Source organism: Streptomyces sp. NPDC001480 (assembly GCF_042894725.1).
Taxonomy (GTDB): Bacteria; Actinomycetota; Actinomycetes; order Streptomycetales; family Streptomycetaceae; genus Streptomyces.
The window spans coordinates 227,787-281,234 of the sequence record NZ_JBIAVX010000001.1 but is presented as its reverse complement, the minus strand read 5'-3'; the positions used below and the strand labels follow the sequence as shown (position 1 = coordinate 281,234).

Sequence of the window (53,448 nt, the reverse complement as noted above, 5' to 3'; positions counted from 1 at the left end):
GACACCACATGAACCGGTGTCAGCCGCCGCGGCGTCGTCCCGGCGGCCGCGGCAGGAAGCGGGTGCGGTATGCGTGCGGTGCGGATCGAGGAGTTCGGCGGCCCCGAGGTGCTGGTGCCGGTCGAGGTGCCCGACCCCGTGGCGGGCCCCGGGCAGGTGCTCGTACGGGTCGCCGCGGCGGGCGTGAACCGGGCGGACGCCCTGGTCAGGTCGGGGGCGTACCACCGGGCCGGGCGGCCGCCGCTGATTCCCGGCGCGGAGGCGGCCGGGACCGTCGTCGCGCTGGGGGACGGGGTGACCGGACTGGAGGTCGGGCAGCGGGTGGTGGCCCTCGACGCGGGCACCGCGCCCGGCTTCTACGCCGAACTGGTCGCCGTGCCCGTCGGACAGGTGGTGGCCCTGCCCGACGGCGTGGACCTGGTGACCGCGGCCGCGCTGCCGATCGCCTGGCTGTCGGCCTGGTACTGCCTGCGGCACCTCGCCCCGGTCGGCAAGGAGGACACCGTGGTGGTGAAGGCCGCCGCGAGCGGAGTGGGCAGCGCTGCCGTGCAGATCGCCGCCGCGGCCGGCGCCCGGGTCGTCGCGCTCGCCGGGTCGCCGGCGAAGGCCGCCTGGGCGGGTGGGTTCGGCGCGCACGCCACTGTCGACACCTCCGCGTACCCCGGCGACGCCGAGGTCGAGGAGGTGCTGCGGATCACCGGCGGGCGTGGCGCGGACATCGTGCTGGACGCCGTGGGCGGCGCCGCCCTCGCCCGCAGCCTGCGCGAGGTGGGGCACGGCGGACGGGTGGTGGCGCTGGCTAACGTCGCGCTGGAGCCCAGCACCGTCGACACCCGCGACTTCTACCCGAAGAACGCCTCGATCCTCGGCTTCCAGCTCACCGACCTCCAGGTCCACGGCTACGACCCGCGAGCCGATCTGCGCGAGCTGGCCGCGCGCGTCGCGGACGGGACGTACCGGGTGCCGGTGGAGACCGTCCTGCCGCTCGAACAGGCCCGGGCCGCCCACGAGCGGCTGGAGCGGCGGGACAACCGCGGCAAGATCGTCCTCGCCGTGGAGGAGGCCTGACCTCAGGCGTACAGCTTGTCGAGGAAGGCGGCCAGATGGCCCGTCGTACGGGCTGTCTGCTCCTCCATCGTGAGGCTCTCCTCGAAGCGTGCCCCGGAGTCGGGGACTTTCTTCCCGCGTACGTACAGGGAGCAGGCCAGGTCGGTGCACATGTACAGGCCGACCGAGTTGCCCTCGCGGCCGGCCGCGCCCGCCTTGCGTGCCGTCATGAGGGACACACCGCCCCCGCGATGGGTCGTCAGGCACAGCGAGCACATGCTGCGGTGCAGGAACCCGCGCTGCGAGGAGGGGAAGCGCAGGGTGATGCCGACCAGCCCGCCGGCCCGCTCGGTGACGAGATAGCTGCGGTCGGGCGCGCCGGGATCCCGCCAGCCGAGGAAGTCCAGGTCGTCCCAGGGGCGTTCGTCCAGATCGCGGGGGAGCGCGATCCGCTTCGCCTCGCCCTTCGAGCAGTTGACGAAGGAGCCGCGGATGTCCTGCTCGGTGAGTGGTTTCATGGGGGATCCAGATGTGTGCGTGTGTTAGTAGGCAGAAACCTAGGAGCACTAGGTATCCGAGGCCGCCAGGGTAGGCAGGCCGTGGGAGGGGAAGCCAATGGATTTCGGGTACGCGCTCGCGCGGTCGGCGCGTGCCGCGCTGCGCCACGTCGCGGCACGCTCGTCGGGACCCGCCCTGGACCCGGGTCTGCGCATCACCCTGAACTTCCACCCCGACCGGCTCTCCGGCGGCCTGCCCCTACTGGGGGCGCTGGCCCGGGACGGCGTGTACCACTCGCAGTTCGTCACCGGTACCAGCAACGGCGGGCTCACCGCGCACTCCGGCGGCGACCGGTGGCGCTGGGAGAGCCGCATCTTCGGCGGCTCCTACGACGGCGCGCCACCGACGGAACGCCCCGTGTACGGTGCGCTGAACTTCCGCCGGCAGGTGGTCGGCGCCGCCCCGCGCTTCGGCTCATCGCACTTCCGCCTGACGGCCGCGGCGCAGGCCCGGGCCACCTTCTGCTACCCCGACAGCGCGGCCGAGCCCGCCGACTTCGGCGTGGCCGCCGGGATGTCGCTCCTCGCCCTGGCGGAGGCGGACGAGCAGGACGCGCTGAACGACTACGTCGAGGCGCATGTGCACGGGGGCGTGCTGCTGGCCCGGGACGTGGAGGCGCTCGTCCTGGACGCGAGCTACCGGGGCACGCCCGTCGAGGCCGCCGCCCGCAGCCTGCCCTGCCCGCTGGAATGGCACCCCGGCTACCGGCTGACCGTGCCGCGACTGCGCCGCCACGCCGACTACCGGGGCCCGGAGTACGCCGACCTCGGCGCGGCCATCGCCGAACGCGGCGTCCTCGACCCGAGGATCATCGGCGACGCGGCCCGCACCGGCCGGTACCCCCTTCAGGACCTGAAGATGGTCTGGCACACCCTGGCCCGCTTCGGCGCCCCGGAAGGAGCGGGCACCGCCTGCTCCGCCCCCCTCGCGAGCACGCCGGAGGCATAGGCGGGGGCGAGGGGTTGCGTGCGGTCGGCCGGGCCCTCGGCAGGCGGGTGGTGCCGGCCGTCGGCTTCTCTCGGTGCTCGGGGCCGTCAGGTGTCCGCCTGTGGAGTGGGGTCTACTCCGCCTCCGCCGCCCTCGACACCGGCGGCCACACCCCGGTCGCGAGCACCCCGGAGGCGTACGCGCGAGCGATGAGTTCCGCGCGGTTGGCCGCGCCCCAGCGGGTGGACAGGCGGCGCAGGTGGTAGGTGACGCCGTCCTTGGTGAGCCCCAGTTCGCGGGCCGCGCGGGCCGTGGTGGCGCCCCCGGCGAGCAGTGCCAGCACCCTGCCCTTTCATCGGTGTGACCCGCTCGGGCTCCTCGGCGTGCCGCTCGCGCTCGTCGAGCACAGCATCACCGGCAGCATCGGCGTCGACTCCACGGAGTCGCTCACCGGGTCCGCGGTCAGCTCCCCGCGGCGCTCGGTACCGCCCGGCGCCCGCCAGCGCACCGACACCTGGTACCGCGAGCGGTGCCTGAGCCGCAGCGCCTCGGCGAGCTGTTCGCCCCGGACCGGTTCACCGCCGAGGCGGAGGCGGCCCGGCCCGGGCACGCCTTCAAACCGTTCGGCACCGGCGAACGCGCCTGCATCGGACGGCAGTTCGCCCTGCACGAGGCGACCATGCTGCCGGCGATGCTCGTCCACCGCTACCGGCTGCACGACCACGCCGACTACGCGCTCACGGTGAAGGAGACCATGGCTCACGGATGGCGCCCGGCGTCCCTGAGGCGTTCCGTACCCTGTACCGGGACCGCACACCCGGTGCCGACGAGGCGGCTGCCGGACGGTGGCTCGACACGCTGGTGGCAGCGGGCCGATACGTCGAGGACGTGTACGCGGCCGGCTGACCCGAAGGGGAGGGGTGGGCGCACGGTGGTGGACTCCTGGGAACGGGCCCGGCTGGTGCTGGAGGGCTCCCGCGTTCCGCCCGGCTCGCTGGCCGACGTGCGCCCGCTGGGCGGCGGCACGTACAACACCGTGGAGGAGCTGCGGCTCACCGACGGCAGGCGGTACGTGCTGAAGGTCGCGCCCACCGTGCCCGGCCTGCGGCACGAGTCCCGGCTGCTGATCTCCGAGGCGGAGTTCTGCCGGGTGGCCGCCGAGGCCGGCGTCACCGCGCCGGGCGTGGTGGCCCTCGGTGGCGACGGCGGCGTGGCCCACCTGCTGATGACGCTCTGCCCGGGCGAACCCTGGGACGGATCGGTGACGGAAGCCGAACGCCCGGCACTGCGCCGGGAGCTGGGCCGCCAGGTCGCCCGGCTGCACCGGCTGCGCGGGCCGGGCTTCGGCTACCCCTCCGGCGCCCTGGGCCCGCTCGCCCAGGACTGGCGGACCGCGTTCACCGCGATGTTCGAGGCGATCCTCGACGACGCCCGCCGCTACGCGGCCCGCCTGCCCCGCCCCGCCGACGCGGTGGCCCGCACCGCCCGCGCCGCGTACGGCGCGCTGGAGGAGGTCACCGTCCCGCGCCCCGTCCACTTCGACCTGTGGCAGGGGAACATCCTGCTGGACCGCTCGGCCCGGGACGTCCGCATCGGCGGCCTCATCGACGGCGAGCGGATGTTCTGGGGTGACCCGCTGGCCGACTTCGTCTCGCTCGCCCTGCTCGGCGACATCCGCCGGGACGAGGCGTTCCTCGCGGGCTACCGCGAGGCCGGCGCGGCGGCCGGGTTCGACGGCCCGGCCCGGCTCCGGCTCGCCCTGTACCGCGCCTACCTCTACCTGATCATGCTGACCGAGACGGTTCCCCGGGCGGTGGGGGAGGAGCGCGAGCGCCGGGTGCGGGAGGCGGTGGCCCCGGAACTCGTCGCCGCGCTGAACGAGATCGAGGAGGCGGCTCCGTCCTCCTGAGCCCTCCCTGGCGCACGCTTAGCTCACCACATGAACTAAGGGTTGGACGAATGTCGCGCCAGACCCGTCCGCAAGGGTATGTTGCAGATCGGGCAGGGTTCGGAGGGAGCCACATGGCGGGGCGGAACGGGCGCACGGTACGCGATCTCAGACGGGGCAACCGCACGGCGGTGCTGCAACGGCTGTACTTCGACGGACCCCTCAGCCGCTTCGAGCTCGGCCCGGCGACCGGGCTGAGCTCCGGCTCGGTCAGCAACGTGGTCGCGGACCTGGTCGCCGACGGGCTGGTCGAGGAGGCCGGCAGCGTGGACTCCGACGGCGGACGCCCCCGCACCCTGCTGCGGGTCGCCCCGGACAGCGGCCACATGATCGGCGTCGACGTCGGCGAGACACGCGTCCGCGTCGAGCTGTTCGACCTGACCCTCACCGAACTCGCCCGCGCCGAACGTCCCCTGACCCGGCAGGGGTACGACGTCGACGGCATCGTCGGACACATCCGCGACGGCGTCGCCGAGGTCCTCGCGGGCGCGCGGACCGCTCCCGAGCGGCTGCTCGGCGTCGGGGTCGGCGTCCCCGGCATCGTGGAGCGCACCTCCGACCGGGGCGCCGTGGTGCACGGGCAGACCATCGGCTGGGACGCCGTACCGCTGGAGTCACTGCTCCGCTCCGGCTCCCAACTCCCCGACAGCATCCCGTACTTCATCGACAACGGCGCCAAGACCCTCGGCCAGGCCGAGATGTGGTTCGGCGCCGGGCGGGGCGCCCGCAACGCGATCGTGGTGCTGTTCGGCTCCGGCGTCGGCGCCTGCCTGGTCACGCCGGAGGTGGAGCACGGCCGGGCCGTCGAGTGGGGACACCTGACGGTACGGGTGCGCGGGCGCCGCTGCCGCTGCGGGGCGCCCGGCTGTCTCGAGGCCTACGCGGGCGCCGAGTCGCTGCTCGACCGCTGGCGGGAGGAGGGCGGACACCCGCCGGAGGGCACCGACGAGGAGACCGCGCTGACCGCGATGCTCGCCGCCGCCTACCCGCCCGAGGGCACGGCCCCCGACCCGGTCGCACTCGCCGTCCTGGAGGAGACCGCCGAGTACCTCGGCGCCGGCCTGTCCGACCTGATCAACCTCTTCCAGCCCGAGCGGATCCTGATCGGCGGCTGGGCCGGACTCCAGCTCGGCGCCCGCTTCCTGCCCGCCGTACGCCGGCACGCCACCACGTACGCGCTGCGCCACCCGGCCGAGAAGGTCACCATCGACCTGGGCCGGCTCGGCCCCGACGCGGTCACGGTGGGCGCGGCGATCCTGCCGCTGGCCGACTTCTTCGCGCGCGGCGGCCGACGCGAGGAGCCGACCGCCGAGGACCGGCTGCCGGCCTGGCGCCGGGCGCTGCGGGAGCGGGCTCCCGACGCGTGAGGACCACGGCCGGGGCCCAGGGCTCAGGCCGAGGGCTCGTCCGGCACGGGATGCTCGGTCTGCTCCGTCCCCGAACGCGGCGCGCCCTGCCGCCCGGTCCCGGCCTCGTCGGTGTCGGGCACGTCGTCCTCGCCGGTGTCGTCGAGCCGCTCGCCCGACGCCGCCTCCCAGGGATCATCGTCCGGTCGCGCCTGCTGGTCCGGCAGATCCCGCGGTACGGGACGGCTGCCTTCCCCGGGTCCCTTCTGGTGGTCGTCAGTCACGGCGTCCTCCCGTAGGGTGTTGCGCGGTCTGTATGAGTACCGGCCCGCCGACCTGCTAAACCTCAGCCGACCTTGCGGCCCCGCAGCGGCTCGGTACCGGCCCCCGCGCCCTGCTGGAGCCCGCTCAGGAACTCTTGGAGCACATCCGTCGCGGTGCGCCGCGGCCGCCAGCCCAGTTCGGTACGCGCGCGCGTGCAGTCCATGATCGGCAGCCGCAGCACCGCGTCGAACAGGTGCGGGGAGGCCGGCACCAGGTGCAGCCCCCAGGCGGCGGCGATCGCGGACCGGGCCGCGGTGCGGGGCAGCCGTACCGGACGGGTGCCGAGCATCCCGCTCAGCAGGTCGGCGTCGACCGGCGGTTCGGCCGCCACGTTGTAGGCACCCCGCGCCTCGGGCGAGCGCAGCGCCATGCGGTACGCCTCGGCCGCGTCGTCGGTGTGCAGCGCCTGCACCCGCAGACCGGGTATGTCCGGCAGGAAACGCATCAGCTCGGGGCGGGCCAGCGGGCCCGGCAGGAAGCGGCCGGCGAAGATCCGGCGCTGCTCGCTCGCCGACTCCCGCTTGAAGAGGAAGGCCGGGCGCATCCGCACCACCCGCACATCGGTGTGGTCGCGCTCGAAGATGTCCAGGGCCCGCTCCAGGTAGGCCTTCTCACGGCAGTACGCGGCGTCCGGCCAGCCGTGCGTCGGCCACGACTCGTCCACCGCGTAGTCCTTCGGTCCCGGCGAGTACGCGCCGACCGACGAGGCGTGCACCAGCACCGGCACCCGCGCCGCGGCCACCGCCTCGAACACCCGGATGCTCCCGAGCACGTTGGTCCGCCAGGTCTTCGCCGGGTCGTGCGTCGGCTGGAACGCCCACGCCAGGTGGACCACGGCGTCCGCCCCAGCGAACCGCTCGGCGAGGTCGGCCTGCTCCGACGCCACGTCGACCCGGAACCACTCGGTCTTCGGGGGCATCCACTCCGGCGTCCGGCGGGCCAGCCCCCGCACCCACTCGACCTGCGGGTCCTCCGCCAGCAGGCGCACCATGCTGGTCCCTACGTTGCCGGTGGCGCCCGTGACCACGACCTTGCTGCCCGCTGCGCTGCTCACCTTCGGCTCCTCTCGGTGGCGGCTGACGGCCGGACCGTCCGAGTACCCGGTTCGCCGGCCATGCACGCGGCCGGCCGCCGCTCATTACACGTGAGGTAATCGACCCCTGTCGCCGGAGCCGGAATGATCGAGGACGTACCCACCCACCGGATTCCAGGAGGACCGCCATGCCGTACTTCGAGAGCCCCGTCGACGGTGTACGCCTGCACTACATCGACTACGGGCCCGCGGACGGCCCGGTGGTCGTCTTCGTGAACAGCGCCTGGCTGGGCACCGAGATGTGGGAGTTCCAGATGCTGCCGCTGGCGGCGGCGGGCTACCGGTGCGTCAGCATGGACCGGCGGGGACACGGACGCTCCGACGACGTGTGGGGCGGGTTCGACCTCGACAGCCTCGCCGACGACCTGCGGGGGCTCCTCGACCACCTCGACCTGCGCGAGGTCACGATGGTGGGTCACTCGGTGGGCAGCGTCGAGGTGGTGCGCTGTCTGACCCGGCACGGCGACGACCGGGTGGCCCGGGTCGCCCTCGTCAGCGGCGTCGCGCCCGGCGTGGTCCGGACGGCCGACAACCCGGACGGGGTGGACCCCGCCGACGCGCGCGCCGCCAACGACGTCTACCGGCGCGACCGGGCGGCCTTCTACGAGGACGGAGCCGACCCGTTCTTCGGCATCGGCCTGCCCGGCGTCGAGGTGTCGCCGGCCTTCCGGCGCCACATCATCGACCGTTGCCTGGCCACCACCCCGCACGCGTCGATCGCGATACAGGATCTGGCCGTCGCGGTGGACGTCACCGCCGAGATGCCCAAGCTGCGGATGCCGGTGCTGGTGGTGCACGGCACGCACGACTTCTCGGCGCCGCTGGAGGTGACCGGCGCCCGCTCGGCGCGGCTCGTGCCGGACGGCACGCTGAAGGTCTACGAGAACGCGGGCCACGGCCTGCCCTTCACGCACGGCGAACGGCTCACGGCGGACCTGCGGGCCTTCGTCGACGGCGGGGCGTGACCGAGCCGGACATGAGAGAGCCCCGACCGGACGGGGGAAGACCGGTCGGGGCAGCCGAGGTGTGGGCGCGGACGGCGGTCGCCTCTCGGCGAAAGGCTCCACAGGGCTTCAGCCGAACGATCGTCCCTGTGGGCAAAAGGTGAGGCCCGGGGACACTGTCCCGTCCGCACCCACGGTTGGTTCAACGGGGAACCACCGGTGGTTGTTCCGATGTGTGCCGTCCTGTGTAGTGATGTGTGTCACTGTCCGGCGTCGACGGTGGAGCGGAAGCGGTCTCCGCCCACAGGTTCTCGGCCTGGAGCAGCATCGCGCCCAGGACCGCCGCCCGCGGCGCCTCCCATCCGGCGTGCTCACGCAGGCCCTCCTGCACTTGCCGGCGCAGCTCCCGCCGCGTCCGCTCGGCGTGGTCGTCGTCCTGCTCGTCGCCGCGGACCCCGCCGCGACGCGCGTCGGAATCCACGCCGGGCCGCCCGCCCAGCAGACGGTCGCTCTCCTCGTGGCACGACCGGGCGATCAGCTCCAGCAGTTCCGCGTACGGCTGCAGCACTGCCCGGTCCGGAGGCGTGGCCGTGCGGCCCTCGTCGGCGGAGACCGCGAGCGTCCGGGTCAGCGCGCGGACATGACCGGTGACCCGGCTCCAGCGCTCGTCCTCCTCCTCCGGCGGCAGGTCCGAGGGGACGCGGCGCAGGAACCGCAACGCACGGTTGGTCAGCCGCAGGCTCTCGCGGCTCCAGCCGCGGGCCGAGCGGAGCGACTCCAGGCGGAGTTCGACGCGGGCCGCGTCGTGCGACCAGTCGGCCGCGGTGTCGGCGTCCCAGTCCCCGCGCCTGAGACCTCCGGCGATGGTGCACAGCACGTCACCCACATCCCGGGTCAGCGCCGCGAGGTTCTCCCGCACGTCCCGCAGATGGATCGGCGGCAGCACGAACGCGTTGACGGCCACCCCGATCACCGCGCCCAGCGCGGACTCGCCCACCCGGTGCCCGGCCGAGGCCGCCGTGACGCTGCCGGAGGCCAGGGTGAACACCGCCGTGGTCGCCCCGTAGATCCCCTGGTTGCCGAAACGCGACCAGTTCGCCAGCAGCATCAGCACGGGCAGGCACATGGCGAGCGCACCCAGCGTGTCCCCGGAGACGAGGTGCGCCGCCGTGCCGAGCAGCGTTCCGATGCAGATCGCCGCGAGCTGCTGCGCCGCCTGCCGCAGCGAGCTGTACACCGTGGCCTGCACCATGAGCAGCGCGACCCAGGGTGCCATCATGGCCAGCGGGTCGCCCAGCCAGTTGCTCGCCACGAACCAGGCCAGCAGCGCGGCCCCGGCGGCCTTGAGCGACTGCACCACCAGGTCTCGCTCCCGGCCAGGTCCCCGCCAGGCGGCCCGGACGGACCGGCCGACGCCCGAGGCGCCCCGGGACAGTGCCTGTCGTGGTATCCGTGTCACGCTCGTCATGGTGTGCGGGTATCCCAAGATCGCGGTTCCTCAAGTGGCTGAAGTTCACGAATCCCAGGTCATGGGGCCAGCGGACTGCCGCCCAGGGACGCCAGAAGGTGCGCGGGATCGTCGTAGACCGCCTCCGCGCCGGCGTCCTCCAGGTCGGCGCGCGGAATGCCGCCGCACAGGACGCCCACGCAACGGACCCCGGCCCGGCTCCCGGCGCGCATGTCCCACACCGTGTCGCCCACGAACACCGCGCGCTCGGCGGGCACCCCGGCCAGCTCCAGCGCGTGCTCCACGGGCTCGGGCGCGGGCTTGCCCTCCGCCACGTCGTCGGCGCTCGCGGTGGCCGCGATGGCCTCGTCCGCGTCGATCGCCCGGCGCAGCGCGCCCAGCTCCGCGCCGCTCGCCGAGGTGGCCAGGACCACCGTCCAGCCGTCCCCGTGCAGGCGCCTGAGCAGTTCCCCGGCGTCCCGGAGCGCGGGCAGCCGGTCGAAGTACTGGCCGTACAGCGCCTTGTGCGCGGCGCTGAGCTCACCGTCCCGGTCCTTGTCGCGGGCGTCGCCCAGCAGATGGGCGATCAGATCGGTGGAGCCGAGCCCGACGGCCCGGTGCACGGCGTGCATGGGCACGCGGTGGCCCGCCTGCCGGAAGGCCTCCCACCAGGTCACGACATGCAGGTGGTTGGTGTCGACGAGGGTTCCGTCGACGTCGAAGACTGCGGCACGGGCACGGTCCATCCGGGGGCCTTTCTCTCTGTGTCTCCGAGACGCGTCTCGGGTCCGTCTGCTGCGTCTCGTGTCGCACGGGTACCACGTCAGGACCCCGCCACGCCGGACGGCGTCCGGCGCTCCCTCGTCCAGGCCAGCAGTTCGTCCATGGACCAGGTGGTCACCACCCGCTCGGGCGGCACCCCGCACTCCTCCGCCCGCGCGCACCCGTGGATCTGCCAGTCCAGCTGGCCGGGCGCGTGCGCGTCGGTGTCGACGGAGAACAGCACGCCCGCCTCGACCGCCCGCCGCAGCAGCCGCCGCGGCGGGTCCAGCCGCTCCGGGCGGGAGTTGATCTCCAGGGCCGTGCCGGTCTCGGCGCAGGCGGCGAACACCTCGTCCGCGTCGAACTCCGACTCCGGCCGTCCCCGCCCGGTCACCAGCCGTCCGGTGCAGTGGCCGAGGACGTCGGAGCGCGGGTCGCGGACGGCGGCCGCCATGCGGCGGGTCATCGACCGGGCGTCCATGCGCAGTTTGGAGTGCACCGACACCACCACCACGTCGAGCCGGTCGAGCAGCTCCGGTTCCTGGTCGAGCGAGCCGTCCTCGAGGATGTCGCACTCGATGCCGGTCAGCAGCCGGAACGGGGCCCAGGTCGCGTTGAGCTCCGCCACCACCCGCAGCTGTTCGCGCAGCCGCTCGGGGGACAGTCCCCCTGCCACCGTCAGCCGGGGCGAGTGGTCCGTCAGTACCGCCCACTCGTGGCCGAGCCCGGCCGCCGCCCGGCCCATCTCGTCGATCGGGCTGCCGCCGTCGGACCAGTCCGAGTGCAGATGGCAGTCGCCGCGCAGGAGCGCACGCAGACGCTCGCCGCCCCGTGCGAGCGGGCTCTCCGCCTCGTCCTCCAGCTTGCGCAGGTAGCCCGGTGTCTGACCGGCCAGCGCCTCGCGCACGACCTGCGCGGTCTTCGGGCCGACACCCTTCAGCGACTCCAGCGTCCCCGCCGACGCCCGCTCGGCCACCTCCTCGGCGGGCAGTTGGGTGAGCACCCGGGCGGCCGTGCGGAAGGCACGTACCCGGTAGGTCGGCGCCAGGGACCGCTCCAGCAGGAAGGCGATCCGGTCCAGTGCCTCGACGGGCTCCATGCGCCTCCCCTTCCTCTCCCTTCCCCGCGTGCCCCTCCAGGGTTCCCCAGTGGCGCCGGGGCCGCACGGCGGCCTGCCGGTTTGCCCGGTTCGCACCCGGGTACTGCGGTGCTCCGTCCACCTGCCCCACGTGGAGGAGGCCTGTCATGTCCGCTCCCGCCGCACCGCGCTCCCCGGTGGCCGTGATCACCGGGGCCGACTCCGGCATCGGCCGCGCCACCGCCGTCCGCCTGGCCCGGCAGGGCGTGGACATCGGCATCACCTGGCACACCGACCTCAAGGGCGCGGAGGAGACCGCCGAGGAGGTGCGCGCCGCGGGGCAGCGGGCCGTGGTGACACAGATGGACCTCACCCGGCTGCCCGGCGCGGCGGGCGCGGTCGACGAGCTGTGCGACCGGCTCGGCAGGCTCGACATCCTGGTCAACAACGCCGGCACGGGGACCTCGACGCCCTTCCTCGACCTGGAGCCGGACACGGTGCGCGAGGTCATCGACGTGGACCTGGTCGGCCCCTTCCTGTGCGGGCAGCACGCGGCCCGGCACATGATCCGGCAGGGCGACGGCGGCCGGATCGTCAACGTCACCTCCGTCCACGAGCACCAGCCCCGGGTGGGCGCGGCCCCGTACTGCGCGGCCAAGGGCGGCCTCGGCCTGCTCACCCAGGTCATGGCGCTGGAGCTCGCCGAGTACGGCATCACGGTGAACGCCGTCGCCCCCGGCGAGATCGCCACGCCGATGACCGGCCAGGAGGACACGGACCCGCACACCGAGAGCCGCCCCGGCGTGCCGCTCGGCCGGCCGGGCGACGCCCGTGAGGTAGCGGCCGTCATCGCCTTCCTGACCGGCCCGGACGCCTCCTACGTCACCGGCGCCTCCTGGGCCGTCGACGGCGGCATGCTCCGGATGGGCCCGATGGCCGGCTCGCACCTCGGGAGCGACGACTGGCGGCGCCCCTGAGACCGTGCGACTGCGCACCAGCTCCCCCGGCCGGCCCGGATCCAGCCGGGTCCGCCGCGGCCGAGGCTTCCGCCACCGGGACGAGCGAGGCGACCCGCTCGTACCACTCGCGGCCGCCGGGGCCGCACGGGAGCGCCGTCCGGCCCCGGCAGACCGCCCGCGCCGCACGCGGAGTCAGCCACTACCTCGGCAACACGCCCGCCGTGTGCCGGTCCTCCTGCATCGACCCGGGGGTCTTCGAGCTGTTCGAGGACGGCGTGACGATCGCCCCCGTCGATGACACGCCGGGACGCCGCGCGTTTTACGCTGAATTGCATGACCGAGCAAGCAGTGCCCTATATGTCCCACCCGCGGATCCTGGTGCACGGAGTGATGCGCGGGAAGCCGGGCGACCCGCCCTTCCGCATCGTGGAGATAGACGGTCAGGTGGTCGGTGAGGCGCACGCCGTCACGGACGTGCTGGAAGCCGCCGCCGCGTACGGCATCACGGTCCACGACCTCGACGACCCGGACGTGGTCCGCTGGGTGGGCGGCGGCAAGTTCACCTGGGCCCCACGCTGGCCGTAGGGCTCAGCCGACCGTCCACTTCTGGTTGGCGCCGCCCGAGCAGGTCCAGATCTGGAGCCGGGTGCCGTTGGCGGAGTTGTTGCCCGTGACGTCCAGGCACTTGTTCGCCTGGGGGTTCACGATGTCGTTCGCCGAGGAGAGGGCCCATTTCTGCGCGGCGCTGCCGTTGCAGTCGTAGAGCTGTACCGTCGTGCCGTCCGCGGTGCCGCCGCCGGTGACGTCCAGGCACTTGCCCAGCGCGCGGATCGTGCCGTCGCCGCCGACCGTCCACTGCTGGGCCGCGGTGCCATTGCAGTCGTACAGCTGTACGGGCGTGCCGTTTGCGGAGTTCGCCCCGGCCACGTCCACGCACTTGCCGGCCAGGCCCCGGATGGCGGATCCGGTCCCGGTGCCGCCGGTCGTCACCGACACCGAGTCCACCACGAGCTGCTGCGGGAACGAGGTGGAGCCGTCCGGGTCCCCGGGCCAGTAGCCGCCCACGGCCAGGTTCAGTATCAGGAAGAACGGCTTGTTGAACACCCACGTCCTGCCGCCCAGGTCGGCGGGCGTGCGCCGCTGGTACACGTTCCCGTCCACCGACCAGGTGATGGAGTCCGGTGCCCAGTCCACGGCGAAGGTGTGGAAGGCGTCCGCGAAGGCCTGGCCGCCCGGGAGGGAGTAGGCCGCTCCGATGCCGCCCGAGCCGGAGTAGCCGGGACCGTGGATGGTGCCGTGCACGGTCGAGGGCTCGTAGCCGACGTTCTCCATGACGTCGATCTCGCCCGAGTCCGGCCAGTTGACCGGGGTGCCGAGCATCCAGAACGCGGGCCACATGCCCTGCCCGCGCGGGATCTTCATACGGGCCTCCACGTGCCCGTACTGCGCGTTGAACTTCCCGGCGGTGTTCAGCCGGGCCGAGGTGTACTGGCAGCTGCCGTACCAGCACTGGTAGCCGGCCGGGTTCTCGCGCCGCGCGGTGACGACCAGGTGACCCTGTCCGTCGAGGGCCGCGTTCCTGGTGCCGGACGTGTAGTACTGCCGCTCGTGGTTGTTGACGTTGTCGCCGGTCTCGGTCTGCCACTTCGAGGAGTCGACCGCGGCACCGGCGGGCCCGTCGAAGTTGTCGGAGAAGGCGACGGCGGCGGCCGACGCATCCGACGCGGGCGCACCCGTGCCGGAGGCGTCGGCCCGGGCGGGGCCGACGGCCGCGGAGGCGGCCAGGGCGGCCGACAGGGCGGCGAACAGACATCTGCGGAGCAGGCGTGGGGAGGCCACGACTCTCCTTCCGTGGGGGGTGGATGTGTCGCCCCTTGATTTAAGGAATGAGGTAAGGCCCCGTCAATAGGTTGGTCCGGTCCAGCTTCGAACGATCAGTGCTTCCGTACCCGCGCGTGCACCGCGCGCCCGAGCCGCCGCCCCAGGAGCAGGTAACCGACCAGCGCCCCGGTGGTGTTGAGGATGACGTCGTCCACGTCGAAGGCGCGGCCCGTCACCAGCGTGCCCTGCGCCAGTTCCACCAGGAACATCACGGTCGCGGTGAGCAGCAGCACCTTCAGGAACCCGCGCGCCCTCGGCACGAGGACCGGGACCAGCACCCCGAACGGGACGCCCAGCAGTACGTTCCCGCCGATCTGCTTCACCGCGTCGCGCAGTTCGGGCTGGTCCAGATAGGCCTTCAGCGAACGGCCCGGGTGCAGATTGGTGTGCGTGAGGGACACCGACGCCGGGGACGGCTCGAGAGTGAGCCGCGCCAGGACGACGGCGAACGCCACCATGAAGGCGAAGGCGACGAGCATGGCCAGCAGCCGTACGGGCAGTGGCAGCGCGTGCCGTTCCGCCCGCTCCGTCCCCGCCTTGGTCCGGTCGGCACGGACACGCCCCGCCCTGAGGGTGCGCAGGCGTGCGGCAGTCATCCCCATTGAGTCCTCCAGTCTTCAACTTCCCTGCGTGATAAGGCGCTTACCCGGGAAGCTGCCGGGGATGCCGTCCCCACGGCACCCGTGCCGCGTCCGCCCGGCGGTTTCCGGACGTGCTCCCGGGGCACTCCGGGCTCAGGCCCGCGCGCCGCCGCCTGCTCCCTCGCCGGTGGTGCTTGGATGCCACACACGGCGAATGCCGAGAAAACGCACATATACGACATCACTGACGAACCATCGACCGGCGGCCCGAGGAGGTGGCGTGTGAACCGGCGTACGGCTCTCCTCGCCGTCGGCGAGTGGCTCGCCTGGTGGGCCGGGCTCGTCCTGCTCTGGCTGGTGCTGATCAGCACCGTCTACCCCCTGGAGTGGGCGGTCGGCGCTGGCGCGGCGGCCGTCACGGCGCTCGCGGCCCGGGCCGCGCGACGGGCGGTGTGGCGGTGAACGGCTGGATCCTCGCGGCGGCCGTCCTGCTCGCCGCCGGAGCGGGCGCGGCCCTGTGGGGCGTGGCCACCGGCCCGCTGCGGCGCCGGGTCATGGCCCAGAACCTGATCACCTCGGCGGTCTGCCCCTGCCTGTTGCTCCTCTCCCAGGGCTACGGCCGCCCCTCGTACGTCGACCTGGCCCTGCTGCTGGCGCTGCTCGGCCCGGTCGGCACCCTGGTCTTCGCGCGGTTGCTCAGCGACGAGCTCGAGGGCGACCGGCCGCGGGCCTGGGGGCCGACCTGGGCCGCCGCGGCCCTCGGCGCGGTCGTCGTGGCCGTCCTGTGCGCGGCCACCGGACCGAGCCGCGCCATGGTCAAACTCCTCGTCATCGGCGCCCTGCTGATCGGCGGCAACCTGGTCGCCTCCCGGGCGCTGTCCGGCGGAGTGCGGGGGGTGCGGCGTGGCTGATGCCGTGATCGTCGTCGCCCTGCTGCTGGTGGCCGGCGCCGCGACCGCGGCCGTGGCCACCCGTGACCCGGCGCGGCAGGCCCTGGTGCTGTCCGTCCTCGGCGTGCTGCTCGCCGTGCTGTTCACCGTGCTCCAGGCCCCCGACGTGGGCCTGTCCCAGCTGGCCGTGGGCTCCGCGCTGACCCCGCTGCTGGTGATGCTGTCGGTGCGCAAGGTGCGGCGGCGGCCCCGGGCGAAGGACGGCGACCGGTGACCCGGCGCGCCCGGCTGTGGCTGCTGGCCGTGGGCGGCGCGGGCCTCGCCGCCCTCCTCGTCGCCGCCTGCCTCGACCTGCCGGCCTTCGGCGGCCGCCGGCACCCGTACGGCGAGCGGGCCGTGCACGCCTCGCTCGCCCGCCACATCGCCAACACGATCGCCTCCGTCAACTTCGACCAGCGCGCCTACGACACCCTCGGCGAGATGACCATCCTGTTCGGCGCCGTGCTGGGCTGCGTGGTCCTGCTGCGCCAGACCCGCGACGAGCACCGGGCCCGGCCCGAACCCGCCGACGTGGCGATGCCGGTACGCCGCTACGCCCTGGTCGTGCTGCCCGTCGCCCTCCTGTGCGGCCTCTACGTGATCGCCCACGGCCAGCTCAGCCCCGGCGGCGGCTTCCAGGGCGGCGTGGTCGCCGCGACCGCCCTGCACCTGCTGTACCTCGGCGCCGACTACCGCGCCCTGGAACGCGTCCGCCCGGTCGCCCTGTTCGAGATCGCCGACGCGCTCGCCGTCTCCGCCTACCTGGTGCTCGGCCTCGCGGGCGTGCTCGCCGGGACCGCCCTGCTCGCCAACACGCTGCTGCCGTACGGCACGTTCAACACGCTGTCCTCCGGCGGCACCGTCCCCCTGCTGAACGCGGCCATCGGCATGGAGGTCGCCTGCGCGGTGGTCGTGCTGCTCGCGGGCTTCCTGGACCAGGCCGTCGAGATCGAGGAGGAGAACGGGAGTTGAGACCACTGTGACCGCCGTGCTGCACGTCCTTCCGTACCTGGTCGCCGCATGGGTCTTCCTGATCGGCTGCTACGGCATGGCCACCAGCCGCAATCTGATCCACGCCATCGGCTGCCTGTCGGTGTGCCAGGCCGCCACCTATGTCCTGCTGCTGGCCGTCGGCTACCGCGACGGCGGCACGGCCCCGGTGTTCTCCGACATCCAGCCCGGCTCACGGCCCGTGGTCGACCCGGTGGTGCAGGCCCTCGCCCTCACCGACGTCGTCGTCGGCGCCACCGTCACCGCGCTGCTGCTCGCGCTCGTCATCCAGATCGCCAAGCGGCACGGCACGGTCGACCCCGACGAGCTCAGGGAGCTGCGCGGCTGATGCGCCACCTGCTGCCGCTGCTCGTCGTGATCCCGTTGCTCGGCGCCGCCCTGCTCGTCGCGACCGGCGGCCGCCTGCCCCGGCTCGCCGCCGACATCGCGGCCTGCGCGGTTTCCGGCGGCACGGCCGCGCTCGCGCTCGTCCTGCTGCCGGTCTCCTCCCCGCCGCTCACCGAATGGGTGGGCGGCTGGGTGCCCGTGCGCGGCGAGAGCGTCGGCATCGTCCTGACCGGGGACGGGCCGGGGCTCGGCATGGCCGCGCTGGTCTCCGTGCTGACGCTGGCGTCGCTGGTGTACTCCTGGCACTACTTCGACGAACCCCCGCGGCACCACGCCGGTTCCTTCCCCGCCCTGATGCTGCTCTTCCAGGGCGGCATGTGCGGGTTCGCGATCGCCGGGGACCTGTTCAACGCGTTCGTGTTCTTCGAGCTGATGGGCGTCGTCGCCTACGCGCTGACCGGCTACCGGATCGACGACCCCAAGGCCGTGCAGGGCGCGGTCACCTTCGGCGTCATCAACTCCCTCGGCGCGTACGCCCTGCTGATGGGCATCGGTCTGCTGTACGCGCGCACCGCCGAGCTGGCCATGTCGAAGATCGGGCACGGCCTCGACGCCACCGCCGCGCACGGGCGGCCCGACGCGCTCGTCCTCGCCGCCTTCGTGCTGGTCATGACCGGGCTGCTGGTCAAGGCCGCCGCGGCGCCCTTCCACTTCTGGCTGCCGGACGCGCACGCCGTCGCGCCCACCCCGGTGTGCATGCTGCTGTCCGGCGTCATGGTCGAGCTCGGTGTGTTCGGCGTGTGGCGGGTCTACGGCACGGTCTTCTCCGGGCCGGGCGGGATCCCGCACGCCGACTTCGAACGGGCGCTGGTGGTGCTCGGCGCGGTGACGGCGGCCGTCGGCGCGGTGATGTGCTGGTACCAGCGGCACATCAAGCGGCTGCTGGCCTACTCGACCATCGCCCACACCGGGCTGTTCCTCGTCGGCGTCGGCACGCTCACCCGCGAGGCCGACCACGGGGTCGCGCTGTACGTCCTCGGGCACGCGGGGGTGAAGGCGGCGCTGTTCGCCTGCGCGGGCATCCTCCTCGACCGGTACGGCAGCGTCGACGAGTACGCCCTGTACGGCAGGGCCCGGCGGCTGCGTGCGGTCGGCGTGATGTTCACCGCCGGCGCGCTGGGCCTGGCCGGGCTGCCGCCGTTCGGCACGGCGCTCGGCAAGTCGGTCACCGAGGAGGCCGTGGGCGGCTCGCTCACCGTGCTGTACGTCGCCGCGTCCGCGGTGACCGCCGGCGCGGTGCTGCGGGTCGCCGCCCGGGTGTTCCTGGGCCTCGGGCCCCGCCCCCGGGACGTCCCCGAGGACGAGACCACCGGCTCCGAGGAAGAGCCGGAGACCCGCGGCCGGCTGAGCCGCGTCCCGGACACCATGACCGCCGTCCCCGCGGTGCTGCTCGCCGCGGCCGTCGCCGTCGGCGTGGTCCCCGGCTTCGCGCAGGCGGTCGCCCGCGCCGTCGACGAGGCCGTGCCGGGCGGTGCCACGGCCGCCGCGGAGTGGACCCCGGCCGGCATCCTGCTGGGCCTGCTCTCCACACTGCTGGCCTTCGGCCTCGCCGCGCTGGCCGTCACCCGGCCGGACCGGGCCACCGCCCCGGACTGGGCACGGCCGCTGCGCCGGTTGCAGTCGGGCCACGTCGGCGACTACGTGGCCTGGCTGCTGCTGGGCACGACCCTGCTCGGGGCGCTCACCCTGCCGGGCGTGCTGGGCGGGTGAGTCCGCCCGAGGGGCCAGGTCCGTCCGGAGGGCCGGGTCAGGCCCCGTACGACACGTGCACCTCCTTGAAGCCGAGGGAGCCGAGCAGGCCCTGGAGCATGTCGGTGGTGTTCTTCTCGGCCCGCGCGGTCAGTCCGCTGTCCTTCGCCGCGGTGCCGATGTGCTTCACCGCGAGCTCCTGCACGGCGTGTTCGCTGTTGGGGTTGTCCGAGAACAGGTCTCCGAGCCGGTCGAGCAGACCGCGCTGCTTGGACACGGCGTACGAGTGGTCGGGGTCGAGGGCGGGCTTGCCGAGCCGCGCGTGCGGCAGCCGGAGCGTGGCCGAGGTGCGGTCGCCGTTGACCGTCACGTCGTCCTTGCCCACCTGGCCGAGGTCCACATAGGCGTCCACGGTGCCCGCCCCCACGTACAGGGTGCGGGTGCCGCGGATCGCGTCGGGGAGATACTTGGCGTCCTTCTCCAGGTCCACGACGACCTGGAAGTTGCCGGAAGCGGCGTCGTAACGGCTCATGTCCTGGATGGACTTCAGGAGCGCGGGGCCGGACCGGTCGTGGGTCTCGGTGCCGAACAGGTCCTTGATGCCCGGCAGTACGGCCAGCCGGATCCCGGCGAACAGCACCACGAGCACCAGCACGAACGCGGTCACCACCTTGGCCCAGCCGGGCATGCGCCTGGGCAGGCGCGTGAGGGAAGTCGTCATCGCGACGGTCCTCCTTCCTACAGTGCACATGCCCGGCAAATGCCCGGCCAGACCGGCGCGTTGGGGCTCCACGCCCCGCACGCCCCAAGGACCCTCGCGGAGACGTCCGGAAGCGAGTCCGCCGGGTCGTCGCCCGCCTCGCGCGAGCCGCCCCCGAGTCCGCCCGGGCGGCGGTTTCCGCTCAGGGGAGGGGGTCGTTCCGTGGCGTGGTGCGGCAGCGAAGGGTGTCAGTAGCATGAGCCGCGGCCCGTAATGATCATGCGAGGAGCGGATCGTGCGAGACATCGCCGTTTTCAGTGGCAGTGCCCATCCCGAACTGGCGAAGGAGGTCTGCGCCCACCTCGGTGTGCCGCTCAGCCCGACCCGTGTCAGCCGGTTCGCCAACGACTGTCTCGAGGTGCAGCTGGAGGCCAACTGCCGGGAGCGGGACGTCTTCCTCGTCCAGCCGCTGGTCAGGCCGGTGCAGGAACACCTCGTCGAACTGCTGCTGATGTGCGACGCGGCGCGCGGCGCGTCCGCCGCGCGCATCACGGTCGTCATGCCGCACTACTCCTACGCGCGCTCCGACAAGAAGGACGCCCCGCGGATCTCCCTCGGGGGCCGCCTGGTCGCCGACCTGATGGTGGCGGCGGGCGCGAGCCGGGTGCTCGCCATGACGCTGCACGCGCCCCAGGTGCACGGCTTCTTCTCGGTTCCCGTGGACCACCAGCACGCGCTGCGCGAACTGGCCGCGCACTTCCGGCAGTACGACCTGACGCGCACCACCGTCGTCTCGCCCGACCTGGGCAACGCCAAGGAGGCGGCCGCCTTCGCCCGGCTGATAGGGGCGCAGGTGGCCGCCGGTGCCAAGCAGCGGTTCGCCGACGACCGGGTGAGCATCAGCTCGGTCATCGGTGAGGTGGCCGGGCGGGACGTCATCGTGCTGGACGACGAGATCGCCAAGGGCAGCACCGTGCTGGAACTCCTCGACCGTCTGCGGGAGTTGGGGCCGCGCTCGATCCGGGTGGCGTGCACGCACGGGCTGTTCGCGGCGGGCGCGCTCACACGGCTGACCGAGCAGCCGGACGTACTGGAGATCGTGTGCACCAACACCGTGCCGGTCCCCGAGGACGGACACGGCGAGTACACGGACAAGCTGCGCGTCCTGTCCATCGCCCCGGCGCTCGCCGAGGCGGTGCGCCGCATCCACAACGGTGAGTCCGTCAGCGCCCTGTTCGACGAGCCGAGGAGCGAGTAGCCGGGGTCACAGCGTGCCGGATGTGGCCTCGGGCTGCCCCAGGGCCTCGTCCAGCGTCGGGCGCGGCGGCAGCAGCCGCGCCGTCCCCGTGACCTTCAGGACGCGCAGGGTCAGCGGGTGGGCGCACACCAGGTGCAGCTGCCCGTCGCGTTCCAGCACCCGGCTGCGGGCCCGGTAGAGCAGACGCAGGCCCGAGCAGTCGAAGAAGTCGATGTGCCCGAGGTCGATCACGATCCGGGCGCCGGGCCGGTCCGTCACCCGGTCCAGGTACGGAGCGATCTCCGTGGCCGCCGCGATGTCGATCTCGCCGCGGAACTCCAGCACCGTGTGCCCGCGGTCCTGGTGGATGCGCAGGTGCCGGGTGAGCGGTGCGGGTTCCTGGTGCATGCCGGCGTCACCTCCCACCCGTGCCGGGTCATCCGTTCCCCGCCCAGCAAGTTACCCTCGATAGAAAGAATTTGAGCATGTTCGATTGACATATGTCTTCGACTTTGGCGCGTGTCTTCCTGTGGTGTGCGCGACAGGGTGACGACGCGTCAGGGCTACGACAGCGCCTGCCAGGCCTTGGAGAGCGCCTGACGGAACTGCTCCTCCTGGTGGGCGGTGAGCTCGGTGACCATCCGTTCCTCCAGCTCCCGCACCGGATCCGCGAATCCGGCGAGCAGCTCGCGCCCGGCGTCGGTGAGCAGGATCAGCAGCTCACGCCGGTTGCGCGGATTGCGCTCCCGCCGTATGAGCCCCCGGCCCTCCAGGGACCGGACGAGGTCGGCCATGGACTGGGCGGTGACGAACGAGTCGCGCGCCAGCTGCGCCGCCGACAGCCCGTCGTGCCGTTCGAGGACGGTGAGGGCCGTGTACTGAAGGGCCGTGATCCCCGCGGGCCTGACCAGCTCGTCCAGGCGTGCGCGCACCACGAGCTCCACCTGTTTGACCATGTAGAGCAATGAGGGGCGTATCCGTGTACCGACCATGCGCGAACCCTAGACCATTGACAGGAATCCTGTCTGTAATGAGACTGCGGACCAACAGGAATCCTGTTGGTTGAAATCTTGGCGATCTACGCTGGGGAGTGGCAATGACGACCACCATCGACACCGGCCCTGGGCAGCTGTTCATCGGCGGACAGTGGCGCGAGGCCGCCGACGGCGCCCGTACGGACGTGATCGACCCGTCCACCGGGCAGGTGGTCACCACCGTCCCGGAGGCGGGCCCCGCCGACGTCGACGCCGCCGTCCGCGCCGCCCGCGAGGCCTTCGACGGCGGCGAGTGGTCCGGGCTGAGCGGCCGCGAGCGCGGCCGGATCCTGCACCGGGTCGCCGAACTGATCCGCGAGAACGCCGATGAACTCGCCGCCCTGGAGAGCCTCGACGTCGGCAAACCGATCACGCTGTGCGGCGCGGTCGACATCACCAACGCCGCCAACGACTACGAGTACTTCGCCGCCCTCGCCCACTGTCTGGACGGCGCCACCCGCGACACCCCCCTCAACGCCCTCGCCTACACCCGGCGCGAACCCCTCGGCGTCGTCGCCGCGATCACCCCCTTCAACTTCCCGCTGATCCTGGCCGGTTCGAAGATCGGCCCGGCGCTGGCGGCCGGCAACACGGTCGTCCACAAGCCCGCCGACGAGACCCCGCTCAGCGCCCTGTTCATGGCCCGCCTGCTCCAGAAGGCCGGGGTCCCGGACGGCGTGGTCAACGTCGTCACCGGCACCGGCCCGGTGGCCGGCGAGGCACTGCTGCGCCACGGGGGCGTCGACAAGATCGCCTTTACCGGTTCCACCGCCGTCGGCCGGCACGTGGCCGGTGCCGCCGGCGAGGCCCTCAAGCCGGTCACCATGGAACTCGGCGGCAACGCCGCCCACGTCGTCTTCGAGGACGCCGACCTGGAGAAGGCGGTCGGCGCGATCATCAAGGGCTTCGTCTTCAACACCGGTCAGTTCTGCATGGGCGGCCCCCGGCTGCTGGTGGCGCGCCCGGTGTACAGCACCCTGCTCGGCATCCTCGCCGAGGCCGTCCCCGGGGTGCCGGTCGGCGACCCGCGCGACCCGGCCACCGTCGTCGGCCCCATGGCGGGGGAGCGGCACCTGAGGAAGGTCGAGGAATACGTCGCCCTGGCCCGCGAGGAAGGCGGCCGCGTCGTCTGCGGCGGCGAGCGGCTCGACCTGGACGGCGGCTACTACTACCGGCCCACCGTCCTCGCGGACCTGCCCAACGACTCCCGGGTGGTCCAGGACGAGATCTTCGGCCCGGTCCTGACCGTGCAGCCCTTCGACACCGAGGACGAGGCCGTCGCCCTCGCCAACTCCACCCCGTACGGCCTCGCCGCGGGGGTGCAGACCTCCCACCTGGCCCGCGCCCACCGCGTCGCCGGCCGCCTCCAGGCGGGCATCGTGTGGATCAACGACTGGGCGATGCTCGACCCCGCGGTGCCCTTCGGCGGGGTCAAGGACTCCGGTTTCGGCCGCGAGTACGGCCCCGAGGCCCTCGCCGCCTACACCAAGGTCAAGTCCGTCGTCGTCTCGCTCGACTGAGCGCCTGAACCAGGAGCCCCAGCGATGCCCATCCCCACCCGCGCCGCGGTCGTCGAGTCCGGCGGAGCGCCCTTCACCCTCACCGACGTCGTCCTCGACGACCCCGGCCCGCACGAGGCCGTCGTCCGGATGGCGGCGGCCGGCCTGTGCCACACCGACCTCAGCGTGGCGAGCGGCGCGTTGCCCTTCCCACTCCCGGGAGTACTGGGCCACGAGGGCGCGGGCGTGGTGGAGGCCGTCGGTTCCGCCGTCACCGGCGTGACCCCCGGCGACCACGTGGTGCTGTCCTTCACCTCCTGCGGCGCCTGCCGCAACTGCCAAGGCGGCCATCCCGCGTACTGTGCGAGCTGGCTGCCGTACAACCTGCTCGCCGGGGGCCGCGCGGACGGCACCGCCACCATCGGCCGGGCCGGGGAGCCGGTCGGCGGCCACTTCTTCGGCCAGTCCTCGTTCGCCGAGCGGGCTCTGGTGGACGAGCGCAGCCTCGTCAAGGTCGACCCGGACGTGCCACTGGCCTCGATCGCCCCGCTGGGCTGCGGGGTGCAGACCGGCGTGGGTGCCGTGTGGCACGTACTGGAGCCTCGGGCGGGCGGCGCCGTCGTGGTGCTCGGCGCCGGAGCCGTCGGCCTGTCCGCCGTGATGGCGGCGGCCCTCACCCCCGCCACCACGATCGTCGCCGTCGACCGGGTCGGTGAACGCCTCCGGCTGGCCCTCGAACTGGGTGCCACGCACACCGTCGACGCGGGGGAGGAGGACCTGGCCGCGGCGCTCGCCGACGTCACCGGCGGCCAGGGCGCCGACGGCGTCGTCGAGACCACCGGCAACGTCGGCGTCCTGCGCCAGGGCGTGGACGCGCTCGGCGCCCGCGGCACCCTGGTCGTCGTCGGCGCCCCGCCCTTCGGCACCGAGGTCTGCCTGGACGTCAACGGCCTGCTGGGCGGCAAGCGGATCGTCGGCCTGACCCTCGGCGACAGCGAGACCCAGGCCTTCATCCCGGCCCTGGTCCGGCTGGTGCGGGACGGACGGCTCCCGCTGCACCGCCTGATCAGCACCTATCCGTTCGCGGACATCGAGCAGGCGGTACGGGACATGAAGGCGGGCAAGGCGATCAAGCCCGTACTCACGTTCTGACTCAGTCCACCAGCAGCACCAGCTTCCCCGTGGTCCGGCCGGTGTCGCCGAGCGCGTGCGCCTCGGCGGCGTCGGCCAGCGGGAAGGTCCCGGCGATCGTGGCGCGCAGCTTCCCCTCCTCCACCAGCTCCGCGATCGCCTTCATGCCGCTGCGCGAGGCGTCGACGAGCATCCGGACCGCCCGTACGCCGAGCCGCTCGGCCTCCCGGCCGAAGTCGTCGGAGCCGACCGGCAGGATCGACACCACGACGCCGCCGGGGCGCAGCACGCGCAGCGAACGCGTGGAGTACTCGCCGCCGATCGTGTCCAGCACGACGTCGACGTCCTTCACGGCCTCGGCGAAATCCGTCTCCCGGTAGTCGATCGCCTCGTCCACGCCGATGGAGCGCAGGAACTCGTGCTTGCCCGCGCTCGCGGTGCCGATCACGTACGCGCCGCGTGCCTTGGCGATCTGCACGGCCACGTGGCCGACGCCGCCGGCCGCCGCGTGGATCAGCACCCGCTGACCGGGCCGCACCTCCGCCGTCTCGACCAGCGCCTGCCAGGCGGTGAGGGAGACCAGCGGCAGGGCGCCCGCCTGGGTGTGGTCCACGGAGGCCGGCTTGTGCGCGAAGGCGCGGGCCGGGCCGGTGACGTACTCGGCGTGCGAGCCGTGCCCGAACGGGTAGGGCAGCATGCCGAAGACCTCGTCGCCGGGCGCGAAGGCGGCGACGCCGATGCCGACCGCCTCCACCACGCCGGAGACGTCCCAGCCCAGCACGAAGGGCGGCTCGCCCAGGAAACCGCCGGTGGCGCGGTGCTTCCAGTCGGTCGGGTTCACCCCGGCGGCACGCACCCGCACCAGCACCTCGTTCGGCCCGGGCGCGGGCCGCTCCAACTCCACTTCCTTGAGGACCTCGGGTCCGCCGAGGACGTCCTGACCGATCGCACGCATGGTGTTCACATGGCTCATGGTGAACCAGCCTGCCCGGCTCCGGCCGCACAGGAAATGGCATGATTGCCAACATCCGATAAGATCGTGCCATGCGTGGTGAGCGGAGCAAGGAACGGGTCGTGGTCCTGGCCCTCGACGGCGTCTACCCCTTCGAACTGGGCATCCCCAGCCGGATCCTGGGCGCGGCGGACGGCCGGTACGAGGTGCTGACCTGCACGGTCGACGGCGCACCGGTGCGCACCGCGGCGGACTTCTCGGTCACCGTCGAGCACGGCCCCGAGATCATCGACACCGCCGACACGGTGATCATCACGTCCATCACGCCCACCCACATCCCGGACGTGCTGCCCGAGGCCGTCACCGCCGCGCTCGCCCGGATCCCGGAGCGCGCACGCGTGGTCTCCATCTGCACGGGCGCCTTCGTGCTCGCCGCCGCCGGGCTGCTCGACGGGCGCCGGGCCACCACGCACTGGCAGGTCGCCGACGGCTTCCGCCGGCTCTTCCCGCGCGTCACCCTCGACCCGGACGTGCTCTTCGTCGAGGACGGCCGGTTCCTCACCTCGGCGGGCGCCGCCTCCGGCGTCGACATCTGCCTGCACCTCGTGCGTTCCGACCACGGCAGCGAACTCGCCAACACCGTCGCCCGGCGCTGCGTGGTCCCGCCCTTCCGGGACGGCGGCCAGGCCCAGTACATCGAGCAGCCGGTCCCCGACTCCGGCGCGGCGAGCACGGCCGCCACTCGCGCCTGGGCCCTGGAACGCCTCGGCGAACCCCTCACCCTCGCCGAGCTCGCCGGCCACGCCCGGATGAGCCTGCGCACCTTCGCCCGCCGCTTCGGCGACGAGGTGGGCCTCAGCCCCGGCCGCTGGCTGATCCAGCAGCGCGTGGTCCGGGCCCGGCACCTGCTGGAGTCCAGCGACCTGTCGGTGGACCAGATCGCGGGCGAGGTCGGCTTCGCCACCGGCGCCTCCCTCCGCCAGCATCTGCACGCGGCGATCGGGGTGTCACCGCAGGCGTACCGGCGGACGTTCCAGACGGCCCGCTGAAGGACTCCGCACGCCGCGTGAGTGTCGCGGAAGTCACCGGCTGCGGTGCAGGGCCACCAGCAACTGCCAGACCTGGTCGGCGACTTCCTCCGGGCCCGCCTCCAGCAGCCCGTGCAGCCAGTCGGCGAGGACACCGGCGAAGGTCGCGGCCACGGCCGAGGCGACGAGCGGGGCGTCGGCCGCGCCCGCCCGTTCGCGCTCGGCCAGGCTGCGGGCCCTGAGGTCCCGGTGCAGGACGTGCCCGAGCGGTCCGCCGCCGCCCGGCGTGAGCAGCGTGCGGTAGAGGGCGGCGTGCGGGGCGAGGCCCGCGAAGAACGCCGGCAGGGCCGGCGGGGCGTGCACCGGGTCGGGCCGGCCGCGCCACGCGTGCAGCGCCTCGACCGCCTCCCGTACGACGTCCGCGCAGGCGTCGACGGCCAGCGCCTCCAGACCGTCGTAGTGCACGTAGAACGTGGCCCGGCCCACCCCGGCCCGGCGCACCAGCGCCGCCACGCCGACCTCCGCCAGCGGCCGCTCGGCGCACTCCGCCAGCAGGGCCGCGCGCAGCCGCGCCCGGGTGCGGGCGGCCCGCGGGTCCTCGGGCGCGGGCCGGGTCACCGGGCGGCCAGCACGGCGGCCAGGGCGAGCGCGCCGGGCAGCGCCTGGGCGAACAGGATGCGCCGGTTGGCCGTGGCCGCCCCGAACACGCCGGCGACGACCACGCAGCACAGGAAGAACACCTGCGCGTCGGAGCCCGTCGGGTCGCCCGCGACCAGCCCCCACACCAGACCGGCCGCGAGGAAGCCGTTGTAGAGCCCCTGGTTCGCGGCCATCGGCGCGGTCGCCCGTGCCATCTCGGCGTCGAAGCCGTGCAGCGCCCGGCCGGGCTTCTTCTGCCACAGGAACACCTCCAGCACCAGGATGTACCCGTGCAGGGCCGCCACCAGGCCGACCAGTGTTCTCGCCACGATGTCCACGACCAGTGGGCTCCTTCGTCTCCGCTGCCAGAGTTGGACAGGTGTCCACCATAGCTGGACACCTGTCCAGGAATCCACTCCGCCCGCTCCTGTCGGAGAGTGACCGAACCCTCACCTGCGCGCGACCGTGCGGTTGATCCTTTGGGCTTCAAACCCGATAAGCTCCAGTCCGGCACTGCGAGTTGACGTGCACACCCCCCTGTTCGGATCGTGTTCCCTTTTGAAGGATGCAGATGGAACTCGCCACTCCGCCACCGGCGGCGCGGGCCCCTGTCGCCTGGTACAGCTGGTGGCTGATGCCCCTGGCCTTAGGAGGCGGGACGGTTGCCGCCACCTTCATGAGCTCGGAGGGCGTCACCGCCGCCGTGGCCGGCGCCGCCGCGACCGCCGCCGGCTCCGTGTGCGTACGGCTGCTGATCCGCTCCCAGCGGCAACTGCGCCGCGCCGAGGGCGACCACCGCACCTCGCAGGCCGAGCACTCCTTGCAGTGGCAGCAGCATGTCGCCGCTCTGGAACGGAAGTTCGGCGCCGAGCGCGCCTCCCTGGAGGCACAGCTGACCGAGCAGGCCGCCGCGTACGACGCCCGGCTCGCCGAACAGCAGACCGCCTACGACACCCGACTGACCGAGCAGGCGCGGGCGTACGAGCAGCGGATCGCCGACACGGCCAAGTCGTACGAGGACCGGCTCGCCGACGGGGCCGAGGCGTGGCAGGAGGAACTCGCCCACCAGCGCGAGGCGGTCGCCCGGCTCGCCGAGGAGCAGCTGCCCGAGGCGCTGGCCCGGCTGCGGGCCGGCGACGCCGTCGACGACCTGCTGCCCGCGGTGAACCAGGGCGCGAAGGTCGACGCCGGACTCCAGGCCGATCTGCGCCGGATCCTGCGGACCTCGCTGATCGGCGTCGAGGAGGAGTTCAACCGCTCCACCTCCGCCGAGCAGGCCGTCATCAGCATCGGCAACCGCATCCACATCCTGACCGGCAAACTCCGTGGCCGGCTGCACGAGATGCAGGGCGAGCACGGGCGGCTGCCCGCCGTCGCCCGGGGCCTGATGGAACTCGACCAGGAGCTCGGCCCGGCGGACTCGCTCGCCGCCAGCATCGGCGTGCTCGGCGGCTCGGACCGGCCCGGACGGCAGTGGCAGGAGCCGCAGCGGCTGCTCAGCGTGGTCCGCGGCGGCATCGGCCGGATCAAGGACTTCCACCGGGTCGAGGTGCGCCATCTGCCCGAACTCGGCGTCGACGGCGGTCTGGTGGACCACCTCACCCTGGTCTTCGCCCACCTCCTGGACAACGCCGCCCGCTACTCTCCGCCCACCGAGCCGGTCGTCGTCTCCGGCAAGGAGGTGCCGAACGGCGTCGGCATCGAGATCCAGGACTCCGGCAAGGGACTGAGCGAGGAGAAGAAGCGCGAGGCCGAGCAGTGCCTCTCGGGCACCGCTGCCGGTCCCGGCCTCGGCGGCATCTCGGAGGACGCCAACATCGGCCTGCGCGTGGTCGGTACCCTCGCCCGCCGCTACGGCATCCGGGTCACCTTCGCCGACTCGCCCTGGCTCGGCACCTCGGTGGTCGTCGTGGTTCCGCACAAGTACTTCAGCCCCCTCGCAGCGCCCGCCCCGACCCTGGCGGCCGCCCCGGCGCCCGTCCAGGCAACCACCACCCCGGCCGTCGCGACCGCCCCGGACACCTCGGCCGCTCCGGCAGACTCCGCCGACGCGGTGGACACCACGCCCGGCGGCCTGCCCCGGCGCCGCAGCAGGCGCCGCGAGCCGGAGGAACGAGACCGGGCGGAGCCCACCTCGCGCCCCGAGCCGTCCTCCGTCACCGCCGTCCCCCCGGACGCGTCCTTCGCGGGCCTGGCGGCCTTCGCCACGGCGGGCCGCGAGCCCGGCGGAGCCGAACCCGCGCGGCAATCCCCGGAGGCGGACACACCGAACACCACACGCGAGCCCGCCGGACGCGAGTCCACCGAGCACCGAGGCGAAGAGAGCGACCAGTCCACATGACGCAACAGGGAACCGACGTGAGCTGGGCGCTCCGCGATCTGGTGGAGAGCATCCCGGAGATCCGCTTCGCCCTGGTGGCCTCCAGCGACGGGAAGGCCATCACCTCCTTTGGCGCCGAAGACCCCGACGACGTGGACCGCTTCGCGGCCGTGGTGGCCGGCCTCCAGGCCCTGGCCCAGCCGGTCGCCGAGCAGTTCCCCACGTACGCGGGACAGCTGCGGCTCGCGATGATCGAGGTCGACGGCGGTCATCTGTTCGTCGTACGGGCGGGTGTCGAGACGTATCTCGGCGTACTCGCCCGCGAAGGCCTCGACCAGGGCCTGCTCGGACACCAGATGAGGGATCTGGCCCGCCGGATGGGCGAGCTCCTCGGCACCACTCCGCGCCGGGAGGAGCACTCTGGATGAGTGCCCCCCGCCGGCCCATGGACCCGGCCGGTCTCGAGCGCTACTACGTCCTCACCGGGGGGCGCAGCGGACCGGGCGGGTCGGCGTCGAGTCTCGACGTGGCGACCCTCGTCGTCTCCCGCACCAGCCCCTCGCCGGGCATGCAGCACGAGCACGGGGAGATACTCCGGCGCTGCCGTGATCCGCTGTCGGTGGCCGAACTGGGCGCCCACCTCGGACTGCCCTTCAACATTCTCGCGGTGCTGTTGGCGGATCTGCTGGACGCAGGCCGTATTGAAGCCCGTGATCCCATCCCGGCGCACCACGCCGGCCGCGGGCCCGACCTCGCGCTCCTCCAGGAGGTACTCAGTGGACTGGAAAGGCTTTGACCATCCCGGTGAACCGGCCGCCGGGGGCACCCGCTCGGTCAAGGTGATGATCGCCGGCGGGTTCGGCACGGGAAAGACCACCATGGTCCGCTCCGTCAGTGACATCAAGCCGCTCACCACCGAGGAGACCCTCACCCAGGCCAGCGTCGAGGACGACCACCTCATCGGCGTCGCCGACAAGGCCGAGACCACCGTCAGCCTGGACTTCGGCAAGATCAGCCTCAACGACAGCCTGATGCTGTACCTGTTCGGCACCCCCGGCCAGGAACGCTTCTGGTTCCTGTGGAACGGCCTGTTCAAAGGGGCGCTCGGCGCGGTGGTCCTGGTGGACACCCGCCGCCTGGCCTCCAGTTTCCGGGCGATCGAGGAGATGGAGCGGCAGAACGTGCCCTTCGTCATCGCGCTGAACATCTTCCCCGACTCCAAGGAGCACCCGGTCGAGGAGATCCGGGACGCCCTGGACATCTCCCCAAACATCCCGGTCGTGGCGTGCGACGCCCGTGACCGGGCCGCCAGCCGGGACGTACTGATCGCCCTGATACGTCATTTGCAGGATCGCTCCGCCGTCGCACTGGAGCCCCGATGAACGACCGGAACCTCGACAGTCCCGACGCCCCCCGCGGCTGCCCGGCCGCCCACGGTCCGGCCGAACCGGCCCGGTTGTACGGGCCCGAGGCGGCCACCGACCCGCTCGGCATCTACGAGCGGCTGCGCAAGGAGCACGGCCCCGTCGCGCCGGTGCTGCTGGAGGGCGACATCCCCGCCTGGCTGGTGCTGGGCTACCGGGACAGCCGACGGGTGCTCGACAACCCCCGCCAGTTCGCCCGGGACGCCCGGAACTGGCGGGACTGGCGGGAGGGCCGGATCGCGGAGAACTCTCCGCTGGTTCCGATGCTCGGCTGGCGCCCCGACTGTGTGTCCCAGGACGGCGAGGCGCACCGCAGGCTGCGCGGCGCCGTCAACGACGTGCTTCAGGATGCGGCCGGCCGCGGCATCCGGCGCCACGCCACGCACTTCGCCAACAAGCAGATCGACGGGTTCGCGGCCAACGGCCGCGCCGACCTGGTGGCGGACTACGCCGACTATGTGCCGATGCTCGTGATGACCCGCATTCTGGGGCTGGCCGAGGCGGAGGGGCGCCGGCTGGTCGAGTCCTGCGCCCAGGTGCTCAAGGGCGGCGAGGACGCCGTGGTGCACGATGGCGTGATCAGGGAGATCTTCGGTGAACTCGCCGAGCGCAGGCGGTCCGAACCCGGCTCCGACCTCGCCACCGGTCTGCTGAGGCATCACGCGGCCCTCGACCACGACGAGGTCGTCCACCACCTGCGCGTGGTGCTGATCGCCGCACACGTCACGACCAACCTGCTGGCCCGGGTGCTGGAGCTGGTCCTGACCGACGCCTCCCGGCTCTCCGGGCTGATCAGCGGTCAGCTGAACATCTCGGCGGTGGTGGAGGAGGCCATGTGGAACTCTCCGCCGCTGGCCGTCCTGCCGGGGCGCTTCGCCGCCAGCGACGTCGAACTGGGCGGGCACCGCATCGAGGAGGGCGACCTGCTCGTTCTCGGTCTCGCCCCGGGGAACCTCGACCCCGAGGTCCGACCGGACCCGGGTGTCTCGGTGCAGGGCAACCAGGCGCACCTGGCGTTCGGCGCGGGCCCGCACGAATGCCCGGGGCAGAACATCGGGCAGTCCATGATCGAGATTGCGGTGGACGTCCTGCTGCACCGGCTGCCGGGCCTGCGGCTGGCCGTGCCGGCGGATGAGCTCACCACGACCGCCTCCACCTGGGATTCCCGGCTGGACAGGCTGCCGGTCGAGTTCCCGGTGTGAGCACGCCGCTGCCCGGTCGGCAACCCGACCGGGCAGCGCCGCTGCCCCGTTGATCCAGTGCTGGACAGGCGTCAGCCGTCGAGCCAGTCGCCTGTGACGCCCGTGGGACGGTATCCGGTGGCGTTCCAGAGGAAATGCGGGTGGGCGCAGCCGAACATGTAGGCGAGCAGTGCGGTGTCCTCCCTCCCGGTTCGAGGGTCGTACATGGTGTGGAAGTACTCACATCCGACTGCGCCGGCGTCCTGCTGGATCTGACGAGCGCGGTCCTGGGACGACTCGGCCATGGATGCCTCCACGGCCGCGATGTAGGTGCGGCGCAGGATCTCCCATGTCCGGTCGGTGTTGCCGTGCCAGGGGCCGTGCAGTGCTTCGAAGGCGTGGAGCTCGGCGTCGAAGAGGGGCCAGGTCCGGGGGAACTGGGCTCGGCAGCGTGCGGACAGCTCAGCGGTCAGGGTGCTCAGGGCCGGCGCGGTGGGCCGCGGGCTGATGGTGAGGGTGGTGCCGTGGGTGAGGATGCCGGTGCACGCGTCGGGCTGAAGGTCACACAGCGGGCACGCCTCGGCCGGGGGAAGGCCCTGGGTGATGCCGTCGAACCACAGCGCGTGGCGGCCCGTGAGCCCCATCCAGACGACGGTGCTGGGCATCAGCCAGGTGTTCCACATCGAGGAGTGCGCTTCGGGCGTGCAGCCGTACTTGATGAGGGCGATGGTGCAGGCGGCATAGAGGGCCTTGGTGTGGGTGGGCATGTCGGCGAGCCAGAAATTGCTGATCTCGCCGGTCAGCGCGTCGACTCGTACGTCGGCGATGTCGTCGATGACGCGGCACAGCAGCAGGGAGGCGAGGTGTTCCTCCTGCCAGAGTTCGGTGTCGGGCGAGACGTGCCAGAAAAGGCAGTCCAGCATCTGCAGGGCCGAGTAGGTGCTCTGGCTGAGCGGGTTGGTCTGGGGGAGCGTGACGTTGCCGGCGTGGTGCTGCTGGAGCCAGTACTCGTCGGCGGATCGCTTGTGGGCCGCGTAGAGTCCGCAGACCAGCGCCCGTGCGCTGTTGGTGCTGAAACTCTCGGCCAGGCGGCCTTCGACGAGCTGGGTGACACGCGTGGTGTCGATGGTGTCGATCACGCGTTTGTATTCGTGGAAGAGGAGGATGTCGTCTTCGAAGCGGTGGCGCAGGCCCAGGTCTCGTTCGAGGTCGTTCATCACCCGGACCACGGACCAGCCACCGGTCAGGACACTGTCGAGTTCCTCGCGGTACGGCCAGGTCTTCACCGTGAGGGGATGACCGGCGCTCTGCCGCCAACTGTAGTCACCCAGCGTGCGTGCGGGGGGCGTGGGCAGCAGACGGCACAGTGGGCAGGCGCAGGCGGCCGTCTGCTCCTCCTCGCGCGGCGGGGCGAGCGCCCGGCTCCGCCAGGCCCCTTCCAGCATCATGCAGGTCAGTCGGCAGACCTCGATGTCGGTGCTGACTTGGGGGAAGGCCGCCTCGATCATGCGCAGGCTGGTGTCGAGTCGCCTCAACCTGGCATGGCCCTCCTCGTCGGGCGGGAGGAACGCGCGTTGCGCCAGTCGGAGGGCTCCCTCCACATGCAGCGTGGTGCCGGCGTGGGGGGATATGAGTGCGTCCAGCCGCCGCCGAGCAGCGTTCTGGCAGCTTCGGTGCTGCTCCGTGCTCCCCTTGATGCGTTCCACCAAGAGGCGGGCCAGGGTGTTCCCCGCCTCCGTGGGCTGGAGCGGGGCGCTCGGCTGCGCCGGGAGCAAACTGCCGACGGACGCCTTCGGAACAGCACCTACGACTCGAGATTTCACACCGGTCTCCTTCAAGCTGTGGTCATGGCAACGGAATCGATCGCTGTGCCTGCCGCTACGGCCCCGCCGAGCAGCCGGACTCACGCGACCGGCTCCGGCTCCCGCTGCGAACGACCGCGACGGGCACGACTGCTGTGCTGACGGCCGAGGAAGTGGAGCGGCATCGCCGCCTCAGCTGTGTTGATCAGGAAGCACTCGCGGCCCATCAGAGGTGGCGCGCCCCAGGCCCATGTCCTCAGGCATAGACGTCCTTCCGGAATACGGAACGCAGAGCCCCCGCCCCTGCGAACGGGCGGCCCGATCGGCCGCCCGCGCACTCGAACTCCGCTTCCTGGCCGGAAAGTTGCGCCGAGAAGCGTTACGAGGCTGCCCAGAGCGTAAATGATCTACACGGCGACCCGGCCGTGATATGAGTTACTGCCCACACCTCATGAGTCGCGTACAATCCCACAACTCCCAAGGAGCACAAGGCAGATGACTCCACCGCCCGCCCGCAGCGCCGAGCAGCGCAAGCGGGACACCCTGCACCGGCTCGAGCACGACGTGGACGCGTGGGTCGCCACCGCAGGTGCCGACGGAGGAGCGCCGTACCTCGTGCCGCTGTCCTTCCTCTGGGACGGGGCGGCCCTGCTCGTCGCCACCCCGGCCGCGAGCCCCACAGGCCGCAACCTGGCGGCCACCGGCACGACACGGGTGGGCATCGGGCCCACCCGGGACGTCGTCATGATCGAGGGGACCGTCGAGACCCTGGAATCCGCCGAGTTGGCCGAGGGGGAGGCCGAACTCTTCGCCGGCAGAACCGGTTTCGACCCGCGCGGGCTCAAGACCCGCTACCTGTACTTCCGGATCCGGCCGCAGCGGGTGCAGGCCTGGCGCGAGGCCGACGAACTGGACGGGCGCGACCTGATGCGCGACGGGAAGTGGCTGGTGGCCGACTGAATCCGCGGGGCGGGGATATCCGCAGGGGAGGGTCTCTCTCATCCCCCCGGACTCATCCCCACGGAGGAAGCGATGACACTGGTGAAAGCGGGCGTTGTGGTGCTCGACTGCGCCGAGCCCGAGAAACTCGCCGCGTTCTACAAGGAGTTGCTGGAGGGCGAGGAGACGGCCGCGTCCGCCAACCTGGTGGAGATCAGGGGGGCCGACGGGGCCCGGCTGGCGTTCCGCCGGGACGTGAACGCGACCCCGCCGAGCTGGCCGCGCCCCGAGAACTCCCTCCAGCTCCACCTGGACTTCCTCGTGGAGGACCTCGACGAGGCCGAGCGCAGGGTGGTCGGGCTCGGCGGCCGGCCCATCGACACCAAGGACGCGGCCGGGCCGTACGAGGAACGAGGCTACGCCGACCCGGCCGGACACTCCTTCACCCTGCGCCTGATGCCTCCCACCGCCCCGAAGCAGGGCTGAGAACCTGTGGGGACGTCAGGCGCCGGTCCGCCTCCGGCGGGTCAGTCCCGGCCGCCCTTCTCGGACGCCGGCCACACCCCCGTCGAGCGTTCGATGGCCTTGGCCCCGGTGCGGTCCACGGCGCTGCGCACCACCGCGAAGATGGCGCCCTGGACCGCCGCGGCCAGCAGGATCTCGCCCCAGCCGCGGTCCTCGTCCAGCGCGTCGGGCGCGTCGTCCTCGTGCCGGATGGCCTTCCACGCCTGGCGGAAGGCCATCCCGGCCAGCGCTCCGCCCGCCCAGCTCAGCACGAATCCGACGGGCTGGTAGGCGAGGGGCAGCTTCTTCTTCTTCTTGGCCACGTGTGAACTCCTTCGTTGCGATGTGTGCGGTTCAGGGCCGCCCGGCGGCCGGCACCTCCTCACCCGGACGTACCGGCCCGGGTGGCGTCCCGTCGCCGAACGGCCGGCCACCGAGCTCCTCCCGGTGGTGCGGCGCGAGCCAGCCGGCGAGGTCCGGCCCGAGCGGCACGATCCCGGTGGGGTTGATGCCGGTGTGCACCCGGTAGTAGTGCCGCTTGATGTGGTCGAAGTCGACCGTGTCACCGAACCCGGGCGTCTGGAAAAGGTCCCGGGCGTACGCCCACAGCACCGGGTTCTCCGCCAGCTTCCACCGGTTGCATTTGAAGTGACCGTGATAGACGGGGTCGAAACGGACCAGTGTGGTGAACAGCCGGATGTCCGCCTCGGTGAGGGTGTCGCCGACCAGGTAGCGCTGCCGGGCGAGCCGCTCCGTCAGCAGTTCCAGCCGCCGGAAGACCCCCTCGCAAGCGGCCTCGTACTCCTCCTGGTGGGTGGCGAAACCCGCGCGGTACACACCGTTGTTGACGTCCTCGTAGACCTCCGTCATCACCTCGTCGATCTCGTCCCGCCGGGCGGCCGGGTACAGGTCGGGTGCTCCCCGGCGGTGCAGCGCCGTCCACTCGGTGGCGAGGTCCAGGGTGAGCCGCTGGTAGTCGTTGGTGACCAGGCGGCCGCTCGGCACGTCCACGACCGCCGGCACGCTCACCCCGCCCGGATACCCGGTCTCCCGCCGGTCATAGGCCTCCGCCAGGAAGCGGATGCCGAGCACCGGGTCGCGGCCGGCGGGGTCGAGGGTGAAGCGCCAGCTGCGGTCGTCCTGGACCGGGTCGGCGATCGCCATGGACAGGGCGTCCTCCAGGCCCAGCAGCCGGCGCGAGATCACCGCCCGGCTCGCCCACGGACAGGCGCGGCTGACCACCAGACGGTAGCGGCCGGCCGCCACCGGCCAGCCGTCACTGCCGTCCGCCGTGATCCGGTCGGCGAAATGGCTCTTGGACCGGCTGAACGTCTTGTGGCCGTAGGCGCGGTTGCCGTCGCCACCCATGTTTCCTCCTTGCCGCACGGGGCGTCCTGGGGAACGCGTTCCCCGATTTCCGCCGTCGGCACGGTGTGAGCGGGTCCGGCCGGGGCAGTCGGCGGTGGTGAGCGGGACATCGTCGGAAGAGAAGACGCAACAGCGGGCACGGGGGACGACGGACCGGGACGACGGCCGGGCCCCCCGGCGGAACACCGCGCAGGAGACGCCCCGGGCAGGCACCGGGGACCACCGGGCCGACCGCAAGACACGGATCACCGTCTGGGTGGCGCTCGCCGCCAACCTGGTGATCGCCGCCGCCAAAGCCGTCGGCGGTCTGCTGGCGGGCTCGCCCGCCCTGATGTCCGAGGCAGCGCACTCGATCGCCGACAGCTTGAACGAGGTCTTCCTGCTGGCGGCACTGCGCCGCAGCCGCCGCCCCGCCGACGCACGCCACCCCTTCGGCTACGGCAAGGAGCGGTTCTTCTGGTCCCTGCTGGCCGCCGTCGGCATCTTCGTCATGGGCGGCTGCTTCTCCTTCTTCCAGGGCGCCGAGGCGCTCAGGAACGGCGCCGAGGAGAAGTTCAGCGGCTATGTGGCCGGTCTGATCGTGCTGGGCGTCGCGCTGCTCGCCGAGAGCGCCTCCCTGTTCCGGGCGCTGCACCAGGTGCGCCGGCAGGGCGGCAGCCTGCGCGACCCGGCCCTGCGCACCGTGGTCGCCGAGGACGGCACGGCGGTGCTCGGTGTCACCCTCGCCATCATCGGCATGGCGCTGCACATGGCCACCGGGCAGGCCGTCTGGGAGGCGTCCGCCTCGCTGGCGATCGGCGTGCTGCTCGTGTACGTCGCCTACCGGCTGGGCCGCGAAGCACGCGACCAGCTCATCGGGGAGGCCGCCGACCCGGAGCTCAGCGACCGGATCCGGACGCTGCTGGCGGAGCAACCGGAGATCGACAGCGTGGAGCAGCTGTTCACGATGAAGATGGGCCTCGACTCGACGCTGGTGGCCGCCCGGATCGACCTGGTGCCCGGCCTGGACAGCGAGCGGGTCGAGGAGGTCTCCGTACGCATCAAGCAGTCCATCACCGAGGAGATCCCCGAGGCCGACCAGATCTTCCTCGACGTGACCGACCGGCCGGCGGGCGAGGCACATGAAAGCCCCGCCGCGACGGGGGAACGCGGCGGGGCCTGACGGTCTGGTGCCCGGGTGGAGACGGTCCATGCCTGCCGGAAACAGATTTTTCTAAAATACGGCGTTCCCGGTCCGGAATCGGTCCCCGGCGGCGGGCCCTCCGCTTCGGCGGATCACTGTCCGTCGACCGGTTCCAGGACGAAGAGCGGGATCTCCCGGGAGGTCTTCTCCTGGTACTCGGCGTACGGCGGGTACGCGGCCACCGCCCGCTCCCACCACCGGGCCTTCTCGTCACCCGTGACCTCACGGGCCCGCATGTCCTGCTTGACCGGACCGTCCTGGAGTTCCACGTGCGGGTCGGACTTGAGGTTGAAGTACCACACCGGGTGCTTGGGCGCGCCTCCCTGAGAGGCGACCACGGCGTACCGCCCGTCGTGCTCGACCCGCATCAGCGGGGTCTTGCGGATCTTGCCGCTCCTGGCGCCCCGGGACGTCAGCAGGATCACGGGCATCCCCGTGTCCATCAGTGTCGTCCCCTGGGTGCCGCCGGAACTCTCGTACAACTCGACCTGCTCGCGCACCCACTGGGTCGGGCTGGGCTCGTACTCGCCCTGGAGAGGCATGACGTTCGTCCCTTCGACGGTCCTGCGGCCTGCTGGCACGTGCTTCAACACCGGCCGGTGCTCGAATCATCCGTACCACGTGTGCACGCGGCCGGATCCGGAACGCGGCCGTCCCGGTCCGGCGTCCCGATCGAGCCAGTCACCTGTCACCCGGGCGCCACCGCCGCCCGCACCGCCAGCGCCATGGTCAGGACGCTCGACAGCAGCGCCGTGACCAGTCGTCCCCGGTGGCCGGTCAGGGCGCGGCCGAGGAGTGCGCCGCCGCCCGCGACCAGCAGCTGCCAGCTGGCGGAGGCGGCGAAGGCGGCGAGGACGAAGACGCCCTGCTCCACGGGGCGTACGGCGTCCTGGGTGCGGGTGCCGAGCACGAGGGCGGCGAAGTAGACCACCGTGGTGGGGTTCAGCAGGGTGATGCCGAGCAGGCCGAGGTAGGCCCGGCCGGGGCCGGGCGGCGGCTTCTCCGGCCGGGTGGTGAGCCGGTGCGCGCGGTACTGGCGTACGGCGGTCACCGCGCCCAGTACCGCCAGCGCCGCCAGCACCAGGGCCGAGGCCCAGCGCAGCGGCCCGAGCAGCGGCCGCAGCGCCGCCGCGAGCGCGGAACCGCCCACCGTGGCGAGGAGGGCGTAGAGGCCGTCGGCGCTCGCCACGCCGAGCGCGGCCGAGGCGCCGGTCCGCAGGGACGTACGAGCGGTGAGGGAGACCAGGTAGGTCGCGACCGCGCCGACGGGTACGGCGACTCCGTACCCGGCGACCAGGCCGGCGACGAGCGCGGCCGTCACGGGCGTGCGGGCTCGGGCCTCCGGGGACGGCCGGGCCGCTGCTGAACCCGCGTCGGCAGGACGGCGGCGGGCATCGGCGGCAGGATGGCGTAAGCGGTGAACATGCGGGCGATCGTGCGGCCCGCGTCCCGGCACCCGCAACCGAATATCGGCCCGATCACGTCGGTCGCACGCGCGATGTTCGGCCAGAAAGCGCGGATCACCGATCTGGCCGAACTTGCCGTCGTCCCATAGATGCCCCGGGCATCTAATGAAGATCGGCACGCCGCACCCTTCGTCTGCGAGGTCCGCCATGACGGAATCGACCGCATCGATGGCTCAGCCCGAGCCCGTCGCCTTCCCCCAGGACCGCACCTGCCCCTACCACCCGCCGACCGCCTACGACCCACTGCGCGCGCACCGCCCCCTGGCCCGCGTCACCCTGTTCGACGGCCGCCCGGCCTGGCTGGTCACCGGCCACGCCGCCGCCCGCACCCTGCTGTCAGACCCGAGACTGTCCGCCGACCGCACCCGCCACGGCTTCCCGGTGACCACCCCCCGCATCGCCGCCGCCCGCAACCGCAAGGTCGCCCTCCTGGGCGCCGACGACCCCGAGCACCACACCCAGCGGCGGATGATGGTGGCGAACTTCACCCTCCGGCGCGCCGCCGAACTGCGGCCCGCCATCCAGCGGATCGTCGACGAGCGGCTCGACGCCATGATCGGCCAGGGGCCGCCCGCCGAACTGGTCGGCGCCTTCGCGCTGCCCGTGCCTTCCATGGTGATCTGCTCGCTGCTGGGCGTCCCGTACGCCGACCACGAGTTCTTCGAGGAGCAGTCCCGCCGTCTGCTGCGCGGGCCGGAGCCCGCCGACACCCTCGACGCCCGGGACCAACTGGAGTCGTACCTCGGGGAGTTGATCGACGGCAAGGCCAAGAGTCCGGAGCCCGGTGGCGCCATCCTCGACGACCTCGTCCACCAGCGGCTGCGCGAGGGCACGCTGGACCGTGCCGAAGTCGTGTCCCTGGCGGTCATCCTGCTGGTCGCCGGCCATGAGACCACCGCGAACATGATCTCCCTGGGCACGTACACGCTCCTCCGGCAACCCGAGCGGCTGGCCGAGCTCCGCGCGGATCCCGCGCTGCTGCCCGCGGCCGTCGACGAGCTGATGCGGCTGCTGTCGATCGCCGACGGGCTGCTGCGGACCGCCCTGGAGGACATCGAGGTGGAGGGGACGACCATCCGGGCCGGCGACGGGGTGGTCTTCGCGACCTCGGTCATCAACCGCGACGAGTCCGTCTACGCCGAGCCCGACGCCCTCGACTGGTACCGGCCGGCCCGCCACCACGTCGGCTTCGGCTTCGGCATCCACCAGTGCCTCGGCCAGAACCTGGCCCGCGCCGAGATGGAGATCGCGCTCGGCACCCTCTTCGAGCGGCTGCCCGGGCTACGGCTCGCCGCCCGGCCGGAGGACATCCCCTTCAAACCCGGCGACACGATCCAGGGGATGCTGGAACTCCCCGTGACCTGGTAAGAGGCTCCTGCCATGCACATCGACATCGACAAGGACGCCTGCATCGGCGCCGGGCAGTGCGCCCTCGCCGCCCCCGGCGTCTTCACCCAGGACGACGACGGCTACAGCACCCTGATCCCGGGCCGGGAGGACGGGGACGGCGACCCGATGGTCCGCGAGGCGGCCCGAGCCTGCCCCGTCAGCGCCATCACCCTCCGGGACCCGGCGGACTGACCCCCCCGGCGGCGGCCGAACGTCCCGATCAGGCACGGCGCCCGCAACCGCCCCGGATGGCCGCCGGCGGCAGTTCGGCGGTTACCGGGTCTGGGCCCGTGGCGGTGGCCGTCGGGCGTCGTGGTCGGGCGGGGTGCTGCCACCGGTCGCGGTGGCCGCCGGCGGCAGTTCGGCCGTTACCGGGTCTGGGCCCGTGGCCGTGGCCGCCGGACGTCGTGGGCAGGCGTGGTTGCGCGACCGGTCGCGGTGGCCGTCGCGGCTGCGTGGCCGTCACTGACGGTGGCCGTCGGTGGCAGCTCCGCCGCTCCGCCGGTGCAAGTCGGTGGCAGCTCCGCCGCCTCCGCCGGTGGAAGCCGGTGGCAGCTCCGCCGCCTCCGGAGGGCTGGGGCCGTCGGTCGTGCGGTGTGTGTCGGCGGGGGCGTCGGGTGTCGTGGTCAGGCGGGGCTTTCGGGAGTGGCCCCGGCGGTCGTCAGCAGCAGCTTCGCCGCCTGCCGGGCCTCGGTCGCCGGGCGTGTGCTGTGTTCGATGCCCGCCGTGACCATGGCCCCCTCCGCCAGCAGGAACAGGGGGCCGGCCAGCGCGGCGGGCAGTCCCGCCCGGGTCACGAGGGCGGTGAGGTAGTCCCGGAACGCGCGCTTGTGCGCGACCGCCTGGGCCGCGACGCGCGCCGACGTGGCGCCCAGCTCGCCGTGCGCGTTGATCCAGGCGCAGCCGCGGAAGCCGTCCTCGCCGAACCAGCCCTCCAGCCAGTCGAAGACGGCCAGCACCCGCCGCACGGGGTCCTCCGCGCGCTCCACGTGCTCGGCGAGCCTCCCGCGCCAGCGCTCGTCCCGCCGCTCCAGATACGCCTCGACCAGCTGCTCCTTCGCGGGGAAGAGCTGATAGAGCCGCTTGAGCGATACCCCGGAGGCGGTCCGGATCTCGTCCATGCCGACGGACTGGACACCCCGCCCGTAGAACAACTCCTCGGCGGCGTCCAGCACCCGCTCCCGGGCGGCCTCGTTGTCCGTGTGCGACATCCCCTGACCTTCCCCGACCTCTCCTTGACGCGAGAACGTGCGTTCTCCTACGGTAGCAGCCATGTAGGAGAACGACCGTTCTCTGCGAGGAGGAAGCCATGACCGACCGCCCGCCCCTGCCCCCGTTCACCCGTGCGACCGCCGCCCAGAAGGTGCAGGCCGCCGAGGACGCCTGGAACACCCGCGATCCGCACCGCGTGGCGCTCGCCTACTCCGAGGACTCGGTCTGGCGCAACCGCGACACCTTCCTCACCGGCCGCGCGGAGATCGTGGAGTTCCTCACCGCCAAGTGGGCGCGCGAGCTCGAGTACGCCCTGCGCAAGGACCTGTGGGCCTTCGACGGTGACCGCATCGCGGTCCGCTTCCAGTACGAGTGCCGGGACGCCGGCGGACAGTGGTGGCGGTCGTACGGCAACGAGCTGTGGGAGTTCGACGGACGGGGGCTGATGACCCGTCGGGAGGCGAGCATCAACGACGTCCGCATCACGGAGGCGGAGCGCCGGATCCTCGGACCGCGGCCGGAAGCCGAGCGGGGGCTGACCTTCCCGCTCCAGTAGGGTGCCGGGATGACCGAACAGGCCGGGAAGCCCTTCCTCTACCTCGTCGTCTGCGCGGCGGGGATCGCGGCGGACGTCAGCAAGCTGATCACCGCGGCCCAGGAGCGGGACTGGGAGGTCGGCGTCCTCGCGACGCCGGTCGCGATGGGCGGCTTCTTCGACACCGCCGCCGTCGAGACGCAGACCGGCCGTCCGATCCGCTCCGCCTGGCGCAGCCCCGGCGACCCGCGCCCCTTCCCGCCGCCCGACGCCGTCGTGGTCGCGCCCGCCACCTTCAACACCATCAACAAGTGGGCGGCCGGCATCGCCGACACCCTCGCCCTCGGCACCCTGTGCGAGGCAGCCGGCCTCGGCGTGCCGATCGCCGTGCTGCCCTGCGTGGCCGGCGCCCTGGCCGCCCACCCCGCCTACCAGGACAGCCTGATACGCCTGCGCGGAATGGGCGTCCGGTTCGGCGACCCGTACTCGGGCGAGCCGGGCGGCGACGGTGTACGGCTGGAGTTCGGGTGGGAACAGGCGCTCGACCTGCTGGAGAACCCCGGGACCTAACGGCAGGTGACCGTCGGCCCGGCCAGCACGCCGCCGGTGTAGAGGTCCTGGCCCCGCGGCATCCAGTAGCCCAGCTTGGACACCAGCGTGGAGCAGGTGCCCGCTACCGTCACCCGGACGACCACCTTGGCGGGCCGGCCCGGCTGGAGGTCGGTGAGCGCGCAGTCCAGGGAGTGGGTCAGCCGGGTCTTCGACGGGTAGCGGCCGACCAGCGGGTTGACGCAGCGCGCGTCGGAGGTGGACAGCCGCACCCCGGTGCCCTGCTCGCCGATGAGCCCGAAACGCGCGCTGCCGTCCCCCTCGTCGCTGTCGCGCCGGACCGTGTACGTGAGGGTGGTCTCCGCGTCGGCCCGCACGGTGTTCCGGTCGACCTGGACCCGGTGCGTCGCCTGCGGCAGGGGCGCGGTGAGGGTGAGGGTGGCCTGCACGGTGCCCCGCAGGTCGACACCGGCGGGCGCCGACCGGACGCGCACGGTGGCCGAGATGTCGTACGTCCCCGGGCCCGGGTACTGGGCCGACCCGGGCAGCGCCCCGGACAGGGCCGTCGTCCTGCCGTGCCGGGCCGTCCACGTGCCCCATGCCTGGCAGGCGTACCGCACACGCGTCCCTGCCCGCCCGCACGTCGCCGCGGCGGAGACGGACATGGTGGGAGTGCCGTTGCCCGCGCACAGGTTGACGGTGGCCCGCTGGCCGCGCTCCCCGCGCAGCACCCCGGCGGTCGCGCACAGCGTGCCCGGCGGCTCGGCCGCGACCGCGCGCGGGGGAGCGGGCCGCCCCCAGGCGGGCGAGACGAGGGCGAGGGGCAGCAGCGCCGCCCCGGCCAGGGTCCTCAGCGTGCGCGGACGTGTCGGCACGGCGGTTCCTCCGTACGGCCGTGACCGGCGGGGCGCCGGTCGCCTGCGCCGAGGATGCGGCACCGATACGATCATCCGGCCGCTCCCACGCCGACCGGTCACCTGCGGGCAGCAACCCCAGGCCTCAGCGCACCTTGCGTACGTACCCGTCACTGCCCGGTGTCGTCACGTCCCGGTCCCGGCGCACGATGCTCAGCCGCCCGCCGAACTTCGCGAGGGCCCTGTGCAGGCCGGGGTCCGAGTACTCGACGACGAGGACCCGGTCGTCGAAGGCCTTCGCGTACGTCCCGCACTCGTCGTACTCGCCGCACTCCTCCGCCACCGCGAAGTCCAGCCCGGTCCGCTTCCGCTCCCCGGCCAGCTCCGCGGTGTTCTTCTGGCCGACGGCCAGGTGCCGTTCGTGCGCGTGCCGTGCCAGCAGGGTGATGAAGGCGGTCGCGTCGTCGGCGCTCAGCAGGTGCCGGGAGCGGGTGTAGCTGTCGTAGTTGTCCGGCTCGACCGCGTCGAAGCCCTTGGCCGCGCAGCCGTCGATCCAGCGGTTCACCCGCTCGGCCACCCGCTCGCGCTTGGCGGGCGTCCGGATGTCCAGCAGGGGCTCGTTCCAGTCCTCGTCGATGACCACCTTGCCGTGCGCGTCGCGCAGCAGCAGGTCGGCGGGCCAGGAGCCGCGCTCCTCGGGCTGGGCCTGGAAGGCGCTGACGTAGCAGACGTTGTACAGCCCCGGCGCCGGGGCCGCCGAACGGTCGCGGCTGACGATGCGGACACCCGCGGGCGGGCGATAGGGGCCGCCGATCTGGTAGTCGAAGCCCGCGGCACGCGGTGGCAGCCGGACCGCCTCCGACGCCCTGCCGGACGAGGGCGACGTCGGAGCACCGCCGGAGGAACCGCACCCGGCGGGTCCCAGGGTCGCGACGACGGCGAAGACGACGGCGCCGGTGGCCCTCCCGAGGCCTCCGGCGCGGGAACCACCCCTGGCGGGCATGACCGCTCCATCAATCGCGGGTACGAACCCGCCTCGCGCACCGTCGTGTGCCGGCACAGGGAGTGACGGCCCGCGTGTGATCAAAACGCCCGGCCACGGCCGCCGTCAAATCGGCCCCGGCGGGCGGCCCGCGACGACGTACGCTCGCCACTGGTAACCGACCCGAAGGCAGGAGCAGCAACGATGCAGTACGTGAAGCTCGGTTCGACGGGCCTGGACGTCTCGCGGATCTGTCTGGGCTGCATGACCTACGGACTGCCCGACCGCGGCGCCCACGAGTGGACCCTCGAGGAGGAGGCGTCACGGCCGCTGATCCGGCAGGCGCTGGAGGCGGGCGTCAACTTCTTCGACACGGCCAACGTCTACTCCGACGGCACCAGCGAGGAGATCGTCGGACGGGCGCTGCGGGACTTCGCGAACCGTGACGACATCGTCCTGGCCACCAAGGTGAACGGCCGGATGCGGCCCGGGCCCAACGGGGCCGGGCTGTCCCGCAAGGCGATCATGACGGAGATCGACCACAGCCTGCGCCGGCTGGGCACCGACTACGTCGACCTGTACCAGATCCACCGCTACGACCACCACACGCCCGTCGAGGAGACGATGGAGGCGCTGCACGACCTGGTCAGGGCGGGCAAGGTCCGCTACATCGGCGCCAGTTCGATGTACGCCTGGGAGTTCTCCAAGGCGCAGTACACGGCCGAGCGGCACGGCTGGACCAAGTTCGTGTCCATGCAGAACCACTACAACCTCCTCTACCGCGAGGAGGAGCGGGAGATGCTGCCGCTCTGCGCCGACCAGGGCGTGGGCGTACTGCCCTGGAGCCCGCTCGCCCGCGGCCGCCTCACCCGGGACTGGGGCACCACCACCGAGCGCAGCGCCGGCGACAACTTCGGCAGCAGGCTGTACCCGGAGAGCGACCGGTCGATCGTCGAGGCCGTCACCCGCATCGCGGGCGACCGGGGCGTCCCGCGCGCCCAGGTCGCCCTCGCCTGGCTGCTGCACCAGGACACGGTGGTGGCGCCGATCGTCGGCGCCGCCAAGCCGGGGCACATCGAGGACGCGGTGGCCGCCGTGGAACTCGAACTGAGCGACAAGGAGATCGAAGAGCTCCAGGCGCCCTACACCCCGCACGCCATCAGCGGGCACTGACGGTCAGTGCGGTCCGTGCGGCGGGAACTCCGTACCGCACGGACCGGCTCCCTCGCTGAGCGCCAGCGGCACCCGGTCGCCGGACATGGACAGCGTCCGGTAGTACTCGCCGATCCGCTCGGCCGAGCGGCCCACGTAGTGCGCGATGAAGGAGCGGCGGAAACGGCCGGCGCTGCGGTTGGGCGACGAGCCATGCACCAGGCTGCCGTTGAAGAACAGGACGTCGCCGGGGACCATGTCCACGGGCACGGTGCTCAGCCCGGGCGGCGGCGGCACGTACTCCCGGGCGAAGGACAGTTGGGAGTCCGCCTCCTCGGGGCAGAACAGGTCCATCCGGTGCGTGCCCGGGACCACTTCGAGCCCGCCGTTCTCCCGGTCGATCACGTCGCAGGCCACCCATGCGGCCACACACGTTCCCGGCTCCACCCGCAGATAGAAGTTGTCCTGGTGCAGCGCCTGGCCCCGGGCGCCCGGCGGCTTGAAGTAGAACATGCTCTGCGCGGCCAGCACCTCCTCGCCGAGCAGCGCCTGAAGGACCGTGCGCAGCCGGGCGTCCAGCAGGAAGTCCCGCGCGAGGCCGCTGATCTCGTGCGGCTGCATGACCCTCGGGTACGCGTGCAGCGGATCGACCGGGCCGCCCCCCGGTACCGGCGTCCGGGGCTCGAAGTGCCCGGGCACCGGACCGGCCGCGTGCAGCGCCGCGAACTCGGCGCACAGCCTGTCGATCTCGTCGTACCCGAACAGGCCCCGCACGACCGTGTAGCCGGCCTCCTCGAACTCCCCGGCCCACTGCCGCGGGCCCCCGGGCGTGCCCGGCACGATGTTGTCCATGGCTGTCATGACCTCTCCCTCTTCGTCTCTCCCCGTCCGGTCACCTCCGGTGTCACGCTAGGCCGGAACGCCCGACCGGAGGATGCCCGTGACCACTGAGGGATTGCCTGTGACTGCCGTACCCGCCGACCCCTCGCCGGGTCTGGTGGTGACCGGCCGTTTCGACCAGGCACCCGGCTACGCCGTCCACCGACCCGGGGGCGCGGCGAGCTGGCTGTTCACCTGGACGACGGGCGGGCAGGGCATGGTGCGGCAGGGGGCGGCCGAGGCCCGGCCCGGCGCGGGAGACCTGGTGGTGCTCGGCCCCGGCGTCCGGCAGCGCTACGCCGTCGCGCCCGGCGCCCGGCACTGGCGGTTCTGGTGGGTCCACTGCCAGGCCCGGCCGTCCTGGGCGTCCTGGCTCGGGCCGTACGCGGTGGCCGACGGGATGTACGTCGCCACCGTCCCCGCCGGCCTGCGCGACCGGGCCGGCCAGGCCTTCGCCCGCATGCTCGCCGACGTCCGCCGGCCCGGCGGCGCGGCGCCACCCGCCGCCCCGTCCGGGGACGACCCCGTCGCCGTGGCCCACGACAGCACGGCGCGGGAACTGGCGCTGTGCGCGCTGGAGGAGGTCGTGCTGCTCGCGGCGGCCGGAGCGCGCGAGCCGGCGCCGCTGCCGGGAACCGACGCCCGGATCCTGCGCGCCGAGGAACTGATCGCCGCCGACCCCGCCGCCGGGCACACCGTGCGCTCGCTCGCCGCGAGCGTCGCGCTGTCACCCTCCCGATTCGCCCACCTGTTCACCCGGCAGACCGGCCGGTCGCCGATGCGGGCGCTGCGCGAGGCGCGGCTGCGCCAGGCCGCCCGACTGCTGGAGGGCACCGACCTGACCGTGGAGCGGGTGGCCGCCGCCTCCGGATTTCCCAGTCCCTTCCACTTCAACCGGGTGTTCCGGGAGCGGTACGGGCTCCCGCCGGGCACGTACCGGGCAATTACCGTGCCGGGAAGGGGACAAGCCGGAAACGAGCCCTATTGACAATTCGTCAAAATCCCCAGGCGGGCGCGCTATGCGTAAAACCCGGGGGTCCCTTGTTCCGTCCCGCTGGCCTGTGCGAAGGTGTGCCCTGTCGACGAGCGGACAATTCCGTGTCGCACTCCGCGGGTGCGAGGCCGCTCCCGTACGCCCCCCACGCTTCAAAAGAGCTGCCCAAGGCGGACGTTCGAGGTGCCGAATGCCGTACGGGTGTCCCGGGCGCGTTGCAGGGCCGGATAGCATACCCCCCTTGGTATCGATGGAATCTTGTGTTGCGTCTTGGAGGAATGCAGCCGTGAATGACGCAGGCCTGTCGAATTCCCCCACCCCGCCCCGCTCGTTCGACATCCCGGACGAACAGCTGAGCGCGGAGCTGAAGAAGTGGACAGGAGCGACACCCGCGCTGCACCCCGTCGGCGAACTCCTCGACCGGCACTGGGAAGCGGCCTTCGCCTACGCCCGGCTGTGCACCGACGGACCGCGCGCGGCCGGCATGCTCACCACGGCGGCCTTCACCCGGCTCTTCGGCGCCTCCCTCAGACAGGCGGGGCCGACCTCCGCCTGGCGGCCCCAGCTCCTGGTCACCGTGCGCCGCATCGCCGCGGAGTGGGACAACGACGGCCGGCAGGAACTCCTCCACCCCGGCCTGCGCCCCGGCCCCGGCGACGGCGACCGCGCGGCGGCCCGGCTGCTGCCGTCCGCGCACCGGCGCCTCATCTCCCGCGCGTTCCAGCGGCTGCCCCAGTCCGCCCGCGCCGTGCTGTGGCACGCCGAGGTCGAGTCCGAGCCCCTCGAGATACCCGCCGGACTGCTCGGCCTCGACGAGGAGGGCGCCCGCGTGGAACTCCGGCGCGCCCGGGAGCGGCTGCGCGACGAGTGCCTCCAGGCCCACCGGGAACTCTCCGACCAGGACGACTGCCTGCGCTACAGCCGGATGCTCGACGTGACCTACCGGCGGGCCGGCGTCGACGTCGACCCCGACCTCCAGCAGCATCTGAACGGCTGCGGGCACTGCCGGGACACCGCCGACCAGCTGGACCGGTTCAACACCGGGCTCGGCCTCGCACTGGCCGAGGCGGTGCTCGGCTGGGGCGCCGCGGCCTATGTGGAAGCCCGGGCGGCCCTCGCCGAGCGGGAAGCCGGCGACGGACCGGCCGGCAGCGCGCACGCGGCCGCCATCGCGGCCGGACTCACGGGCGGGGAGGCCTTCACCGGCCCCGCCCCCGCGTTCGTCGGCGGTGAGTCGTTCACCGATCCCGCCCCCGCAGTCGTGGGCGGCGATCCCATCCCCGCCCCGGCACCGGGCCCGGCGGGCGGCGAGCACCTCGCGGCCGCTCAAGCCGCTCCCGCGGCGGGACAGGGCTTCGCGCCCGCCCCGCCCGCGCCCGGCACCGAACCACGTCAACCGCGCTCCGCCACCGGTCGTTCCGCGCGCCGCGCCGAGCCCGCCGGCTCCGGCCGGACCGCGCCCCGCTCCCGGCGCCGTACGGCCTCGCGCGCGTCCGCGCCCGGGACGGAACCCGCTGCCGCCACCACCGCGGCCGCCTCCGACACCTCCGCGCCCGGCCCGTCCGCGCGTTCCGCCACCCGTCGTTCCGCGCTACGCGCGGCCCGCCGGGTCCGGCGCCGCAACCTCGCCGTGGCCGTGGCGACGGTGAGCGGTCTGGTCGTCCTGCCGCTGGTGCTGTGGACGGTGCTGGGCTCCGGCGACGGCGCCGATCCCGTCGCGAGCGGCAAGGACGCGGGCAAGCCCAACTCCGGCTCCGCGACCACCAACCCGTCCTGGGTCGGATCCGGCCAGACCGCCAAGGGCGCCCTGCGCGGCCGGCTGCACAACATCGCCTCCGGGCTCTGCGTCGGCATCGTCGGCAAGAAGGCCGTCAAGGGCGCCGAGACCGAGCTCACCACCTGCTCCTCCACCGCGAGCCAGCAGTGGACGTACGACTCCGACGGACTGCTGCGCAACGACGCCGACCCCGGCCTGTGCCTCGACTCCCACCTCGGCTACTCGGTCCAGCTCGCCCCGTGCACGGCCGCGACCGGCACGAACCTCCGCTACGACTTCACTCTCCAGGGCGCCCTGGTGCCGCGCGGGCAACAGGACCTGGCGCTCGCCCCCGCCGCCACCGACGGCGCCGGCGCCCTCGTGGTCAAGACCCGCGCGGACAGCGACGTGCAGCGCTGGGCCATGGACACCTCCAAGCCCGACCTCCAGATGCAGAACGTCAACTGGGACGCCGACAGCACCCCGCTGACGGCCTCCCCGACCCCGGCCGCGCCCAAGTCCGCGCCGAAGACCCCGTCGCCGGAACCCAGCCCGTCGGCCACCGCGTCCAGCGCCCGGCCGACGCCGTCGAGCACCGGCGGCTCCACCGACATGTGCGCGTACAACCCGTACTACTGCGACCAGGACGGCAACGGCGGCCAGTACGGCAACGGCGGCCAGTACGGCGGCGGCGGATGGGGCAACAGCGGCTACGGCGGCTACGGCTCGGGACACGGCGGACGCTGAGCGGCCGCCGGCGGCTCGTGGCGAACGGGCCCTGAGCAGGCCAGGTGAAGTCCGCTGCGGTTCGGTAGCGCACCGAAGGGGCGCGGGGAACTGCGCGACCAGCCACGACGATGCAGTGGACGAGCGGCGGCACATCGCGGCACTTCCAGCGGAGCGCTTAGCGGTGGTGCGGTGGCGGGGGAGGCGGCAGCGTCGTCAGGTCCGGTGCTGCCTCCGGCCACACCAGCAGTACCGGGCAGGGCGCGTGGTCGACGACGAAGCGGGCGGCGGGCCCGAGGCTGTGCGGGCCGAGCCGGGCCCGGTCGCCGTCGCGGGCCAGCACCAGCAGACCGGCGCCCTCACAGGCGGCCACCACCTCCCGCTCGACCCGCCCGGACCGCTCCAGCCTGACGCAGGGCCGCCCCAGCCGCTCGGCCGCCGCCTCGAGGAGTTCGGCCGCCGAGCTGCCACCCAGGTCCTCCAGCCGGGTGCCGGGATCCCGGCCGGGGCGTCCGCGGCCGAGCAGCCCGGCGAAGGCGCCGTGCGCGAGGCCCGGCACGTCCGGCCCGCTGACGTGCAGCAGGACCACGTCGGACGCCGTGGGGGCGTGGGTGCGCACGGCGTCCACGCAGGCGGGCCAGGTGCCTTCCACCAGCCACACGATCACACGCATTCGGTCGGCCTCCCTCGGTCGCGTACGACCTGTCTCACAAGACTTGTCTCACACCATCCGTCTCACACCACCTGGAGCGAACCCCACAGTGCCACCACGGCCAGGACGAGAGCCGACGGCACGGCGAGCAGCCCCAGCCGGGTGAACTCCCCGAGATCCACGTCGTGTTCGTGCTGGTGCACGATCCGCCGCCACAGCAGCGTCGCCAGCGACCCCGCGTACGTCAGGTTCGGGCCGATGTTCACCCCGAGCAGTACCGCCAGCACGGCACCCGGCCCGGCCGGCGCGGTCAGCGGCAGCAGGACCAGTACGGCGGGCAGGTTGTTGATCAGATTGGCCAGGACGGCGGCCAGCGCGGCGATGCCCAGCAGCGCCGGCAGCCCCGTACCGCCGGGCAGGACGTGACCGAGGGCGTCGGCGAGCCCGTTGTCCACCACCGCCCGCACCACGATGCCCAGCGCCAGCACGAACGCCAGGAACCCGGGCGCCGCCGCCCGCACCACCGTCACGGGCGTCGCCCGCCCTCGCAGCAGGGCCCGCCCGGCGAGCACCAGCGCCCCCGCCGTCGCCGCCCACGCCGGATCGACGCCGGCCGCGGACGCCACCACGAACCCCGCCAGCGTGCAGACCACGGTCACCAGCGCGAACAGCGGCAACCCGGGCGGCTCGGCGGCCCCCTTCGGTCCCGGGGCCGCCGCCGACAGGTCGCGGGCGAAGAACCGCCGGAACACCGCGTACTCGGCGCCGACCGCCACCAGCCACGGCAGCGCCATCAGCGCGGCGAACCGGGTGAAGCTCAGCCCGCTCGCCGCGAACGCCAGCAGGTTCGTCAGATTGGACACCGGCAGCAGCAGCGACGCCGTGTTCGACAGATGGGTGCAGGCGTAGACGTGCGGCTTGGGCCGTACCCCGGTGCGGGCGGCCGTGGCGAACACCACCGGCGTCAGCAGCACGACCGTCGCGTCCAGACTGAGCACGGCCGTGATCACCGACGCCAGCGCGAACACCGCCGTCAGCAGCCGCACCGGCCGCCCGGCCGCCCGTCGGCCCATCCATGCCCCGCAGGCCTCGAACAGCCCCTCGACATCGCAGAAATGGGCGAGCACCAGCACCGCCGCCAGGAACCAGACCACCGGGCCCAGCCGCTCCGCCTCGGCCCGGGCGTGTTCCAGGGAGATCGCGCCGGTGGCGACGGCGATCCCGGCGGCGGGCACGGCCATCACCGCCTCCGGCCACCCGAAGGGCCGCACCACGGCCCAGGCGAGCACGGCGACGAGCAGGACGACGGACAGGGCCTCGGCCAGCGGGGTGTTCAGGGGACGGCCCTCCGCGAGGTGATCGGCAAGTGCGCGCCCCATGAAAACAGACGAAGGTGAGAGGACTACGACGACCGCGTCCCCGCACCGCCCAGGAACTCCTCCCAGCCGCCGGTCGGGGACTGCCCGGGGCTCAGCGTACGCAGCTTGCGCAGCACGGCCGGGTCCTGCGCCTCCAGCCACGCCACGAGCTGCTTGAAGGAGACGAAGCGCACGTCGTCGTACTCGGCCATCCGGCCGATGGCCTCCTCGACGGCGTCCATGTAGATGCCGCCGTTCCAGCGCTCGAAGTGGTTGCCGATGAACATGGGCGCGCGGTTGGTGGTGTAGGCGCGGTGGAAGCCCGCCACATAGGTGTCACGCGCCTGGGTGCGCCAGGCGTCGTACTGGGAGCGGTCACCGAGGGGGTTTCCGGCGGACTGGTTGAACATCATGTTGTAGTCCATCGAGAGGACCTGGAAGGAGTGGCCGGAGAACGGTATGGACTGCAACGGGAAGTCCCAGATCCGGTCGCCCTGCACCTTGCCCGGCCATATCTGGAGGCCGCCGGGGGAACTGGCGTCGTACTTCCAGCCCAGCGCCGCCGCCGTGGGCAGCAGCGCGGTCTGGCCCTCCAGGCACGGGGTGCGGCCGCCGATCAGCTCCTTGCGGTAGTCGAAGGGCAGCGGCTCCAGGTCGGTGAAGCCGGTGTTGGTCCTCCACTCGGTGACGAAGCGGACCGCCTGGTCGATCTCGCTGCGCCACTCCGCGCTCGACCAGTTGCGCACCCCGTCCGCGCCGCAGAAGTGCCCGTTGAAGTGCGTGCCGATCTCGTGGCCCTCCAGCCAGGCGGAACGCACCTGCTGGAGCGTGGCGTGGATGTGCCGGTCGGCGAGGTAGCCGATCGCGGAGGCGCCGACCGGGTGCTGCGGCGGGTGGTACAGGTGCTTCTTGGACTCGGGCAGCGCGTAGATGCCGCTGAGGAAGAAGGTCATCTTGGCGCCGTGGTCGGCGGCCACCTTGCGGAACCGGGAGAACAGCCCGTTGCTCAGCTCGCCCGCGCCGTCCCAGGAGAACACCACGAACTGCGGCGGCTTGGTCCCCGCCTTCATCCTCGTCGCCTTCGGCTGGTGC

59 protein-coding genes and 3 pseudogenes (1 of these 62 cut by a window edge) are annotated in these 53,448 nt (G+C 72.9%); 35 read left to right on the top strand and 27 right to left on the bottom strand.

From position 1 onward, the window contains the following. The first annotated feature begins 69 nt into the window (after positions 1–69). Positions 70–1,068 (top strand): zinc-binding alcohol dehydrogenase family protein, encoded by a 999-nt coding sequence (locus ACFY01_RS01315; protein ID WP_390733547.1) that lies wholly within the window; start codon positions 70–72, stop codon positions 1,066–1,068. A 2-nt stretch (positions 1,069–1,070) separates the two neighbouring features. Here the strand turns inward: ACFY01_RS01315 and ACFY01_RS01310 are convergent, their stop codons facing one another. Beyond that, positions 1,071–1,565 carry an FBP domain-containing protein gene (locus ACFY01_RS01310; protein ID WP_390733546.1) on the bottom strand — a complete coding sequence of 165 codons (495 nt, stop codon included), beginning with the start codon at positions 1,563–1,565 and terminating at the stop codon, positions 1,071–1,073. 97 nt (positions 1,566–1,662) lie between these two features. On the opposite strand from ACFY01_RS01310, the gene ACFY01_RS01305 reads away from it, so the two are divergent. Further along, positions 1,663–2,553 (top strand): DUF3626 domain-containing protein, encoded by an 891-nt coding sequence (locus tag ACFY01_RS01305; protein WP_390733545.1) that lies wholly within the window; start codon positions 1,663–1,665, stop codon positions 2,551–2,553. Between the two features lie 112 nt (positions 2,554–2,665). On the opposite strand, the pseudogene ACFY01_RS01300 reads toward ACFY01_RS01305, so the two are convergent. Beyond that, positions 2,666–3,133: pseudogene (locus ACFY01_RS01300) on the bottom strand (LuxR C-terminal-related transcriptional regulator); the annotation flags it as partial. Between ACFY01_RS01300 and ACFY01_RS01295 the strand changes: the two are divergent. The 3 genes and pseudogenes from ACFY01_RS01295 to ACFY01_RS01285 form a co-directional block, all read left to right on the top strand. Then, positions 3,086–3,289, top strand: a pseudogene (locus ACFY01_RS01295) (cytochrome P450); the annotation flags it as partial. The pseudogenes ACFY01_RS01300 and ACFY01_RS01295 sit on opposite strands and share 48 nt — an antisense overlap. A gap of 174 nt (positions 3,290–3,463) precedes the next feature. Next, complete coding sequence (locus ACFY01_RS01290; RefSeq protein WP_390734018.1) at positions 3,464–4,441, top strand: phosphotransferase family protein; 978 nt, start codon at positions 3,464–3,466, stop codon at positions 4,439–4,441. A gap of 113 nt (positions 4,442–4,554) precedes the next feature. Beyond that, on the top strand, positions 4,555–5,847 hold the full coding sequence (locus tag ACFY01_RS01285; protein WP_390733544.1) for an ROK family protein: 1,293 nt from the start codon (positions 4,555–4,557) through the stop codon (positions 5,845–5,847). 23 nt (positions 5,848–5,870) lie between these two features. Here ACFY01_RS01285 and ACFY01_RS01280 read toward each other — a convergent pair whose 3' ends face one another. Beyond that, positions 5,871–6,110 carry a hypothetical protein gene (locus tag ACFY01_RS01280; protein ID WP_390733543.1) on the bottom strand — a complete coding sequence of 80 codons (240 nt, stop codon included), beginning with the start codon at positions 6,108–6,110 and terminating at the stop codon, positions 5,871–5,873. Between the two features lie 62 nt (positions 6,111–6,172). Then, the gene (locus ACFY01_RS01275; protein ID WP_390733542.1) at positions 6,173–7,204 is read right to left on the bottom strand and encodes an SDR family oxidoreductase; all 1,032 of its coding nucleotides are present in this window, start codon (positions 7,202–7,204) and stop codon (positions 6,173–6,175) included. 167 nt (positions 7,205–7,371) lie between these two features. Here ACFY01_RS01275 and ACFY01_RS01270 point away from each other — a divergent pair, with 167 nt between their 5' ends. After that, on the top strand, positions 7,372–8,208 hold the full coding sequence (locus ACFY01_RS01270; protein ID WP_390733541.1) for an alpha/beta fold hydrolase: 837 nt from the start codon (positions 7,372–7,374) through the stop codon (positions 8,206–8,208). 181 nt (positions 8,209–8,389) lie between these two features. On the opposite strand, the gene ACFY01_RS01265 is transcribed toward ACFY01_RS01270, so the two are convergent. From ACFY01_RS01265 to ACFY01_RS01255, 3 genes are all read right to left on the bottom strand, one after another. Then, positions 8,390–9,655, bottom strand: a complete 1,266-nt coding sequence (locus ACFY01_RS01265) for an aromatic acid exporter family protein (RefSeq protein ID WP_390733540.1) — start codon at positions 9,653–9,655, stop codon at positions 8,390–8,392. Between the two features lie 59 nt (positions 9,656–9,714). Further along, entirely contained in the window at positions 9,715–10,380 is a 666-nt protein-coding gene (locus ACFY01_RS01260; protein ID WP_390733539.1) for an HAD family hydrolase, read from the bottom strand. 77 nt (positions 10,381–10,457) lie between these two features. Next, positions 10,458–11,495, bottom strand: a complete 1,038-nt coding sequence (locus tag ACFY01_RS01255; protein ID WP_390733538.1) for a PHP domain-containing protein — start codon at positions 11,493–11,495, stop codon at positions 10,458–10,460. A 146-nt stretch (positions 11,496–11,641) separates the two neighbouring features. Here ACFY01_RS01255 and ACFY01_RS01250 point away from each other — a divergent pair, with 146 nt between their 5' ends. The 3 genes and pseudogenes from ACFY01_RS01250 to ACFY01_RS01240 all read left to right on the top strand — a co-directional run bounded on the left by ACFY01_RS01250 (position 11,642) and on the right by ACFY01_RS01240 (position 13,018). Further along, on the top strand, positions 11,642–12,451 hold the full coding sequence (locus tag ACFY01_RS01250; protein ID WP_390733537.1) for an SDR family oxidoreductase: 810 nt from the start codon (positions 11,642–11,644) through the stop codon (positions 12,449–12,451). Between the two features lie 140 nt (positions 12,452–12,591). Next, positions 12,592–12,723, top strand: a pseudogene (locus tag ACFY01_RS01245) (DNA topoisomerase IB); the annotation flags it as partial. Between the two features lie 43 nt (positions 12,724–12,766). Next, complete coding sequence (locus ACFY01_RS01240) at positions 12,767–13,018, top strand: hypothetical protein (protein ID WP_390733536.1); 252 nt, start codon at positions 12,767–12,769, stop codon at positions 13,016–13,018. 3 nt (positions 13,019–13,021) lie between these two features. Here the strand turns inward: ACFY01_RS01240 and ACFY01_RS01235 are convergent, their stop codons facing one another. Next, on the bottom strand, positions 13,022–14,272 hold the full coding sequence (locus ACFY01_RS01235; protein WP_390733535.1) for a ricin-type beta-trefoil lectin domain protein: 1,251 nt from the start codon (positions 14,270–14,272) through the stop codon (positions 13,022–13,024). A 95-nt stretch (positions 14,273–14,367) separates the two neighbouring features. After that, the gene (locus ACFY01_RS01230; RefSeq protein WP_390733534.1) at positions 14,368–14,916 is read right to left on the bottom strand and encodes a VanZ family protein; all 549 of its coding nucleotides are present in this window, start codon (positions 14,914–14,916) and stop codon (positions 14,368–14,370) included. A 261-nt stretch (positions 14,917–15,177) separates the two neighbouring features. Between ACFY01_RS01230 and ACFY01_RS01225 the strand changes: the two genes are divergently transcribed. Genes ACFY01_RS01225 through ACFY01_RS01200 form a run of 6 tightly spaced genes read left to right on the top strand, consistent with a single transcriptional unit; the run spans position 15,178 to position 18,932 of the window. Next, a complete protein-coding gene (locus ACFY01_RS01225; RefSeq protein WP_390733533.1) occupies positions 15,178–15,357 on the top strand; it encodes a hypothetical protein in 180 nt (59 codons plus the stop codon). Then, entirely contained in the window at positions 15,354–15,806 is a 453-nt protein-coding gene (locus ACFY01_RS01220; protein WP_390733532.1) for an MrpF/PhaF family protein, read from the top strand. Before ACFY01_RS01225 ends, ACFY01_RS01220 begins: the two co-directional genes overlap by 4 nt. Next, complete coding sequence (locus tag ACFY01_RS01215; protein WP_390733531.1) at positions 15,799–16,059, top strand: Na(+)/H(+) antiporter subunit B; 261 nt, start codon at positions 15,799–15,801, stop codon at positions 16,057–16,059. The genes ACFY01_RS01220 and ACFY01_RS01215 overlap by 8 nt, the downstream gene beginning before the upstream one ends. Next, positions 16,056–16,796 carry an MnhB domain-containing protein gene (locus tag ACFY01_RS01210; RefSeq protein WP_390733530.1) on the top strand — a complete coding sequence of 247 codons (741 nt, stop codon included), beginning with the start codon at positions 16,056–16,058 and terminating at the stop codon, positions 16,794–16,796. The genes ACFY01_RS01215 and ACFY01_RS01210 overlap by 4 nt, the downstream gene beginning before the upstream one ends. Positions 16,797–16,815: 19 nt before the next feature. Next, on the top strand, positions 16,816–17,163 hold the full coding sequence (locus ACFY01_RS01205) for a sodium:proton antiporter (protein WP_390734017.1): 348 nt from the start codon (positions 16,816–16,818) through the stop codon (positions 17,161–17,163). Continuing rightward, complete coding sequence (locus ACFY01_RS01200; RefSeq protein ID WP_390733529.1) at positions 17,163–18,932, top strand: complex I subunit 5 family protein; 1,770 nt, start codon at positions 17,163–17,165, stop codon at positions 18,930–18,932. The genes ACFY01_RS01205 and ACFY01_RS01200 overlap by 1 nt, the downstream gene beginning before the upstream one ends. A gap of 37 nt (positions 18,933–18,969) precedes the next feature. Here ACFY01_RS01200 and ACFY01_RS01195 read toward each other — a convergent pair whose 3' ends face one another. Continuing rightward, on the bottom strand, positions 18,970–19,632 hold the full coding sequence (locus ACFY01_RS01195) for a DUF4230 domain-containing protein (RefSeq protein WP_390733528.1): 663 nt from the start codon (positions 19,630–19,632) through the stop codon (positions 18,970–18,972). Between the two features lie 274 nt (positions 19,633–19,906). Between ACFY01_RS01195 and ACFY01_RS01190 the strand changes: the two genes are divergently transcribed. Further along, on the top strand, positions 19,907–20,869 hold the full coding sequence (locus ACFY01_RS01190) for a ribose-phosphate diphosphokinase (protein ID WP_390733527.1): 963 nt from the start codon (positions 19,907–19,909) through the stop codon (positions 20,867–20,869). 6 nt (positions 20,870–20,875) lie between these two features. Here ACFY01_RS01190 and ACFY01_RS01185 read toward each other — a convergent pair whose 3' ends face one another. Both ACFY01_RS01185 and ACFY01_RS01180 read right to left on the bottom strand, forming a co-directional pair. Next, complete coding sequence (locus ACFY01_RS01185; protein ID WP_390733526.1) at positions 20,876–21,256, bottom strand: anti-sigma factor antagonist; 381 nt, start codon at positions 21,254–21,256, stop codon at positions 20,876–20,878. Between the two features lie 155 nt (positions 21,257–21,411). Beyond that, a complete protein-coding gene (locus tag ACFY01_RS01180) occupies positions 21,412–21,840 on the bottom strand; it encodes a MarR family winged helix-turn-helix transcriptional regulator (RefSeq protein ID WP_390733525.1) in 429 nt (142 codons plus the stop codon). A 104-nt stretch (positions 21,841–21,944) separates the two neighbouring features. On the opposite strand from ACFY01_RS01180, the gene ACFY01_RS01175 reads away from it, so the two are divergent. Next, positions 21,945–23,402 carry an aldehyde dehydrogenase family protein gene (locus tag ACFY01_RS01175; RefSeq protein ID WP_390733524.1) on the top strand — a complete coding sequence of 486 codons (1,458 nt, stop codon included), beginning with the start codon at positions 21,945–21,947 and terminating at the stop codon, positions 23,400–23,402. A gap of 24 nt (positions 23,403–23,426) precedes the next feature. Then, positions 23,427–24,533 (top strand): NAD(P)-dependent alcohol dehydrogenase, encoded by a 1,107-nt coding sequence (locus ACFY01_RS01170; protein ID WP_390733523.1) that lies wholly within the window; start codon positions 23,427–23,429, stop codon positions 24,531–24,533. Between the two features lies 1 nt (position 24,534). Here ACFY01_RS01170 and ACFY01_RS01165 read toward each other — a convergent pair whose 3' ends face one another. Continuing rightward, positions 24,535–25,485, bottom strand: a complete 951-nt coding sequence (locus tag ACFY01_RS01165) for an NADP-dependent oxidoreductase (protein ID WP_390733522.1) — start codon at positions 25,483–25,485, stop codon at positions 24,535–24,537. A gap of 71 nt (positions 25,486–25,556) precedes the next feature. Here ACFY01_RS01165 and ACFY01_RS01160 point away from each other — a divergent pair, with 71 nt between their 5' ends. Further along, positions 25,557–26,513, top strand: coding sequence for a GlxA family transcriptional regulator (locus ACFY01_RS01160; RefSeq protein ID WP_390733521.1), 957 nt, complete (start codon positions 25,557–25,559; stop codon positions 26,511–26,513). Positions 26,514–26,546: 33 nt separating this feature from the next. On the opposite strand, the gene ACFY01_RS01155 is transcribed toward ACFY01_RS01160, so the two are convergent. Together ACFY01_RS01155 and ACFY01_RS01150 are read right to left on the bottom strand one after the other, a co-directional pair. Continuing rightward, positions 26,547–27,110 (bottom strand): TetR/AcrR family transcriptional regulator, encoded by a 564-nt coding sequence (locus tag ACFY01_RS01155; RefSeq protein WP_390733520.1) that lies wholly within the window; start codon positions 27,108–27,110, stop codon positions 26,547–26,549. Further along, entirely contained in the window at positions 27,107–27,469 is a 363-nt protein-coding gene (locus ACFY01_RS01150) for a DUF1304 domain-containing protein (RefSeq protein WP_390733519.1), read from the bottom strand. The genes ACFY01_RS01155 and ACFY01_RS01150 overlap by 4 nt, the downstream gene beginning before the upstream one ends. A 233-nt stretch (positions 27,470–27,702) precedes the next feature. Between ACFY01_RS01150 and ACFY01_RS01145 the strand changes: the two genes are divergently transcribed. From ACFY01_RS01145 to ACFY01_RS01125, 5 genes are read left to right on the top strand one after another with little or no spacing between them, the layout of a single operon-like run. Then, positions 27,703–29,472, top strand: a complete 1,770-nt coding sequence (locus tag ACFY01_RS01145) for an ATP-binding protein (RefSeq protein WP_390733518.1) — start codon at positions 27,703–27,705, stop codon at positions 29,470–29,472. Beyond that, positions 29,469–29,879 (top strand): roadblock/LC7 domain-containing protein, encoded by a 411-nt coding sequence (locus tag ACFY01_RS01140; protein ID WP_390733517.1) that lies wholly within the window; start codon positions 29,469–29,471, stop codon positions 29,877–29,879. Before ACFY01_RS01145 ends, ACFY01_RS01140 begins: the two co-directional genes overlap by 4 nt. Beyond that, positions 29,876–30,247 (top strand): DUF742 domain-containing protein, encoded by a 372-nt coding sequence (locus ACFY01_RS01135; protein ID WP_390733516.1) that lies wholly within the window; start codon positions 29,876–29,878, stop codon positions 30,245–30,247. Before ACFY01_RS01140 ends, ACFY01_RS01135 begins: the two co-directional genes overlap by 4 nt. Continuing rightward, entirely contained in the window at positions 30,228–30,833 is a 606-nt protein-coding gene (locus ACFY01_RS01130; protein WP_390733515.1) for an ATP/GTP-binding protein, read from the top strand. The genes ACFY01_RS01135 and ACFY01_RS01130 overlap by 20 nt, the downstream gene beginning before the upstream one ends. Continuing rightward, the gene (locus ACFY01_RS01125; protein ID WP_390733514.1) at positions 30,830–32,077 is read left to right on the top strand and encodes a cytochrome P450; all 1,248 of its coding nucleotides are present in this window, start codon (positions 30,830–30,832) and stop codon (positions 32,075–32,077) included. Before ACFY01_RS01130 ends, ACFY01_RS01125 begins: the two co-directional genes overlap by 4 nt. Positions 32,078–32,148: 71 nt before the next feature. Here ACFY01_RS01125 and ACFY01_RS01120 read toward each other — a convergent pair whose 3' ends face one another. Then, on the bottom strand, positions 32,149–33,591 hold the full coding sequence (locus ACFY01_RS01120; RefSeq protein WP_390733513.1) for a hypothetical protein: 1,443 nt from the start codon (positions 33,589–33,591) through the stop codon (positions 32,149–32,151). A gap of 762 nt (positions 33,592–34,353) precedes the next feature. Between ACFY01_RS01120 and ACFY01_RS01115 the strand changes: the two genes are divergently transcribed. Both ACFY01_RS01115 and ACFY01_RS01110 read left to right on the top strand, forming a co-directional pair. Next, positions 34,354–34,818 (top strand): pyridoxamine 5'-phosphate oxidase family protein, encoded by a 465-nt coding sequence (locus ACFY01_RS01115; RefSeq protein ID WP_390733512.1) that lies wholly within the window; start codon positions 34,354–34,356, stop codon positions 34,816–34,818. Positions 34,819–34,890: 72 nt separating this feature from the next. Continuing rightward, the gene (locus ACFY01_RS01110) at positions 34,891–35,283 is read left to right on the top strand and encodes a VOC family protein (protein ID WP_390733511.1); all 393 of its coding nucleotides are present in this window, start codon (positions 34,891–34,893) and stop codon (positions 35,281–35,283) included. Between the two features lie 41 nt (positions 35,284–35,324). Here ACFY01_RS01110 and ACFY01_RS01105 read toward each other — a convergent pair whose 3' ends face one another. Together ACFY01_RS01105 and ACFY01_RS01100 are read right to left on the bottom strand one after the other, a co-directional pair. Beyond that, positions 35,325–35,624, bottom strand: coding sequence for a DUF4235 domain-containing protein (locus tag ACFY01_RS01105; RefSeq protein WP_390733510.1), 300 nt, complete (start codon positions 35,622–35,624; stop codon positions 35,325–35,327). A gap of 31 nt (positions 35,625–35,655) precedes the next feature. After that, positions 35,656–36,669, bottom strand: a complete 1,014-nt coding sequence (locus ACFY01_RS01100) for a glutathione S-transferase family protein (RefSeq protein WP_390733509.1) — start codon at positions 36,667–36,669, stop codon at positions 35,656–35,658. 97 nt (positions 36,670–36,766) lie between these two features. On the opposite strand from ACFY01_RS01100, the gene ACFY01_RS01095 reads away from it, so the two are divergent. Further along, a complete protein-coding gene (locus tag ACFY01_RS01095) occupies positions 36,767–37,831 on the top strand; it encodes a cation diffusion facilitator family transporter (RefSeq protein ID WP_390733508.1) in 1,065 nt (354 codons plus the stop codon). Positions 37,832–37,944: 113 nt separating this feature from the next. Here ACFY01_RS01095 and ACFY01_RS01090 read toward each other — a convergent pair whose 3' ends face one another. Both ACFY01_RS01090 and ACFY01_RS01085 read right to left on the bottom strand, forming a co-directional pair. Further along, the gene (locus ACFY01_RS01090) at positions 37,945–38,394 is read right to left on the bottom strand and encodes a nitroreductase family deazaflavin-dependent oxidoreductase (RefSeq protein ID WP_390733507.1); all 450 of its coding nucleotides are present in this window, start codon (positions 38,392–38,394) and stop codon (positions 37,945–37,947) included. Between the two features lie 146 nt (positions 38,395–38,540). Next, the gene (locus tag ACFY01_RS01085) at positions 38,541–39,173 is read right to left on the bottom strand and encodes a LysE family transporter (RefSeq protein WP_390733506.1); all 633 of its coding nucleotides are present in this window, start codon (positions 39,171–39,173) and stop codon (positions 38,541–38,543) included. A 102-nt stretch (positions 39,174–39,275) separates the two neighbouring features. On the opposite strand from ACFY01_RS01085, the gene ACFY01_RS01080 reads away from it, so the two are divergent. From ACFY01_RS01080 to ACFY01_RS01070, 3 genes are read left to right on the top strand one after another with little or no spacing between them, the layout of a single operon-like run. Next, entirely contained in the window at positions 39,276–39,407 is a 132-nt protein-coding gene (locus ACFY01_RS01080) for a hypothetical protein (protein WP_390733505.1), read from the top strand. A 58-nt stretch (positions 39,408–39,465) separates the two neighbouring features. Next, positions 39,466–40,686, top strand: coding sequence for a cytochrome P450 (locus tag ACFY01_RS01075; RefSeq protein WP_390733504.1), 1,221 nt, complete (start codon positions 39,466–39,468; stop codon positions 40,684–40,686). A 12-nt stretch (positions 40,687–40,698) separates the two neighbouring features. Further along, on the top strand, positions 40,699–40,899 hold the full coding sequence (locus ACFY01_RS01070) for a ferredoxin (RefSeq protein ID WP_390733503.1): 201 nt from the start codon (positions 40,699–40,701) through the stop codon (positions 40,897–40,899). Between the two features lie 434 nt (positions 40,900–41,333). On the opposite strand, the gene ACFY01_RS01065 is transcribed toward ACFY01_RS01070, so the two are convergent. Continuing rightward, positions 41,334–41,918, bottom strand: coding sequence for a TetR/AcrR family transcriptional regulator (locus tag ACFY01_RS01065; protein WP_390733502.1), 585 nt, complete (start codon positions 41,916–41,918; stop codon positions 41,334–41,336). A 98-nt stretch (positions 41,919–42,016) separates the two neighbouring features. On the opposite strand from ACFY01_RS01065, the gene ACFY01_RS01060 reads away from it, so the two are divergent. Beyond that, positions 42,017–42,475 carry a nuclear transport factor 2 family protein gene (locus ACFY01_RS01060; RefSeq protein ID WP_390733501.1) on the top strand — a complete coding sequence of 153 codons (459 nt, stop codon included), beginning with the start codon at positions 42,017–42,019 and terminating at the stop codon, positions 42,473–42,475. Positions 42,476–42,484: 9 nt separating this feature from the next. After that, the gene (locus ACFY01_RS01055) at positions 42,485–43,024 is read left to right on the top strand and encodes a flavoprotein (RefSeq protein ID WP_390733500.1); all 540 of its coding nucleotides are present in this window, start codon (positions 42,485–42,487) and stop codon (positions 43,022–43,024) included. Here ACFY01_RS01055 and ACFY01_RS01050 read toward each other — a convergent pair. After that, complete coding sequence (locus ACFY01_RS01050; RefSeq protein WP_390733499.1) at positions 43,021–43,878, bottom strand: hypothetical protein; 858 nt, start codon at positions 43,876–43,878, stop codon at positions 43,021–43,023. The genes ACFY01_RS01055 and ACFY01_RS01050 overlap by 4 nt on opposite strands. Positions 43,879–44,002: 124 nt before the next feature. After that, positions 44,003–44,860 carry an endo alpha-1,4 polygalactosaminidase gene (locus ACFY01_RS01045; protein ID WP_390733498.1) on the bottom strand — a complete coding sequence of 286 codons (858 nt, stop codon included), beginning with the start codon at positions 44,858–44,860 and terminating at the stop codon, positions 44,003–44,005. A 183-nt stretch (positions 44,861–45,043) separates the two neighbouring features. Here ACFY01_RS01045 and ACFY01_RS01040 point away from each other — a divergent pair, with 183 nt between their 5' ends. Continuing rightward, positions 45,044–46,012, top strand: coding sequence for an aldo/keto reductase (locus ACFY01_RS01040; RefSeq protein ID WP_390733497.1), 969 nt, complete (start codon positions 45,044–45,046; stop codon positions 46,010–46,012). Between the two features lie 3 nt (positions 46,013–46,015). Here ACFY01_RS01040 and ACFY01_RS01035 read toward each other — a convergent pair whose 3' ends face one another. Then, positions 46,016–46,852: a phytanoyl-CoA dioxygenase family protein gene (locus tag ACFY01_RS01035; protein ID WP_390733496.1), complete on the bottom strand. Its 837-nt coding sequence runs from the start codon at positions 46,850–46,852 to the stop codon at positions 46,016–46,018. Between the two features lie 73 nt (positions 46,853–46,925). Here ACFY01_RS01035 and ACFY01_RS01030 point away from each other — a divergent pair, with 73 nt between their 5' ends. Continuing rightward, positions 46,926–47,858, top strand: coding sequence for a helix-turn-helix domain-containing protein (locus ACFY01_RS01030; RefSeq protein ID WP_390733495.1), 933 nt, complete (start codon positions 46,926–46,928; stop codon positions 47,856–47,858). Positions 47,859–48,150: 292 nt separating this feature from the next. Then, positions 48,151–50,367, top strand: coding sequence for a ricin-type beta-trefoil lectin domain protein (locus tag ACFY01_RS01025; protein ID WP_390733494.1), 2,217 nt, complete (start codon positions 48,151–48,153; stop codon positions 50,365–50,367). A 157-nt stretch (positions 50,368–50,524) separates the two neighbouring features. Here the strand turns inward: ACFY01_RS01025 and ACFY01_RS01020 are convergent, their stop codons facing one another. From ACFY01_RS01020 to ACFY01_RS01010, 3 genes are all read right to left on the bottom strand, one after another. Beyond that, the gene (locus tag ACFY01_RS01020) at positions 50,525–51,019 is read right to left on the bottom strand and encodes a universal stress protein (protein ID WP_390733493.1); all 495 of its coding nucleotides are present in this window, start codon (positions 51,017–51,019) and stop codon (positions 50,525–50,527) included. Positions 51,020–51,081: 62 nt separating this feature from the next. Beyond that, positions 51,082–52,377: an arsenic transporter gene (locus tag ACFY01_RS01015; RefSeq protein ID WP_390733492.1), complete on the bottom strand. Its 1,296-nt coding sequence runs from the start codon at positions 52,375–52,377 to the stop codon at positions 51,082–51,084. A gap of 23 nt (positions 52,378–52,400) precedes the next feature. Next, positions 52,401–53,448 carry the 3' portion of a hypothetical protein gene (locus ACFY01_RS01010; RefSeq protein WP_390733491.1) on the bottom strand. It continues 188 nt past the right edge of the window, so only the last 1,048 of its 1,236 coding nucleotides appear in the window; its start codon lies beyond the right edge, outside the window; the stop codon is at positions 52,401–52,403.

Excerpts from the sequence above, each read along its gene's own strand:
- ACFY01_RS01080 (WP_390733505.1), top strand. The coding sequence starts at position 39,276 with ATGCGGGCGATCGTGCGGCCCGCGTCCCGGCACCCGCAACCGAATATC.
- ACFY01_RS01165 (WP_390733522.1), bottom strand. The coding sequence starts at position 25,485 with ATGAGCCATGTGAACACCATGCGTGCGATCGGTCAGGACGTCCTCGGC.
- ACFY01_RS01125 (WP_390733514.1), top strand. The coding sequence starts at position 30,830 with ATGAACGACCGGAACCTCGACAGTCCCGACGCCCCCCGCGGCTGCCCG.
- ACFY01_RS01055 (WP_390733500.1), top strand. The coding sequence starts at position 42,485 with ATGACCGAACAGGCCGGGAAGCCCTTCCTCTACCTCGTCGTCTGCGCG.
- ACFY01_RS01020 (WP_390733493.1), bottom strand. The coding sequence starts at position 51,019 with ATGCGTGTGATCGTGTGGCTGGTGGAAGGCACCTGGCCCGCCTGCGTG.
- ACFY01_RS01065 (WP_390733502.1), bottom strand. The coding sequence starts at position 41,918 with ATGTCGCACACGGACAACGAGGCCGCCCGGGAGCGGGTGCTGGACGCC.
- ACFY01_RS01045 (WP_390733498.1), bottom strand. The coding sequence starts at position 44,860 with ATGCCCGCCAGGGGTGGTTCCCGCGCCGGAGGCCTCGGGAGGGCCACC.
- ACFY01_RS01035 (WP_390733496.1), bottom strand. The coding sequence starts at position 46,852 with ATGACAGCCATGGACAACATCGTGCCGGGCACGCCCGGGGGCCCGCGG.
- ACFY01_RS01100 (WP_390733509.1), bottom strand. The coding sequence starts at position 36,669 with ATGGGTGGCGACGGCAACCGCGCCTACGGCCACAAGACGTTCAGCCGG.
- ACFY01_RS01305 (WP_390733545.1), top strand. The coding sequence starts at position 1,663 with ATGGATTTCGGGTACGCGCTCGCGCGGTCGGCGCGTGCCGCGCTGCGC.
- ACFY01_RS01270 (WP_390733541.1), top strand. The coding sequence starts at position 7,372 with ATGCCGTACTTCGAGAGCCCCGTCGACGGTGTACGCCTGCACTACATC.
- ACFY01_RS01315 (WP_390733547.1), top strand. The coding sequence starts at position 70 with ATGCGTGCGGTGCGGATCGAGGAGTTCGGCGGCCCCGAGGTGCTGGTG.
- ACFY01_RS01200 (WP_390733529.1), top strand. The coding sequence starts at position 17,163 with ATGCGCCACCTGCTGCCGCTGCTCGTCGTGATCCCGTTGCTCGGCGCC.
- ACFY01_RS01040 (WP_390733497.1), top strand. The coding sequence starts at position 45,044 with ATGCAGTACGTGAAGCTCGGTTCGACGGGCCTGGACGTCTCGCGGATC.
- ACFY01_RS01285 (WP_390733544.1), top strand. The coding sequence starts at position 4,555 with ATGGCGGGGCGGAACGGGCGCACGGTACGCGATCTCAGACGGGGCAAC.
- ACFY01_RS01160 (WP_390733521.1), top strand. The coding sequence starts at position 25,557 with ATGCGTGGTGAGCGGAGCAAGGAACGGGTCGTGGTCCTGGCCCTCGAC.
- ACFY01_RS01060 (WP_390733501.1), top strand. The coding sequence starts at position 42,017 with ATGACCGACCGCCCGCCCCTGCCCCCGTTCACCCGTGCGACCGCCGCC.
- ACFY01_RS01260 (WP_390733539.1), bottom strand. The coding sequence starts at position 10,380 with ATGGACCGTGCCCGTGCCGCAGTCTTCGACGTCGACGGAACCCTCGTC.
- ACFY01_RS01175 (WP_390733524.1), top strand. The coding sequence starts at position 21,945 with ATGACGACCACCATCGACACCGGCCCTGGGCAGCTGTTCATCGGCGGA.
- ACFY01_RS01015 (WP_390733492.1), bottom strand. The coding sequence starts at position 52,377 with ATGGGGCGCGCACTTGCCGATCACCTCGCGGAGGGCCGTCCCCTGAAC.
- ACFY01_RS01145 (WP_390733518.1), top strand. The coding sequence starts at position 27,703 with ATGGAACTCGCCACTCCGCCACCGGCGGCGCGGGCCCCTGTCGCCTGG.
- ACFY01_RS01170 (WP_390733523.1), top strand. The coding sequence starts at position 23,427 with ATGCCCATCCCCACCCGCGCCGCGGTCGTCGAGTCCGGCGGAGCGCCC.
- ACFY01_RS01185 (WP_390733526.1), bottom strand. The coding sequence starts at position 21,256 with ATGCACCAGGAACCCGCACCGCTCACCCGGCACCTGCGCATCCACCAG.
- ACFY01_RS01075 (WP_390733504.1), top strand. The coding sequence starts at position 39,466 with ATGACGGAATCGACCGCATCGATGGCTCAGCCCGAGCCCGTCGCCTTC.
- ACFY01_RS01110 (WP_390733511.1), top strand. The coding sequence starts at position 34,891 with ATGACACTGGTGAAAGCGGGCGTTGTGGTGCTCGACTGCGCCGAGCCC.
- ACFY01_RS01070 (WP_390733503.1), top strand. The coding sequence starts at position 40,699 with ATGCACATCGACATCGACAAGGACGCCTGCATCGGCGCCGGGCAGTGC.
- ACFY01_RS01090 (WP_390733507.1), bottom strand. The coding sequence starts at position 38,394 with ATGCCTCTCCAGGGCGAGTACGAGCCCAGCCCGACCCAGTGGGTGCGC.
- ACFY01_RS01250 (WP_390733537.1), top strand. The coding sequence starts at position 11,642 with ATGTCCGCTCCCGCCGCACCGCGCTCCCCGGTGGCCGTGATCACCGGG.
- ACFY01_RS01230 (WP_390733534.1), bottom strand. The coding sequence starts at position 14,916 with ATGGGGATGACTGCCGCACGCCTGCGCACCCTCAGGGCGGGGCGTGTC.
- ACFY01_RS01310 (WP_390733546.1), bottom strand. The coding sequence starts at position 1,565 with ATGAAACCACTCACCGAGCAGGACATCCGCGGCTCCTTCGTCAACTGC.
- ACFY01_RS01030 (WP_390733495.1), top strand. The coding sequence starts at position 46,926 with ATGCCCGTGACCACTGAGGGATTGCCTGTGACTGCCGTACCCGCCGAC.
- ACFY01_RS01180 (WP_390733525.1), bottom strand. The coding sequence starts at position 21,840 with ATGGTCGGTACACGGATACGCCCCTCATTGCTCTACATGGTCAAACAG.
- ACFY01_RS01255 (WP_390733538.1), bottom strand. The coding sequence starts at position 11,495 with ATGGAGCCCGTCGAGGCACTGGACCGGATCGCCTTCCTGCTGGAGCGG.
- ACFY01_RS01140 (WP_390733517.1), top strand. The coding sequence starts at position 29,469 with ATGACGCAACAGGGAACCGACGTGAGCTGGGCGCTCCGCGATCTGGTG.
- ACFY01_RS01135 (WP_390733516.1), top strand. The coding sequence starts at position 29,876 with ATGAGTGCCCCCCGCCGGCCCATGGACCCGGCCGGTCTCGAGCGCTAC.
- ACFY01_RS01240 (WP_390733536.1), top strand. The coding sequence starts at position 12,767 with ATGACCGAGCAAGCAGTGCCCTATATGTCCCACCCGCGGATCCTGGTG.
- ACFY01_RS01115 (WP_390733512.1), top strand. The coding sequence starts at position 34,354 with ATGACTCCACCGCCCGCCCGCAGCGCCGAGCAGCGCAAGCGGGACACC.
- ACFY01_RS01195 (WP_390733528.1), bottom strand. The coding sequence starts at position 19,632 with ATGACGACTTCCCTCACGCGCCTGCCCAGGCGCATGCCCGGCTGGGCC.
- ACFY01_RS01265 (WP_390733540.1), bottom strand. The coding sequence starts at position 9,655 with ATGACGAGCGTGACACGGATACCACGACAGGCACTGTCCCGGGGCGCC.